Consider the following 57671-nt stretch of genomic DNA (forward strand, 5'->3'; position numbering starts at 1 on the left):
AGATTCCGGATGGAACAAATCTGATTCTTCATTCTGATCAGGGCTGGCAGTATCAGATGTATGATTATCAGAGGCGACTGAAAGAAAAAGGAATCAGGCAAAGCATGTCGCGAAAAGGCAACTGTCTTGATAATTCGGTAATGGAGAATTTCTTTGGATTGCTGAAATCCGAACTTTTATATTTACAAAAGTTTGAATCCGTTGAACATTTCAAAAAAGAATTAGTTGAATATTTGTCTTGGTACAACGAAAAAAGAATTAAGGTTAAATTAAAAGGACTGACCCCTTTACAATTCAGGAATCAGTCCTTAAAATCAGCCTAGTTAAAGTGTCCAATAATTGGGGTGCACTTCAAAGCCCGAGGATGACATTTGTCTGTCATTGTCGGGCTTGACCCGACAATCTATTATAAGTCTTGTACTGAAGATTTATAATATTCCTCTAACTGTGGCCGGCACTCGATAAATATTTTTCCAATAACCGGGTCAAAGTGTTTACCTAAATCATTTTTGATTATTTCGAAGGCCTGGTTAAAAGACTGGGCTTCTTTGTAGCATCTCTTACTTACCAGTGCATCAAAAACATCTGCCAGTGCCATTATGCGCGCTTCAAGTGGAATTGCTTCTCCGCTCAGTTTTTCAGGGTAGCCGGTTCCATCCCATTTTTCATGATGATAGTGCGCAACGTTTACTGCAATCTGACGGAACTCTTCATCGTTAATTCCGCTCAAAACTTTCTTTACGATAATTGCACCCTTAGCCGGATGCTCCTTCATCTTTTCATATTCTTCTGGAGTGAACTTTCCAGGCTTACGGAGAATTGAATCATCAACTGCAATTTTACCAAGGTCGTGCATAGGTGCAGCCTTAACCAGAAGCTGAAGAAAAGCCGGAGAAAGCTTTTCAATCTCTTTGTGTTTGAGAAGTTCTTCTGCAAAAATCTGAATACAGTCACTGGTGCGCAGAATGTGGCCGCCCGTAGAGTTGTCGCGGCTTTCTACCATTGTGGCAATTCCCCTGATGATAGAATCCTGCATATCTGTAACCTGTTCGGTTTTCTCCTTTACAAGATGAGAAAGTTCTTTGTTAAAAGAGTTCAGGCCTTTGATATAATTCTGCTGTTCGGTATCATCTCTAAGTTCAAGGAAAAATCCCATCTTCATTTTGCTGGCAGAGATTCTGTGAATTGTACAGATGCCCGCTTTATCACTATATTGAATTCGGAAATCTTCGTTACAATGTTCGTTCCAGTTCCAGTCATCATAATGAAGATTGTCTATGATGTTTGTAAAAGTTTTCGGAATATAGGAATCTAGGGAGATTTCGCTAAGCTTTGGAAAGAAGGTGAGGGCAAAATCATCACATCCCAAAAAGCGTTTTTTATTGTCAAAAGCAATGTAGCCGTAGCCAGTACGGTTTTTGTATACGTTCAAAAGATTAAGTTGAAGGTCATAAGTATTTGTCTTTGCAGAAAAATACAGAAAGAAGGATTCCATGAAGATATAGATGTAAGGCATAAGATTAATTCTTGTGCCTATCACAAGCGGTATGATATAAGCGAGAGTTCCAAAAATCAGCATACACAAAAGAATCTGAAGTGATTTTTTTGAAACATTGTTTTTTGTAAAGATAGAATGAATGACAGAAGTTATAGCGGCTATGTTTATTCCCGCAATAAAGCACATGTAGAAAATCATTGCAGGACCCATTTTAAATTTGATAAGTGTGAGTCCCATTTCAGTTACGATGTACGGGTGTGCAAAGAAAAGTTGAGTTTCTTTTGTTGTAGCCAGTAAGATGCTTAATACAGTTGCAAAAATCAGAAGTCCGAACCGGAAAACAAAATAAAACTTCTTGTGGCACATGTCTAAGATTACAATAAGACCAAACAGAAGTGTAAAAATACTTCCAATGTAAGAAAGAAGATTTCCAGAGAGTGCGCCTTCCAGAGTGTCTGCGTGAACAGACATTGCGTAACCAAAGTTTGAAACAAAAGTTGTCAGAAAAAGTGTGAGATAGTTTTTATTTAAATTGTTTGAATTGATTTCGTAGTAAAGATAGAGTGCAACCAGTGAGATGAATAAGGCTATAAGATAGATGATTCTCAAATTCATTATATCAATTATAAGACAGTTTTTCAGATAACTCTAGTTTTTTCGGAGAATATCTACACAATGACTTCCAGCTCCAACTAATTCCGGTCTTTCAGAAATGGAAATCTGGAACTTGCAGAACGCTTCAAATTCTTCTTCACTCATTTCGTTGAGTTCGCGGCGCATATAGTCTGCAGCTCCGTCTGCGGAAATAAGTTTGATGCGTTCAAGGCCGGCTGCTTCATTAAGGCGGTTGATATCTTCAACGCGAACATAGTCGTATAAATCTTCTTCGGTACAGACGGTGTGAAAGTCTGAGCTGAGTCCGCCTTTGGCTGCAACCTCGGTCCATTTGTGTTCCTTAAAGCAGTAGGAAATTACGCTATATTCGTTCATTACATAGGCAACAAGAATTATGCCGCCTTTTTTTGTAATTCGCTTTGCTTCGTTTAATGCCTTGAGTTTTTCGTCATCTCCATGAAGATGATAGAGCGGGCCAAAGAGCAGGGTGATGTCAAAGGTTTCGTCATCGAGGAAGTGAAGGTTACGTGCGTCGCCCTGCCAGGTTTTTATGTTTTCGTGTTTGGCGCGGAGAATTTCCAGATTGTGTTTTACAAGTTCTACGGCAGTTACGTCGTAGCCGCGATGACAGAGTTCTATGGAATAGCGGCCGGTGCCAGCACCGATATCGGCGATTTTTACGGGAACACCGGTGGTTGAGTAGTCCGAAGGACGTATCGAAACCACATTTTGAGAGCCGTCGTCTGCGGTGGTTTCGACAGGCTCAACCACCGTATTTCCTGGCTCAACCACCGTATTTATCGACTCTTCAATAAAATGCATAGTGGTGCGGAATTCTACCTGACCATGGCGCGTTGTGAGACGGTGTTCTTCGTGGAATTTATTGTAGTATTTGTTTAGATCTGCCAAGCTGCATCCACAGCCTTAACGGCATCCTTCTTTTCTTTATCGCTCATGAACGACTGGCGGAAGCTGTTCTTTACAAGTTCCTTAATTTCGTCCATAGTAAAATTCAAATCTTTGTGACAAATCCAGAACTCGTCGAGCAGGGTAGTCTTAAAGAATACAGGGTCGTCTGTGTTGATGTTTACAGGAATGCCCTTGTCAAAGAATACGCGAACAGGGTGATCTTTTGCTTTCTTAACAATCTTCTTTGTAAAGGTGTTAGAAGTAATACAGATTTCTACAGGAAGCTTTGACTTTTTGAGTTCTTCCATAAGCTTTTCGTCCTGAATGGCAGTAATACCGTGGCCGATACGTTCTGAGTGAAGGTAGTTGATCGCATCCCAGATGCTTTCCGGGCCAACATCTTCTCCGGCATGGGCAACTGCATGGAAGCCTTCTTTAAGAGCTTTTTCATAAACAGGAGCAAAGTCTTTAGCAGGTCCTTTTGCTTCAGCACCGCCAAGTCCAATACCAATGATATCTTCGCAAGGGAACTGTTTCAAAAGGTTATAGTTATTCATAGCATTATCACAGCCAAAGGTACGAGAAACGTCCATCAAAAGCTTAATTGTAATGCCTGTTTTTTCTTTGATTTCTGTGATTTTTTCGTGGAAGACACGAACCATGTCTTCGTATTTAAAGCCCATTTTAAGGAAGGCAGTAGGTGCAAAGAATACTTCAGTATAAGTTATTCCATTTTTAACAAGATATTTCTTAAGTTCATCAAAAACAACTCTAAAATCTTCTACAGAAGAATACATTCCCTGAATTTTCAGAAAGGACTGAATAAAGCCGTTTAAGTCGTTATATGAGAAGAGCTCTTTCTGCTCTTCTTTAGACATTTCTTTGCCGAATTTATTTTTGTAGAGCTTATTAATTCCGCTTAATGTAATAACTGCTTCAAGATGAAGATGAAGTTCTGCTTTTGGAACAGCTGATAAAAATGATTTAAATTCTGACTTATTCAATTTAATCGTCTCCTAACTTTTTTTGCACCCTAATCAATTTTAACACGGTTCTGCGGATAATGCAATTACTGGTGTGAATGTTTCAATTCTTTCTCTTCATAGAGTTTTTGGTCTGCTTTTGAGAGCAGTTCATCTAGATCGCAATTATCCGGCGAGAATTCTACATAGCCCAGACTGATTGAAAGGGTAAAAGGAAGCTCTGCTTTTTCAGAATACAGTCTGTTTAGCTGATTGATTCGTTCCTTTATGGCAGAAATATACCCTTTTGTAAGGCCTGTAGAAACAATGGCAAATTCATCACCACTGAGGCGGCCTACAATATCAGATTCACGGAAGGTTTCTACAAGAATCTTTGCTTGTGTCTGAATTGCAAGGTCTCCAATTTGATGGCCCCATGTATCATTGATTTTCTTGAGGCCATCCATATCTGCAAAGAAAACAATTCCGCCTTTTCCGTTCTTTGCAGCACGTTTAAGTTCTTTTTCTGCGTGGTCAATAAAGCCGCGTCGGTTAAGAACCTTTGTAAGTTCGTCTTCTGTAGACTGAATGTTTAATTCGTGGTTGTTTTTCAAAAGCCGTTCATTGCGGTTTGAAAGCAGTTCGTTTCTGTCCAGAGTCTGATTAAAGTCGTAAGCGTGCGCAATTGCGTTAATCAGAAGTTTAAGATAGATATGATGAATCTCAAACTTAGAGTCCGGAACCTGAACTATGAGATAACCGTACTGTTTTTCTCCCGCAAAAATTGCATGAAGAATATACACTCCAGGCATCTGAGTAAAATAGGTATTCGGCAAAAGCTTTTTATGCGGGTTAATTTCAATACCCTTATCATCATAAGGAATAACCTGCTTATTGTTATCAATGTAAGTTCGTAGATAAGCCTTTTCCGGAATCACAATATCAGCTTCTTTAGTAAATTCAACAGGCTTATCGTAAAGAACAACGGCCATTGAACTGAAGCGTAGCTGAATTGTAATTGCAGGAAGAGATTCAAAAAGTTCTTTAAGCGTATGTGTAGTATGGAAGGTATCAATCAGAGTGTAAATGGCAACTGTATCTGAAAAATGTTGTGTGTATTTTTCGAGAGTTTCAGAATTCAGATGCTGGTTTGGAATACTTTTGCCGTTGTCATCCTTGCAGACAAAAGATGTATTGCTGATTGGAACACAGCCGCACGACTGTCTGTAAATTGGAGAGGCGGTTATCTTTGTGCAGCGGGGTACTGAAGAACCTGTAAGAACTTTATGTGCCAGCTCAGAGGCCTTGTAACCCTGATCAAAAATATTCTGATTTATTGTGGAAAGGGATGGTGTTGTAAAAGACGCTCTTGTAGAATCATCAAAGCCGATAACCTTTACCTGCTTTGGAACTTTTACGCCAAGCTTTTCAAGAGCCTGCATACAGCCTTCGGCCATTAGATCATTTGCGGCAACAAGGGCATCAAATTCAATTTCATCTTTTGAATGATAACGGTCTAAGAGGGCTCTTCTTGATACATCACGGCTAAAGTAGCCTTCAATTGTCCAGTCTGGATTATATTTTAAGCCGTTTTTCTTGAGCGCTTTCTTAAAAGCTTCAAAACGCACTATGGCTTCTTTTGAACTGGTGCCGTTTGCAGAAACAAAGCCGATTTTCTTACAGCCGTGAACATTTTTCAGATGGGCAATAATCTGGTCAAAGGCTTTGTCACAGTCGCAGACGGTGTAGTGAACCTCTTTGAAGGGCAAATCAACAGCAATGGAAATAATCGGCTTTTTAGTGAAGGGTTTTAAGAACTCGGCAAGCTCTTCTTCTTTTATGTAGGTTTGAAAGGTGCTTGTGATAATCATGATGAGGTCAATCTCATCAGAATTAAGGATTTCTGCAGCTGCCCAATACTGATATTCGTAAAGGCCATAAGGGTAGTGCGGCTGATTTGTCTGAGCCAGAATCAGCTGCACATCCTTGTCTTTTGTGTAATATGCAGCAGCTCCCTGCGCTACGGTAAGTGCATATTCAACTGTCAGATTGTGTGCAAATAAAGCTACCTTTTTCATAAGATATTTATTAATTATCCAACAGATTCCTCAATTCTGCAATGATTTTTTTGAACTCATCGCAGGCATCCTGAACAGGACCTGTTTCTTCCATATTTACACCGGCAACCTTAAGAGCTTCAATAGGGTAGCGTGAACCACCGCTCTTTAAGAACTTAAAGTAGTCTTCGCGCTCTGCTTCTCCACCATTTGTAACGCGTTTTGCAAGCGCAAGAGCAGCAGAAATACCTGTTGCATACTTATAAACATAGAATGCAGAATAGAAGTGTGGAATTCTAAGGCCTTCCATGTCGCTGTTTGATTCAAAATGCATTTCAGGGCCAAAGTAAAGTTCAAGAAGCTCGCGGTAGATTTTGCGAAGAAGCTCTGCGGTGAGCGGAGTTCCGTTTTCTACGAGCTCGTGTGCCTTAAGTTCGAACTCTGCAAACATTGTCTGTCGGTAAAGAGTTGCAAGAATATCGTCTGCACGCATTGCAAGAAGATATTTCTTCATTTCAAGACCTTCGGCTCCGCGCTCTTCTGCTTTTTTCAAAAGATACTGGAATACTAGCTGTTCGTTGAAAGTAGAAGCAACTTCGGCTTCGAAAATTGTGTAGTCGTAGCACATAAAAGGATTATTGTGTACGGCATACCAGCTGTGCATACTGTGTCCGCCTTCGTGTGCCATTGTGAACACGTCGCGGATATTTTCTTCATTATAATTCAAAAGAATATATGGATTTCCGATGTAGCAGCCTGAGCTGAAGGCTCCGCTTCTCTTTCCTACATTCTCATAGCGGTCGCACCAGCCGTTGAGTAAACCGTCGCAAAGGCGTTCGGTGTACTCTTTGCCAAGCGGCGCCATGGCGTTGCGGCAGATTTCTACGGCGTCTTCGTAAGATGTTTTTGTCTCCACAGACTTAATGAGTGGAACGTAAACGTCATAGTGGCGCAGTTCCTCTACGCCGAGTATTTCGCGGCGCAATTTGTAATAGTCGTGGAGGGCCGGAAGATTTTTGTGAACGCAGTCAATAAGGTTGTAATAGACTGATGTTGGGACTTTATTTCCATAGAGAGCCTGCTCAAGGCTTGAGTTGTAGCCTCTGGCGCGCATGCTGAAAATGTCCTGGTTTACGCTGCCGGCGTAGAGCGCAGCGAGAGTGTTCTGATGCTCTTCGTATTTTGCATAGAACTTTTTGTAAGCTTCTTCGCGCACCTTGCGGTCCTGAGAATGCATGAAAAGGCTCCAGGTAGTTTCTGTGAGCTGCTTTTCTTCTCCACCATCGTTTACTGTGCCGAAAGTTTTGTTCATATCAACATTTGTAAGCACGCTGAAGGCAGTTTCTGAAGTCTGTCCCGGCTGCATTGAAAGAGAAAGGATTCTTTCTTCCTTTTCGCTCAAAATGTACTGCTTAAAATGCAGAAGTTTTTCTATATATATACGGTAATCTTTGAATTCACCAAGGCTAATCCAGCTGCGAAGTTTTTCTTCATCAATTTCCTGAATCTCTGGATCAACAAAGCTGAGCTCTGCCTGCATCTGTGTGTAAGCCATCATTGCACGGCCGTCGCGGTCTGTTGCCTGTGTATCATCTTCATCTGCTTCATGCTGCAAAGACGCATAATGATAAACTGTTTCCATTACAAGGCTTGTTTTTTCAAGTTCTTTGAGTGCAGAAAGCAGGGTAATGCTTGATTCTCCAAGGCGTCCCTTATAGGCTGCAACTTTCTTTGTTAATTCAGGAAGTGTTTTAAGGGCAGCTTCCCATTCATCATCTGATTTATATATTGAAGACAAATCCCATTTATCTTTTGCTGGAACGTCTTTTCTGGCTGGTATTGTTTTTGCGCACATAATTTAACCTCTTTTACGAGTAATATACACTAAAAACCCGCCCTTGAGTAGTACGAATTAATTTGCGGTTTACGCAGAAATGGAGTACACTTAACCCGATGATTGATGTAGAGAAAGAAGAACAGGCTGTTCCACGAGCATTGCTTGTAGGTGAGCCTGGAAACAATTTACAGGAACTCAAAGGACTCGTGCTCACACTAGGCATGGATGTAGTTCAGCGACTCACTTTAAACCGAATGGAAGTACATCCGGCTTATGGAATAGGCAAGGGTAAGGCTCAGGAAATTGCCGAACTTGCAAAACAGATTGAGGCAGACTGCATCATTTTTGACTTTAATCTTGAACCTCGTAAGCAGAGAAACTGGGAAGAACTTTCCGGCATTTCATGTTTTGACCGCCAGGAAGTAATTATCCGTATTTTTGGTCAGCGCGCTCAGACAAAAGAAGCTGTTCTTCAGGTTGAACTTGCACGCCTTTCTTATTCGCTTCCTCGTCTTGCTCATATGAACAAGGATTTTTCACGTCAGCGTGGTGGTGCATTTGGTGCAAAAGGTTCGGGAGAAACTCAGCTTGAGCTTGATCAGCGTCAGGTTCGCGAAAAAATCAGTGCAATCAAAAAAGAACTTGCAGAAATTGAGTTAAACCGCAAGACCCAGCGCAAACAGAGAGACAAAATGCCTTCCTGTGCGCTTGTTGGTTATACAAATGCCGGAAAATCTTCTTTGCTGAACGCTCTTACTGGTGCCGACGCCTACGTAGAAAATAAACTCTTTGCTACCCTCGATCCGCTTACCCGTAAGCTTCCGCTTAACGATAGTGCAGGGGTTCTGATTACAGATACAGTAGGATTTATCAGTAATCTTCCTCATCATCTTATTGATGCTTTTAAGTCAACTTTGGAAGAAGCAACCTATGCAGATCTTCTTCTTCTGGTTCTGGATTCATCTGATCCTGATGCAGAAGCTCAGTATGAGACAGTTTGTGCAGTTCTGGAAGATATTGGTGCAGACAAAAATCCGCGTCTTATTCTTTTGAACAAGGTGGATAAGGCCGAAGATGAAAATCATACCCTTCAGAAGCTTCGCCTTAAGTTCCCGGATGCAATTTTAATCAGTGCAAAAGAAGAAATTGGCTTCCTTGATCTTAAATCAAAGATTTACGAGCTGCTTTATGGAGAGCTTGCAACCTATATTCTTCCTCCTACACAGACAGTGCTTATCAATGAATTGAAAAAAGCCGGCTGTATAGAAAAAGAAGAATGGCTTGATGATGGAGTTCATATAACCGCCCGTGCCACAGGACGCCTTGCAGCCCTTCTTTCGCCTTACATCACTGAGTAAAACATCTAATATATAGAAGGAAATTAATAAAAATGCCTCAGAAGTCAGATTCAGAAAACAAAACTCTTAATACTATACTTCTTGCAATAATTGCAGGACTTCTTCTGGTTATTGTAGTTGGAACAATTGCAGGCCTTTTAAGAAAAAAACAGCAGACTCCGGAAATCCTTATTTCTCAGGGAAAAGCCGTTAGCCTTATGGCTCCGGCAAATACTGATGAACTTGCATATTATGAACTTGGAACTATCCGTGTTTCTACTGCTCTATCTGATTCAGAAGAGGGCGGTTCAATTATGGTTTTATCTCCATGGCTTGCATATCCGGCAGGAGATACAGTCTTTTTTGAAGAGATTTCTAGAAAAAGCGGTTCAATAAAAGGAACTTTTCAGGCTTATTTTTCTTCGCGAACCAAAAATCAGCTTTTGACAGAAACCGAAGAGAGAATAGTACAGATATTAATAGAAGAAATAAACGCAGATTTAGCCCTTGGTAAGATCAGCGGCATATATTTTACAGATTATCTTTTCCTTGAGTAGAAAAATCTTCCTATACATATACAGAAATTGGACTGATTTGCCGATAATCTAAAGGTAGAAATGACTTCTGGCCAGAAGATTGCTTTCAGTCTGCTAGCGGCCCTTGCGCTGTTCGCGGTTTTTGTCATGAGCCTTCATTCCACGCTTTTTAAGGAGCTGGAAACCAGGTTTTATGCTCAGGCAAAAATAGAAGAGAACACGGGGCAGCTGGATAAGATATCGGAGAGCTGTGATTCATACATTTCGGAAATTCTCTCGCTTGTTGAAAAAGGTGAAAATGCCTGGACTAAAAACGCCTCTGTGCGCACCTACTATGTCCAGAACCCGTCGGAAAGTGATGTAACTCAACGCCGGCGTCTTACTGAAAACCTTTTTGCTCAGATTCCTTCTCTTACAGGTATCCGAATCATCGATAAGAATGGGCGTAATATGCATTACAGCTCTTATGATGATACAGATCTGCTGAAACAGAACGGACTTACTAAAATTTACAAGAATTATCCTGATGTTATTAAGGATGCGGGTGAACTTTCGTTCGAACTTCTTCAGAAAAACTCAAGTGAAACAAAAACTGTTCTTCTTTGTGATGAAGAACGCGGTCGAATTATTATAAACGTGCCATTCTGCTGGGTAGACGGCATTTATTCGGGCATGGCTCTGTTCTATCTTAATCTTCATGAAGTTGAAAAGGAATTAACCAGCCGCGAAGTGCTTGCTCTTGGAGAAGGGCTTACTTTATTTGCAGATGATGATCTTAACGGCGGTTTTGTAGTTAATCTTCCTCATGGTACAAAAGCTGATTTCAAACAGCCGTTCCTCAATTACTGGAAGGCTAGAAGTGAGGTTATGAGCCGTGGTGGAGACGCTGGCCAGCAGCCGGAAAAACTTCTTGCAATTCCAGACGGCCGTTATTACCTTGGACTTTCAAGCAACCGCATTGGAAAAATGCGTGTAAGTGCTGTTTATACAAGTGATATTTTTGAGCTTTCTACAGAAATCAGAATGCTCATTTACATCTGTGTATTTATTTCAATTCTTCTCATTGTTTTCCTGTTTTTCAGCTTCTTCCGTGACCCTGTGGTTACTTTGCAGAAGCGCATTAAGAAGATTCAGCTTGGAATTATTGAAAACTACCTCGATGGAAAAGAAAAACGCGAGTGGCCGGATGTTGCTCGTCATTTCCGCCAGCGCAGAAATGATTTGAGTGAAGAAATCATTAAGAGTCTTCATGTTCATTCAAAAAAGCGTAGAAAAGAGCTCTCTGAATATCTTGATAAAAACTGGGATGAAATTTTTGCAATTTTTGAAGCTAAAACAGGCGTTTCCGGAAGTTCTGCCGGTGAAAGTGCTCCTGCTGCAAATGTAAGCGGCGCGGCTGAATTAACTGGTGCTTCTATCGCAGAAATCCGCCGCATGCTCGAAGAAGTTCTTCAGAACAGAAATATTGTTGCTCCTGTTGCTGCTGCTGCGGGAGCGGGTGCAGTGGCTGCGGCTACAACTGCTGCAGTGGCTAAGAAAGTAGCTCCTGCGCCTGTTGATGATGAAGTTGAAGAGATAGATGAGCTAGATGAGATTGACGAGGTTGATGAACTTGATGATGCAGAAGTTCTAGATGAGGTTGAAGACCTTGATGACGCAGAAGAGCTGGATGAAGTTGAGGAACTTGCAGAAGAGGCAGATGAAGTAGAGGAGCTCGCAGAGGAAGTTGATGAACTTGATGATGCAGAAGTTCTCGATGAAGTAGAAGATCTTGACGATGCAGAAGAATTGGATGATGCAGAGGAACTTGCAGAAGAGGCAGAGCCTGTAGATGAAGTTGAGGAACTTGTTGAAGAGGCAGATGAAGTAGAAGAAGCAGAACCTGCAGAGGAAGTAGAAGAGCTTGATGATGCCGAAGAAATTGATGAGGTAGAAGAACTTGCTGAAGAAGCTGAAGAGGCTGATGAAGTAGAAGAGCTTGCAGAAGAAGTAGATGAACTTACTGATGCTGAGGAACCTGCTGAAGAAGTTGTAGAAGAACTCGCCGAAGATGCTGAAGAAGTTGATGAACTTGATGAAGCAGAAGACGAAGTAGAAACTCTCGATGACGTTGAGGAAGAAGAACTCGACGTGCTTGAAGAGTATGTTGAGCCTAAGCCTGGCGCTCCAGCGGATGACATTGATGCCTTCCTCAAATCACTTGCAGTACCAGAGAAGAAGTACCAGCCTTCAAATGAAACCTTCTTTGCTTCTGAAGAATTCCCTAATGTTGAAAATCTGTTTGCAGAGGAACTTAAGCTTGGAGATTTCAGCGCTTACTTTAAGGAAGGGGCAGCTACTCTCAATGTAAAATTGTATCCTATTCCTACATTTGAGCAGCCGGAAGGTGAAGTTCCTGTAACAAATCTTACAGAAAAAGATGCCGCAGAAATCAACTGGCAGCCTCCAAAACCAGAAGTAGAGGAGCTTACAGAAGAAGTTCCTTCATATATTTCAGAACCAGATTTCTCAATGACCAGCTTCGGTGACAATCTTTCAGAGGAAGTTCCTGAACTTCAGGAAGAAAAGGTAATTGTCGAAGAAGACGGTGTTTTTAGTATTGCCGAAGATCTCAAATGTACAGACGTTGAACAGGACGCCGATTTCAAAAAACTCGTAGATTCAATTCTCTGGTAATTACAATAAAGTTACCACTTGCTCTAATTCATTCATAGAATTATAATAGTTTCGTTATTTTTTTTTGACAGAAGGTTTCTTATGACTGTAGAAATGCTTGATAAAGCTATTCGCCGTGTACCTGATTTTCCAAAACCAGGAATCCTTTTCTATGATATTACAAGTGTTCTTGTAAATCCTGATGCGCTTAAATTTTGTATTGACCAGATGATAGAAAAATACAAGGATGTGAAATTCGATGGTGTTGCAGGTGTTGAAAGCCGCGGTTTTGTTTTCGCAGCTCCATTTGCAGAAAAACTTGGAATTCCACTCGTATTGATCCGTAAAAAAGGAAAGCTCCCTGGAGAAACATACCAGTGCAGCTATGCCCTTGAATATGGAACTGCAACAATTGAAGTTCACAAAGCCGACGTTAAAAAAGGCGGACGCTATCTTGTTGTAGATGATTTAATTGCAACCGGCGGTACGCTCGCAGCCGCTAAGAATCTGATTGAGCAGGGAGGCGGGGAAGTTACTGATTTCTTTGGCGTTATCGGTCTTCCATTCCTGAATTATGAGAAAGTTCTTTCACCATGCAAAGTAACTACACTCATAAACTATCTGGGAGAATAAGCCTAAAATGATTAAACTGCCTTCAAAATATAAATCAATACTCAACACAAAAGAAACTGAACATGCAATTGTTGCTATTAAAGATTTCTTCCAGCTCGCATTGAGCACAGAACTCAACCTTACCCGCGTTACTGCACCTCTTTTCGTAGATGCAGGCAAGGGTATTAATGACGACCTCAATGGTGTTGAACGCCCTGTAAGCTTCCCGGTAAAAGACCTTGGTGATGCTAAAATGGAAATCGTTCAGTCACTTGCAAAATGGAAGAGACTTAAGATTACTTCCCTCGGACTTGAACCAGGCTTTGGTATCTACACAGATATGAATGCTCTCCGTCCGGACGAAGAACTTGATGCAATTCATTCTATATATGTAGACCAGTGGGACTGGGAAATGGCAATCGATCCAAAAGATCGTACTGTTTTCTATCTTCATGAAATCGTAAAGAAGGTTTACCGCTGTATCCAGAGAACTGAATTCTTCCTTTATGACAGATATCCTGCAATCAAACCTATTCTTCCAAAGGACATTAAAATTCTTTATGCAGATGAGCTTCAGAAAATGTATCCAAAGCTCACTCCAAAAGAGCGTGAAGATAAGGTAGCTAAAGAATACGGTGCAGTATTTATCACAGGTATTGGTGGTAAACTGCCAGACGGTTCAATTCACGACGGACGTGCTCCAGACTATGATGACTGGATTACTGAATGTGGTGACGGTCACCGCGGACTTAACGGAGATATCCTTGTATGGAACCCTGTTCTTGAAAGAGCCTTTGAGCTTTCTTCAATGGGTATTCGTGTAAGCCCTGAAAGTCTTAAACAGCAGCTGGAAGAACGCGGATGTCCTGAACGTGCTAAGTTTGAGTTCCACTCACGACTGCTCAACGGTGAACTTACACAGACTCTTGGTGGCGGTATTGGTCAGTCACGTCTTTGTATGTTCCTTCTCCGCAAGGCACACATCGGCGAAACACAGGTAAGTGTCTGGACAGACGCAATCAAAGCCGACTGTAAGAAGCACGGAATTGAATTGTTATAGAATGTGAATGAGGCGGTGGTTGAGTGATGCGAAGCATCGTATCGAAACCACCGTTTTTTATATGGCAAAAGAGTACAAGTTTAAGGCAGAAGAGTTAGAATCTCAAATCACAACCCTTACACAAAAGGGTATAACAGAACTTTCCGTAACCGACGAAAAGGTTTCTCGTGATAAGAATAAACTCCTCCGCCTTATGAAACTTGTGGCACAGCATGCGCCAGAAGTTTACGTTTCTTTTCTTGCTGAGGCCGCTGTAATTGACCGCGAGGTAATTGCCGCAGCCTCAAATCTTTTCTGCTCTTTTGACATTCCTCTGGTTTGTACTCAAAAGGGTGGCCATCTTCTTTTTGATAAAAAATTCTACGCAAATAAAGCACGCCTCTTAAATGAAGCAGGGCTTGTGTTCGGTTTTCAGCTAACTTATGCAACCGTTCCTGGCGACTCACAGAAGTTGTTTATGGAACGCCTTGATTTTGCAGTACAGCAGTATCCGAATCATATAGATTTTCCTCAGACAGAAAGTGAAGAGTATGAAGCAAAGGTAAGTGGAACTTTTTCTGCAGCCGACATCCGTTACTGCCGTGACACTGCCTTTGCCTGCCGTACCTTCTACACCTCGGGGCGCGCGGTTCCGTGGTTCCTTTCAGTACTCAAACCACTGCGCATTTATCCGTCTCGCTTTTTCTCAGATTTTGCAGAATGGCAGCGCGTAAATAACTGCAGCTACAAAAGCGGTTTTGTGCCGGAAGGTGAAAATCATAAATCAATCGAAAAAATGCAGTTGCTTTTTCTGGACGAAAAATATGAAGAAAAACACTGCCACAATCTTATAACATTAGTTCATGATATAGTGGGAATAAACGGAGCAATGTCACGACTTGCAGGAGAAAATGAGGAATCTACAATAGAAACTTCATATCATCCTGATGATCTGCTGGGACCAGAAGCCTTAGATCTTACAGCTTTTGCAGAAGACGTCTGTATGGAGCACTGTACCGTGAAAATATTTTCTAATGGCGAATATCCGGATTATGAGGTAAAATAGATAAGAAAAAAAATGTACCAATGCTAACAGAGGGGAAGGAGAGGCCTTGTGTATAATATAGCAGTTCTGGTTCACAATTTTTCTGTAGAATATACAGATCATGTTCTGCAGGGTATCTATCGCTATTTTTCAACAAAAGATAATGTCCGGGTTTTCTTTGTTCAGACTTTTACACCACACCTTGCAAACGGACTCTATGACTACCAGTACTGGGCTGGTGTTGAATATCTAAAATCTAATTGTATTGATGAAGTTATCATCGTTTCGAATACTTATTGTCTTTATAAATCACGAGATGAATTAAAGGAATTGATTCGGCCGTTCTTTGCAAGAAAGGTTGTTTCAATCGGAATGAATCTTGAAGAGCCGGGCGTTTATTATACAACAGCCAGGTGTGATTCAGTTTATGATGAAATTGTTGGCCATCTAAAAAATGAACATGGCTGTACCAAGATAGGTTTTTTCTCTGCCAATCAGGTTCAGTCTCAGGAAGCAGAAGAAAGATATGAGGCGTTTAAGAATGCGCTGAAAAAACACGGCCTTGATTTTCACGAAGAATGGGTGCTTTCCGGGGCCTTCACCAAATCTTCTGCGTTTGCTGAACTTCAGTCAAAATTCAAGAAAAAAGAAGATGTAAAATTTGAAGCAATTCTTTGTGCCAATGATCTTATGGGAATGGCTGTTCTTGATTATTTTTCTGAGCTTGGAATTAAGATTCCTTCTGAAATGAAGGTCTTTGGTTTTGATAATACCTCGCATTCAATTTTAAGTATTCCGTCTCTTGCCACCGTTGACCAGTCAATAGAAGAGCAGGGCTATGCTGCAGCAGAGTTTGGTTATCGTCTTCTTGAAGAAAAAAACAGTGATTTACCTAAGTTTGTTAATACTGAGCTTAAAGCTATATACCGCCGTTCCTGCGGTTGCGAAGATTTTCAGGAGCAGAAGAAGCGTGATGTTTTCAGAGCGGCAATGTCGCATTATGAAGAAGAACGCAGAATTGCAAATCTTTTTGATGTAATAAAAGGAACTTCCAGTCTCAGCGACTTTGCAGAATCCTTTAAATCAATCATAGGAACTTCAGGTTTTTCTAAGCTGATGGTTTTTGTGCTAAAAGAGCCGGTTAAGGTAATGCAGTATGATGATTTTAAGGCTCCTTCTGAAGCTCGTATTCTTTTGAATGTTGATACTGGTAATAATATTGCTCAATATTATGAAGAGAGCGGCTATATCAATCTGAAAGAAACTCTTTTTGTACATGAAAAGCTGAATCTTGATGCGGGCTGTTATATTTTTCAGCCGGTAATGCTTGGTTCCATGCAGTACGGATATCTTTTCTGTAAGGCTGAACGCACTGACTTTGGAATGAACAGTATTCTTCTTAAGATTATCACAAGTGTAATTGTACAGGCTTATGATTACACAATGACAATTAAGCAGAAGCTTTTGCTGGAGTCTTTGAATAAGGAACTGCAGGCCCGTAATCTGGACTTGAGCATCAGTTCAAAAACAGATGAACTTACTCAGCTTTTGAACCGCCGTGGCTTTATGGAATACGGCCAGAAGTTAATTTTCTTTTCAGAAGAAGTTTCTACAGATGGAATTGTTTTCTTTGCTGATCTTGATGGGCTGAAATATATAAACGATCATTTTGGTCATGAATGTGGAGATAAGGCTATTCAGGCCGCCGCAGATGTTTTAAGAACAACCTTCCGAAAGATGGATGTAATTGGTCGTCTCAGCGGTGATGAGTTTGGAATTATTGCTTCGGGAATGGATTTTATTTTCCTTGATAAATTACGCGAAAAAATAGATACTCTGTGTGCAGAAGCTACGGAAAGAAATAAGTTTCCTTTCAGGCTTTCTATGAGTATCGGAGCAGCAATATTTACACCGCAATATAAAGACTTAAATGAGCTTCTGACGTTTGCAGATCAGAATCTGTACGAGCAGAAGAAAATACATCATGAGCGACACAAAAATTAAACTTACTTCCTCTGCCACCGAGCGCCTGGATGAATTCCTGCGTAGAGAATTACCGCGTTCGGTGAACACTACCGCAGAACACGGACTTTTCTCCAACTCCAAAATCCGTCGTCTCATAGTTTCCGGTTCTGTAAGTGTAAATAGCAGAGTTGTGAACCGTCCCGCCTTTGAACTGCGTGGTAAATCTACTATAGAAGTGCTTTTTGATTCTGAGCGATTCTTTTACGAAAAGCAGCCGGAAGATGCTTCCTTTACAATGAGTGATGATGCAGTTTTATACGAAGATGAAAATCTGATTTTTGTGAATAAACCTGCAGACTATCCTGTTGAACAGACAATTACGGAAAACAGGGCAAATCTTCATGATGCAGTTGTAGACTATTTATGGAAGAGAAATCCTTCTTTGAGAAATCCGCCATATGTAGGCATAATGCACCGCCTGGACCGCACAACAAGTGGAGTTATTGTATTTACTAAAACCCGCACCGTTAATAAGGAAGTTTCGGAAGTTTTTCAGAATCATAACCTCACAAAACAGTACCTCGCAGTGGTGGAAGACAAAAAGAGTGTGGGCGAGTCCTTCACAGTGGAGCTCTACATGAACCGCATCACCGGAAAATCCCAGCAGGGTAAGTGGGGCGAAGTTCCGGAGTCTCGCGGCGGTCAGTACTCAAAAACAGACTTTCGCGTTCTCAAAAAAATCACCATAGAAGGCCGCCCGTGTCTTCTTATTGAATGCAGTCTCTACACCGGCCGTACCCACCAGATCCGCGTCCATCTCGCAGCCCGCGGCCTTCCCATCTTTGGCGATGAGCTTTACGGCGGCCGCCCGGCCAAACGCCTCTATCTTCACGCCTCACACCTCGCCTTTGAGCTGACTGGCCAGAAATATGACGTAAGATGTGAATCACAATTTTCATAAAATTTTTTCATAAATTTATTGACGTTTCTAACAAATAATTAGTAATTTATAATATAGAAATCATTTTTTGGTGGAAAAGAATGGCTGAAGAGAAAACAGAACAAGCTGAAAATCAGACAGAAGAAAAAGCAACTTCTCAGGAAGAAACTGCTGATTCACAGGCTGCAGACGCCGCAGAAAAACCTGCTGATGCTGCAGATGAGAAAAAGGAACAGACTCCTGAAGAGCGCATTGCTGCCCTTGAAAAAGAGAACGCTGACCTTAAAGATCAGCTCTTGCGCCGTGCTGCGGACTTTGATAACTACCGCAAGCGCATGATGAAAGAAAAGCAGGATACTTACGACTACGCAAATGCCGGACTTTTAGGCGACCTGCTCGATAGTTTGGACAATTTTGACCGTACAATTGACGCTGCAAAAGACGCAAAGGATGCAAAATCAATTGCAGACGGTATCAAGATGATAAACAAGAATCTTGTAAAGATGCTTGAAGATAAATACGGTCTTACAGGCTACGGCAAGGAAGGAGATGAATTTAATCCTGACGAGCACGAAGCAATCGGTCGTATGGAAGATGAAAAAGCCAAGAAAGAAACTCTGGCTCAGGTTTATCTCAAGGGCTACAAGCTCAAGGATAAAGTAATCAGACACGCTAAGGTAATGGTAAAGGTACCGAAGCAGTAATATAGTAAAAAACGGTCATTGAGCCTGTCGAAATGACCTTAATAAATGAGTGGTTTCGACAGGCTCAACCACCACAAGCGAGGTATATAAAATGGGAAAAATCATAGGTATTGACTTAGGAACAACAAACTCTTGTGTTGCCGTAATGGAAAACGGTGAACCAGTAGTAATTCAGAACTCAGAAGGTGGACGTACAACTCCTTCTATCGTAGGTTTCACAGCTAAGGGAGACCGCATTGTTGGTGCACCTGCTAAAAACCAGATGGTAACAAATCCTAAAAACACAGTTTACTCTGTAAAGCGTCTTATCGGACACCGCTACAGTGAACTTCAGGGTGAAGCAACAAAGCTTCCATATACAATCATCGATAACGGTTCAGACTGCCGTGTAGAAGTAGAAGAGGGTGGACAGAAGAAAAAGTATTCTCCACAGGAAATTTCTGCTTTCATTCTTCAGAAGATGAAGAAAACTGCTGAGGATTACCTCGGAACAGAAGTTACAGACGCTGTAATTACAGTACCTGCTTACTTCAACGACTCTCAGCGTCAGGCTACTAAGGATGCTGGTAAGATTGCTGGTTTGAATGTTCAGCGTATTATCAACGAACCTACAGCAGCTTCTCTTGCTTTCGGTTTCAAACAGGATCAGGACAAGGAAAAGACAATTGCTGTATACGACCTTGGTGGTGGTACATTTGATATTTCTATTCTCGAACTCGCAGACGGCGTATTCGAAGTAAAATCTACAAACGGTGATACACACCTTGGTGGTGATGACTGGGACCGTGTTATCGTAAACTGGCTCATCGACGGCTTTAAGGCTGATACAGGTATCGACCTTTCTAAAGATCCAATGGCTATGCAGCGTCTTCGTGAAGCAGCTGAAAATGCTAAGATTCAGCTTTCTTCTCAGACTTCTACAGATATCAACCTTCCATTTATTACTGCTGATGCAACTGGTCCAAAGCACCTTCAGAAGTCTTTGACTCGTGCTCAGTTTGAACAGATGACAGATGACCTTTACGAAAGAACAAAGGAACCTTGCCGCAAGGCTCTCCAGGATGCTGGTATTACAGCAGATAAGATTGACGAGGTTCTCCTTGTTGGTGGTTCTTCTCGTATGCCAAAGGTACAGGAAGTTGTTAAGGCTATTTTCGGAAAAGAGGGTAGCCGTGCTGTAAACCCAGATGAAGCAGTTGCAGTTGGTGCAGCTATTCAGGGTGGTGTACTCCAGGGTGATGTAAAGGACGTTCTTCTTCTTGATGTAACTCCACTTTCACTTGGTATTGAAACAATGGGTGGCGTATTCACAAAGCTTATCCCAAGAAATACAACAATTCCTACAAAGAAGAGTCAGATCTTCTCTACTGCAGCTGATGGACAGACTGCCGTATCAATCCACGTACTCCAGGGTGAGCGTGAAATGGCTGACCAGAACCGTACTCTTGGCCGCTTCGACCTCGTAGGTATTCCAGCCGCTCCTCGTGGTGTTCCTCAGATTGAAGTTACATTCGATATCGATGCTAACGGTATTGTTCACGTATCTGCTAAGGATCTTGGAACCGGTAAGGAACAGCACATTCAGATTACTTCTTCTTCTGGACTTTCTGATGAAGAAATCGAGAAGATGGTTAAAGATGCAGAAGCAAACGCAGCTGCAGATAAGGCTAAGCGCGAAGGCGTTGATGCACGTAACGAAGCAGACAGCTTGATCTACGCTACAGAAAAGACACTCAAGGATCTTGGAGACAAGGTTGACGGTGGCGAAAAGCAGAAGATTGAAGATGCTATGGCTGCCCTCAAGCAGGCTATGCAGGGCGACAATGTAGAAGACATCAAGGCTAAGACTGAAGCTTTGAAGCAGGCTTCTTACAAGATCGCTGAAGAGCTCTACAAGCAGCAGGCCGCAGCCGGCGGAGCTCAGCCAGGTGCTGAAGGTGCCGCTGGTGCAGATGCCGGAGCAGGTGCTTCGGATGCTGGTGCAGAAAATAAATCAGGCTTTAATAAAGGTTCAGCCGACGACGTTGAATACGAAGTTAAAGACGAAGACAAGTAGGCAATAAATAAAAATTACACGGAAGGCATGCTCGGAGTGAAAAATGACGCTCGACAACATCATCCCGTTGGCGAGTGGCATTTTTCACGGGAGAGCAGGCCTTTTTTGATGTTTAACTAAATATTATTTTTTTATTAATGGAAATACGATATGGCAAAACGCGATTATTACGAAGTATTAGGTGTTGACAAATCAGCTGATCAGGAAGCAATTAAAAAGGCTTACCGCAAGCTTGCTGTAAAATATCACCCGGACCGAAACCCGGGCGACAAATCTGCCGAGGAAAAATTCCGTGAGGCAACAGAAGCTTACGAAGTTCTTTCTGATGCAGAAAAACGTCCTATTTACGACCAGTACGGTTTTGCCGGTCTTGACGGAATGGGTCAGGGAGGCGGTGGAGCACAGTATTCACATGCCTTCCACGACTTCTCAGACCTCTTTGGTGGAGCCGGTGGCGGCTTCTCCGATATTTTTGATAGTATTTTCGGCGGTGGCTTTGGTGGCGGCGGACGCAGCAGTTCAAGAAGCAGTGGTCCTGCAGCAGGTTCAAGCCTCCGCTATGATCTTCATATTCAGTTTAAAGATGCCGTTTACGGTACAACTGCAGACATTCACTTTAAGCATAATGAGCCTTGTGAAGCTTGTAAGGGTAGTGGAGCTGCAGCCGGCGCTTCTAAGAAAACTTGTCCTACCTGTAATGGTATGGGCCAGGTTCGTCAGGGTAACGGCTTCTTTACTATTCAGCAGACTTGTCCTAAATGTAGCGGACGTGGTACTGTAATCGACAAGCCTTGTTCTAGCTGCCGTGGAACTGGTATTCAGGAAAAATCTAAGCAGATGTCTCTTAAGATTCCTGCTGGAGTTGATAACGGAAAACGTATCGTAATCCGCGGAATGGGTGATGCCGGTGAAAACGGTGGACCAGCTGGAGACCTCGTAGTTGTATTACACGTAGAACAGCATCCATTCTTCGAAAGAGACGGTGCAGATCTCTACTGTGCTGTTCCAATCAGCATTGCACAGGCTGCTCTTGGCTGTGAAATCACAATCACAGCCCTCGATGGCAAGAAATTAGCTATTAAAATCCCTGATGGAACTGCAAATGGAAAGCTTTTACGCATAAAAGGCGAAGGTGTTCCACTTTCAGGCTCATCACGTAAGGGTGATTTGTACGTAAAAATCATGGTTCAGGTTCCAACACACCTTTCTGGTAAACAGAAGGAATTATTGAAACAATACATGGAATTAGAGAATCCGCCTAAAGAACCGAATTTGTTGAATCTATCAAAATTAGACAGTTAATTTCTTATATTATAAATGGCGCGAGTGGAGCGTAGCTGCAAAAACATTCTATGGGTTATTTGGGCTTGCGCTTCAAGCGGTGCTACCCTTAGTTGTTTTTGTGGATACGCGCAACGGAAGCCATTTATAATATAAGCACAGTGTGTAAAGTTTTGATAGATTCAAATGTATCCGCATATTTCCTTATTTTCTGAACTTTTTTCCCAATTATTCCGATAATATGATAGAATAGTATCAGTCTATTTAAAATATTCAGGTAATAAACAGAGGTAATCATGTACAAAACCAGAAAAAGAGCGGTTTTAATCTCCATAAATGCTATAACAATTATTTGTTTTATCCTGGCATGTCTTATGCTTTTACCACAGAAAACTGAAGAAGGTTTTTCTTGGATAACATTACTTGTAGCTTTTATTGTATTCTTTGCTACAGTTTTCTGGGGAAACAGGTTCCGTTCTTTTCTTCTGAATAAGGTACGCCACGATACTCTTGAAACTGGTGAAACTGTTATTCTGAACGACTTTATCGACCGTCTTCGTTTCTGTTATTCCCTTGATGATTTTTATGTTGTAATTGGTGATATTCTGGAAAAGCAGGGTGACTGTTCAGTTCTTCTGATTGACCGTACAAAGAATTACATTCTTTACAACAGCCCTAACAGAACTTCTACCTCTGAAACTGTAAGAAATAAGCTTGACCAGCACTTTACTGAAGCTTGGCCAGATGGTTTTTATTTCTTTGACCGCCATATTGGTGTTACAACTAATTACCGCAAGGCACGTGGTTTCTTTATGTGCTGCGAAGGTTTCCATCTTTATGTATTCTGCCGTTATACAAGACTTTTTGACCTTGATGTTTATAAGCGTCTTTTTGAGGAATATAAGCGTTTTGTAACCCGTTCCCGAACAATTACAACACTTTCGGAAATCTCTTCTACAACAAAGGAATGGGAACAGCTTGCTGAAACACAGCAGTCCTTCCTTCCACAGAAGATTCCAAATATTCCAAAACTTAAGATTGCAACTTATTATCGTCCTCTCGTAAACGTATCGGGAGACTACTTCTCAATCCTTCCAATTGATGCTTCAAAGACTCTGCTCATGCTTGGAGACGTATCTGGTAAGGGACTTCCTGCCGCCCTCATCATGGGTTTGGTGATGAACACTGTAAAGATTATCGAAGACAAAGAAGATCTTGTTGGTGTGCTTCACGCAATCGATAAAGCAATTAAGGGAATGCACCTTCAGGATAAATATACCGTATTGTTCCTGAGTATTGTTGATACAGAAAAAATGCGTATCCGCTATATCAATGCTTCCATGTCTGATCCGATTATTCTTTCGCCTTCTCCAGACGGATATCGTATTAAGCCTCTTACTTCAAATGCTTCACTTATTGGTATTCTTGATGTAGGTGATGTAACAGTTGCCGAAAAGCGCCTCTTCCGTGGGGATACCATTCTGATGGCAACCGACGGTGTATCTGAAGTAATGGATGATAGTGGTGTAGAGCTTGGTGATACAGATATCTATAAAAAGACTCTTATGGCTGGTGCTGCTAAGGATCCTCAGCAGATGGTTGATGATATTGTAGACTTAATCTGGAAGTACAATGGTGATAAAAAACTTCATGATGACGTTACTATGATGATTGCCAAGGTAGGTTACTAATATGATTTATATAATTCTTAATATTGTTTGTGCTATATTCATAATCTTCTTTACCCATCTTATAGATAGTAAAACAAAGTCAGATAACCTGGGTGTTACTTCTTTCTCAGTTGCAATGCTTGTTACTGCAATTGAGTCTATCTTGTTTGTGCTTGTTCTTATAATGCGCTATACAAACTTTGAAGCGCTTATAGTTCCGGTAATGAGAATCTGTCTCTCGCTTGATGGAGTTGCCTTTGTAATTGTAAGTTTTGGTATTTTTGAAATTGGTCGTCCAAGAAGACTTTTAATTACTTCGATTCTTAAATATGTGCTTATTGCATTCTCAATTTTCATCGCCTTTTTTAAGTTCACTACAATTGATATTTCTTTTGAGCACGGTATTGTAATTGCTTCAGAATATCTTATTCCAGCTCCTGCAAGAGATTTCTTCCCTCTCACCTGGAGTTCTTTGTTTACTTATCTTTACCGCTATATTGTGCTTATTACAGGAATGCTTTTCCTTGTAATTCTTCAGGAAGATAAGAATGCAACTCAGCTTGAAAAATATCAGACTTCTGTAATGGCAGAAGGTATTCTTTTGATGTGGGCAATTAATCTTGCAATCAAGTTTATTTCTACATCAGCTCCAGCCTTCTCATTGCTTTATATGTTCTCGTACCTGTTTATGTACGTAGTATTCTTCATGGCACTAACAAAGATTTCTGTACCTTCAGGAAAGGCAATGTTTGTATCGCTGTTCAAGACAGTTGTTTCATACATTGTCCCTGCTGTTGTAGTTGGTGTGCTTTCAATGTTCTTCCAGCCAATTGGCACTTCATTAACTCCAGTCTTCATTGGAGAGTTTATTGTATATTCTACTGCTGCAGTTTTGTTCTCATTGTGGATCAGTTCAATTCTTTCTTCTTCTTCAAAACTTTATACAGCAGATTACGAAGCTTCTCTTGAAAAAGACCTTGCCGGTATTGATTACCGCGAGGCAGAAATGGACCAGATTACAGCAAAGATGTTTGAAATTATGCGCCGTAACGTAGAAGCTTCTTCTATGTCGGTTTACATTCTTTCTGGTCAGAATGAACTTGATGTTGCTTACTCTTCAAACAATATGAATATTAAGATTCCGTTGAACAACCCTATGTTCGATGCTCTTCTTAATATCAACAAGAGTATTGTTGTATCAAGTCAGATTGAAAAGCAGCATGACCTTGCAGTGGTTCAGAAAGAACTTGAAGATTTCTTTAAAGTAACTAAATCTGATGCATTGTTTATTCTTAATGAAGGTCATAACATCTTTGGTATTATTACTCTTGGTAAAAAGGCCAGTGGTGACCACTACAAGGAATATGACTACAACGTATTTGTAAAGCTTTACTCATACTTCTTCGTATTCGGTTACTACATGCGTAACATTTCGAACAAAGACGTTATTGGTGTCGTAAACCGAGAAATTAAGATGTCTTCTCAGATTATTACTTCCATTCAGGAAAACATTGATCATGTTAAGACTCCAAAGGTTGATATTGGATACATGATGGTTCCTGCTCATAACATTGGTGGTGAGTTCATTGATATGATTCGTCTTACTGAATCACGCCACTTGTTCGTAGTAGGTGACCTTTCTGGAAAAGGTATTGCGGCTTCCATGAACATGGTCATCTTAAAGTCCATCATCCGTTCTTATCTTTCAGAAGTTCATGACTTTAAGCAGCTGGTTGTTAAACTGAACACCTTCGTTCGAGATTCGCTTCCTAAGGGAACAATCTTTGCCGGCTTGTTTGCGCTCATTGATTTTGAAACTGATACAATGTACTACATAAACTGTGGTATTCCAGCTTTGATGATGTACACTCAGGTTTATAACAACGTAATTGAAATTCAGGGTAGTGGACACATTCTTGGATTCGTAAAAGATATTTCTCCATATCTTTCTGTAAAAACTACAAAGCTTAATCATGGTGACATCATCATGGCATGTACAGATGGTATGATTCAGTCACACTCGCTTCGTGGTGAACAGTTTGGTAAAGAACGTGTTCAGCAGGCTTTGCTTGATAACTCAACTTACCCTGCACAGCGTATGGCTCAGTTTACTTTTGAAGGACTCTTAAAGTTCATGTCAAAAGAAATGGAAGACGACGTTTCTATTCTTGTAATTAAGTACGAGGGTCTTGGAGAAGCTAAGAAGGAATCTGTTGAAGATAAACCTGCTGAGCCAGAAGCTACAGAGGCTGTTGAAGCTCCTGCAGAAGAGACTCCGGTTGAAGAGCCAGTAGATTCACAGATGGAAGCTGTTGCAGATGAAACTGTAACTCCAGAATCTGTAGCCGCAGAAATGGCTGCTGCTGCAGCGACTGAAGAAGCTGTTGTAGAAGAACCTGCTCCACAGGTAGAAGCACCTGCAGAAGAAAAGCCTGCGATTCCAGATGATGATATGACAATGCCAGAGGGCTTTGAAATGCCTGACTTAAGTGATCTTGATGCAATGATGAAGGAGGCTGGTTTATAATGGAACAGTTATCAATCGTAGAAAAAGATGGTGCTAACTATCACTTATATGAACTCGAAGGTGCGTTGAACGCCTATACAATCGGTGAATTCCAGAACATGCTTTATGACGCTGTTCATAAAAATAATATCGTACTTGATATGTCAAAGCTTGTAGAACTAGACCCTGCAGGAATCGGCTTCTTGATGGCGGCATTTAATGACAGTGAAGATGTTGGACATAAACTGTATTTTATGAGCATGTCGAATGAAGCGGAGAAAGCAATCTCCGCGACGGGATTTAAATATTTATTCAACCTGATAAACAGTGTAACAGAGGTAAATTAGCGGCTCATATAAAAAAAACGGGCTCCCGTCGGAACTCGTACCTGAAAAACGGCTTCCGCGCTCGCTTTGCTCGCTTGTGCAGAATGTTTTTCAGGCCCGATTCCGACTCCGCCCGTTTTTTTATATATACCGAAGTCTATTCTATTCCCCGATTTGCTCGGGGAATAATTATTTAACTTCCGGCTTATTTAACTACAATGTTAACCAGTTTATCTTTAACAACAATACACTTTACAATTTCGTGACCATCTGTAAATTTCTTTACTCCGTCGCGGGCGAAAGCGATTTCCTTGAGGCTGTCATCTGAAGAACCAGGTGCTGCTTCAAATGTATCGCGTTTTTTACCATTAACCATTACAACGATTGTCTTTATATCATCCTTAGCAAAGTCATCGTTGATCTTTGGCCATGCAACGTAAGCGATAGTCTCTTTATTGCCGAGTTTTTCCCAGAGCTCTTCGCCGAGGTGAGGAGCGTAAGGTGAGAGTACCTTTACGAAGTCGCTCCACATTGCCTTTGGAACTTCTGGAAGCTTTGAGAGTTCGTTGATGAAAATCATCATCTGACTGATTGCTGTGTTGAAGTTCAAAGTAGCTGTATCATCAGTTACCTTTTTGATTGTCTGAGCAAAAGTCTTGCGTGCAGAAATCAAAGCCTTGTCTTCGAGCTTGCCTGTGATATCGATATCAGACATTGGCTTTTCAGATACAGACCATACCTTTTCAAGGAAGCGGTGAATACCAACAATACCCTGAGTTGCCCATGGCTTACTCATTGTAAGAGGTCCCATGAACATTTCGTACATACGAACAGAGTCTGCACCGTATGCTTTAATTTCATCATCAGGATTTACTACGTTCTTCAAAGACTTAGACATCTTTGCAACAATCTGTTCGAGTTCTTCGCCGGTTGCCTTTTCGTAGTATTTTCCGTCTTCGCGCTGTTCAACTTCATCAACTGGAACCAGAGTCTTGTTCTTGCGCTGGAAAGCAAATGAAGTAATCATACCCTGGTTTACAAGGCGCTGGAACGGCTCTTTTGTGCTTACCACACCAATATCATAAAGAACCTTGTGCCAGAAGCGGGCATAGAGAAGGTGGAGAACGGCATGTTCAGCACCACCAATATAAAGATCTACAGGCATCCAGTACTTTTCTTTTTCTGGAGCACAGAAAGCCTTGTCGTTGTGTGGGTCAAGGTAGCGGAGGTAGTACCAGCAGCTTCCACCCCACTGAGGCATTGTGTTTGTTTCGCGTTTTGCAGGTTTTCCGCACTTTGGACACTTGCAGTTTACCCATGAATCAATAGCAGCAAGAGGAGATTCTCCAGTTCCTGTAGGCTGATATGATTTTACCTCAGGAAGTTTCAATGGGAGCTCTTCTTCCGGAACTGGAACTGTTCCACAATCCGGACAGTGTACCAGAGGAATTGGTTCACCCCAGTAGCGCTGGCGGCTGTAAACCCAGTCGCGGAGTTTATAGTTGATAGCCTTGCGGCCGATTTTCTTTTCTTCGAGGAACTCAAGCATCTTGGCAATTGCATCTGCTTTGTTCAGACCATCGAGGAAGTCAGAGTTTACGTGGATTCCATCCTGAGTCCAAGCCTGCTGCTGTACGTCAACTTCTGATTTCAAAACTTCGATGATTGGAAGATTGAACTTCTTAGCAAATTCCCAGTCGCGGTCATCGTGAGCAGGAACGGCCATAATTGCACCAGTTCCGTAAGAAATCAATACGTAGTCTGCAATCCAGATAGGAATGAGTTTTCCGTTTACAGGGTTGATTGCATAGCTTCCAGAGAATACACCAGTCTTGTCTTTTGCAAGGTCTGTACGCTCAAGGTCAGATTTCTTTGCAGCTGCTTCCTGATAAGCCTTAACTGCATCAGCCTGTTCTGGAGTTGTGATTTCAGAAATGATTTTGTGCTCAGGGCTTACTACCATGTAAGTAGCTCCGAAGAGTGTATCACAGCGTGTTGTATAAACTGTGAGCTTGTTATCAGTTGGCTTTCCGTCTTTGTCTGCTACAGTGAAGGTAACTTCAGCACCTGTTGATTTTCCAATCCAGTTGTGCTGCATAGCCTTTACACTTTCCGGCCAGTCGAGACCTTCGAGGTCTGCATCGAGGCGGTCTGCGTAATCAGTAATCTTCAAAATCCACTGGCGGATTGTCTTGTGAGTAACTTCTGCGCCACAGCGGTCGCACTTTCCGTCTTTTACTTCCTCGTTAGCAAGACCAGTCATACAAGAAGGACACCAGTTGATTGGAGTCTGAGCTTCGTAAGCAAGGCCCTTCTTATAGAGCTGGAGGAAAATCCACTGTGTCCATTTGTAATAGTCTGGCTCACAGGTAGATACACAGCGGTCCCAGTCGTAGCTGAAGCCAAGCGACTTAATCTGCTGTGTGAAGTGTTCGATATTTGCATTAGTTGTTGTCTTTGGATGTGTTCCAGTCTTGATTGCGTAGTTTTCTGCAGGAAGACCGAAAGCATCGTATCCCATAGGGTGAAGAACGTTGTAACCGTTCATACGCAGGTAGCGGCAGTAAATATCTGTTGCGGTATAACCTTCAGGATGTCCAACATGTAGTCCGGCTGCACTTGGATACGGGAACATGTCCAGTACATACATGCGCTTGTCAGCCGGGAACTTTTCATCCTCGGTTACCTTAAAAGTTTTGTGTTCGTCCCAATATTTCTGCCATTTAGGCTCGATTGATTCAAATGGATATTTTGACATTATGCTACCTCTTATTTAAAATGATTGAAATATTATAGTAAAATTTAAGAGGTCTGTGAAGAACTTGTATGGGATGTTACATCTTCTTAATCACAATGTCGTCAATGTAGATGGTATCGGCTTTTTTGTTGTCAAAATCATCAAAGTCGAAATAGATACAGCAAAGGCGAGACCAGTCATATTTTCCCTGAGACTCAAACCATTTGTTTGCTTTTTCGGACCAGGCTCCGCTCTCTGTAAATCTTGAAAATGGAATTTCAACGGTTATCCATTCTCCAATCTTATAATCTGAAGCCTTTATTTTAACAGTGATGTTCCATGGAGGCAGTTCTGCACCTTCGTCTGCATCTGAAAGGTTTAAGTTGAATTCCTGACTTTTATCTGTAAACTTCACAGATAAGCTTATAGAAAAAGACTGTGGATCTTTACCTAATATACCTGATATTTTATTAGGGAGATTAAGCTTAATGCCACTCTGTTTTCCCGGATATGAAATAGAAAAGCAGTAATCGTAAGATCTATCTTTTCTTATTTCATTTATATTTCCCCAGCAGATTTTGCTGCAGCCCTTGCCCAGTAAGCCATCATAAACAAGGTATGGTTTTTGTGAAGTTATGTTTATCCTTGTTTTTTCGGAAAGCTTTTTATCTGGCATTGTAAAGCCGTAAGCTTCAAGTGCTTCTTTATCGATATCATCCGGGAAAATCAGTCCAGCTTTATCTGATGTTAAAAATCCATCTGAACCATCAATGCCCCAGCTACAGTAAGGTATTTCATTTTTAACCAGCGCTGTTCTTGTTGCATTTATCCAGGCCAGTCTGTATTTTGAATCAATCCAGGTTTTTGCCCCCATTTCACCGGCCCATACCCGGACTTTATTTTTCTTTGCCCAGTCTGCGGCTTTCTTTATTCTGCTATTAATAAATTTTTCTGTTCCTGTCTGGTAGTATTCATTTTCAATCTGCCACTGTATCCATGAGCCTTTTGTATTTCCTTTTAATTCAGGTAATTTATTTTTATCATAAGGGAAAGGCAGTCCTTCCAGATCTATCATTTCTTTTCCAACCCAGGTAGCACCCTGATGAGTAAAGATGAAAGGCTCATAAAAATGGAAGGTATAAATAAGATGAGGGTCTTTGTAAGGCTTCATTTTTACAAGGGTGTCGATACTGGAAAAATCTGCACCTGTTACAACAATATCACGTTCTGGATCATACTGTCTTATAAGATCAATTATTCCCTGCTGGATTTTTACCCATTTGCTTGCAACGTCTCCTTTGCCTTTGGGTTCATTTATGATTTCATAAATGATGTATTGGCTTCTGTCTTTATAACGTTGAGCAACCTGAGACCACACAGCTTCCAGGTGCTCTTTATAGAATTGAGCTGAAGGCGGGTTATTGTCTTCTTCTTCAGAATTAAAGGAATGATTGTCTATTACAAGATATATCTGATATTTTTCAGCCCAGTCACAAACTTTATCAAGTCTTTCAAAAACAATATCGTATATTTTTCCGGTAGCATAAGGTTCCATCAGATTTTCAAAATGAACCGGGAGTCTTATTACCTCTACGCCCATGTTTTTAAGGCAGGCAAAATCTGCTTCTTCATGTTTATTAAGATTTGGAAGCTCTCCTTTATTCCAGCTTTCAAAATAAGTGAGCATGTTAATGCCTTTTGTAAATGGCAGCTTGTTCTGGCAGAATGCCGATGTCATTAGTAAAAGAAGTGTAATTGTAAAAAGTGATTTTTTCATAAATCCTCCGTTTTCTATAATTATTACACGGAATTTATGGAAAAAAAAGAGAGTTTAACTCACAAAATTAAAATTCAACTTTTGAAGCTTCGAGGTAAGTATAGGTTATACCGTTGTTTTCTATCATCTTATAGATTCCGGTAACGGTTATGTCCTGACCGGGCTGAGGATAATCGTCGGGGTAGTTATGATTTCCCTGCCATACGAATTCCATACCCTGCTGGCAGCAGGCAGTGGCATCGGGTACAACAACTGCGTAATATAACTCTCCAGTCTGCGGGTCGGTGTAGGTTTCGAACCAGCCGGAAACTTTGATGTTTTTTTCGATATAATCTTCGGCCATAACAAGCATGTCAAACATTGTGGAGTAAATCATTGTGGCAGACATTTGGGTGAGGTCGAGGTCGATTTTTGACAGGTCACGGGGAGCTGTTTGTGAGACAGTGCTCTGTGTTTTTGCTGAATTTGCGGCCTGAAGACCGGCATTATCAGTTTTGTTTTTAGCTTTACATGAGATCAACGCGTTAGGGATTGTCGCGAGCAGACCGCAGGCCAGAAGGGCCGAGGACTGTCGAGCTAAAGCCCGACGGCGGAAGCGAAGCTGGAGCCGGAACGCCCTAAAAATATTCTTAATCATCACTTTCTATTTTACAAAAATTCCCACCAATGTAAATATGAGGAATGCTGCTAAGTCTGCGGCAACAATTGTGCTTCCTACCGGGGTGCCGGCGAGAACTGAAATTAAAAGACCGGTTACCGAGCATACAACTGAAACTACAGCAGAGCAGATGGTTACGCTTCGGAAGCTTTTGAAAACGCGCATTGCTGACAGGGCAGGGAAGATTACCAGAGCGGAAATTAAAAGGGAGCCCACCAGATTCATTGCAAGTACAATGATTACAGCTATGATTATTGCGATTACAAGATTGTATACCTGTGCATGTGTTCCTACTGCGGTTGCAAAGTTTTCGTCAAAGGTAACGCAGAAGATTTTATTATAGAAGATTACGTAGGCAATTATTACAGCAAGTGAAAGCCCTGTACAAAGCCATACTTCTCCCTGAGTGAGAGTGAGGATAGAAGTTGAACCGAACAGGGTACTGCAGACATCACCTGTAATGTTTGATGAGGTTGAGAAGATGTTCATCAAAAGATAACCGATTGCAAGTGAGGCTACAGAAATCATAGCAACAGCGGCATCTCCCTGAATCTTTTTGTTCTGACCTGAACGGAGCAAAAGAATTGCACAAAGAATTGTTAATGGCAGAACAATGTACATATCGTTTGGAATTTTTATGAAGGTTCCAAGAACTGTTGCAATACAGATTCCTCCGAAGGCAACATGAGAAAGCCCGTCTCCAATAAATGAAAAGCGCTTGAGTACGAGGGTAACGCCAAGCAGAGAAGAGCAGAGGGAAATCAAAACTCCTACAATGAAGGCGTAGCGGACAAATGCAAAACTAAAGTATGTTGCTAAGGTGTCTATCATATTCTTTTACGTCTCCAAAAAAAGTTTCTTTTCCTATATGAAGCACATGACTTGCGTATTTGAGCGCTGCGTCTGTGTCATGGGAAATCATAATGATTGTAATTCCGTCTTTGTTAAGCTGCTCAATAAGATCGTACATTTCCTGTGTTGCGGCAGGGTCCAGTCCAGTTACCGGTTCATCGAGAAGAAGCATTTTCTGTGCAGCGCAAAGGGCACGGGCAAGAAGAGTTCTCTGCTGCTGACCGCCTGAAAGTTCACGGTAGCATTTTTTTGCAAGGTGAGTGATTCCAAGTTTTTCCATTGCGGCAACGGCAAGCTGCTTTTCTGCCTTGTTATAAAACGGGCGGCGGCCGCAGCGAGACTGACAGCCGGAAAGTACAATTTCTCGCACGCTTGCAGGGAAGTCTCTCTGTACTTCTGTCTGCTGAGGCAGGTAACTGATTTCATCTGCAAGCAGACCGTCTCCAGTTGTGATGGTTCCGGCGGTTGGTTTATGAAGGCGGAGAATGGTTTTCATGAGAGTTGATTTTCCAGAACCGTTTTCACCAACAATACAAAGATAGTCACCTTTGTTTACTTCAAAAGAGAGATTTTCTATTACTGTTTTTGTACCATACCCAAGAGTAAGGTTTTTACATATTAACTGTGCCATGTTTGCTAATTTGAGAATGATTATCAAATATGACATATTTTTAATTTTTATACAATGCTCAATAAGTTTTTAGTTACAAATTCACTTTTCTATAATATAATAGATGTGTTATGACAGTATTTGCCACATTTGTAATAGTTTTATTTTCAGTTACTTATGCAAGTGTACTAACGTTGAGATGGTTTGCGCTTGAGTTTATTTACGATGACATTGGAGCAATGTGGGGTGGTACTCTGCCCAATATTATGGTTGCTTCTCTTTTACTTTTTATAGCAGTTGCAATTGGCTATTTTATAGCAAAGCCTTTTGACCAGACTATCAAAAAGCTGAAGGAAGAAAAACGAAAGGCAACAGAAGAAGAAATTGGTATTTGTCTTAAGAGCTATAGAGGTATCATTCTTCTGATTATTGCTGCTAATGTAATAGGCTTTTTCATTGGTCAGATTATTATTGTTTATATCGGAATTGCAAACGGAAGTAATGTTTACTACTTCTCCCGTGTATTCCTTGTTATTGCACAGGCTATGGCTTTTGGAGGAATCTCCGCAATTACTGCTATTAAAATTGTAGATTACCTGCTTATCAAAAAGCGTGAAATGCTTGAGATTGGTTCGATTGTTGATTTCAGAAGCCGCTCTTCTAAGGTTTCCATTTCTATTGGTCTTGTATTCTTTATTTCCCTTTACTTCCTTGGAATAAATATGCTTACAGTTCCTTATGGAATTCTGCTGGCTTCCCATAACGGTACTTTCCAGGGCGATCTGCTTTCTGCCTTTTTTAAGAAAGGTGCAATTTGTATTGTTCTTTCTGCTATTGTTGCAGCAGTTCCGTTCCTTACAGTTTTGAGAGGTCTTTCAAAGCGTATTAAGCTTACATCTCATCTTTTGAATGAAATTGCAAACAATGGTGATTTGACCTGCCGTATTAACATCAACATGATTGATGACTTTGGTCTTCTTATTTCTTCTGTTAATACTTTGATTGCAAAGCTTTCTTCTATGATTAAAGACTTTAAGGCAGAAACAAATGCCGTAACTGAGTCTGCAGGAATCATTTCTAAATCTGCAAGATATGCAACCGGAGCAATTGGCGTAATGAACCATTCGCTTCAGCATATTGATGAGAATAGTAAAAAGCAGGACGAGCTTGTTGGCATTACTGGTGAAAACCTTATTATGCTTTCAGATAGTATTGAAACTGTAAAGCTCCATGTTACTCAGCAGACTGAAGCTGTTCAGAGTATTTCTAATTCTATTTCTAAGATGACTGACAGTATTTCAAGTGTAGCAAATACTGCAAAGCAGGCACAGGAAGTTTCTCAGGGACTTTCTGAGCGTTCTGATGTAGGTAATACTGCAGTTGAACATGCGGTTTCTACAATGAAAGAGATTCAGGCTGTATCTGATGAAGTACGAAAGCTTTTGAAAGTAATTCAGGGTATTGCTGCTCAGACAAACCTTCTTTCTATGAACGCTGCAATTGAGGCGGCTCATGCGGGAGAGTTTGGTGCGGGCTTTGCGGTTGTTGCCGATGAGGTTCGTTCTCTTGCTTCTTCCTCATCTTCTAGTGCACGCGATATTCAGCTTAAGATTAAGGAAATGATGGAAAAGACTACAGCCGGTGTTGAGGCTATTACTTCTGCCGGTGCTGCCTTCCAGGGAATCCGCGACAACGTAATTGAGAACGCTGCTCTGGTAAAAAATATTTATGATGCTATGATTGAGCAGAATCAGGGGGCTGCTGAAACTAAGCAGGCTGCTGATGAACTTGTAGAAGCTATTCATGCTATCCGTGACTTAGCCGAAGAAGAGACCGAAGAGGCTGGTAAACTACGCGAGTCTATGGATGCGGTAGTTGCTGCTTCTAAGTCTACAATGTCTGCCGTTCAGGAAAGTCTTGAAGCTACGGCAAATATGAAGCAGACGGTTGAAAAGGTAGATAAGTCTGCAGATGGTAATAAGGAATCTGTTGAAAAAATTCATAATCATGTAGAACAGTTTATTGTGTAAGCCTAAAATCGAAGAACCGTTAAAAAGCAAGCCGGTAGGGTTGCTTTAGGTTCATCGAAAGAATGGCTCAGAGGCAAGCTGTGCTTGCCGACAAAAAGATAATACAATAAATTTATAGAGAACTGCCCTACAAAATAAAAACAGCGGTGAGATACATTATAAGTTATGTTGCAAGCGGCTTGACCGCTTGTCAAAAATAATCTTATCGGTAGATCACCGCTGTTTTTATTTTGTAGGGTTTTTTGTAGATTTCTATAATTAATTAGAAAATCTTTTTGAATTCACCCAAGAGGATGTCTGTTTCGATAGATGCATCGAGATCAGTAATCTTTCCCTTGTTCTTGTAGTAGTTGATGAGTGGTTCTGTCTGCTCGCGGTAAACGTCCATACGGTGAAGGATTGATTCCTGCTTGTCGTCATCGCGCTGATAGAGTTCGCCACCACACTTGTCACAAACACCTTCTACTTTTGGTGGAAGAGTTTTGATGTTGTAGTTAGCACCACATGCCTTACAAACACGGCGTGTTGAAAGACGGCCGATTACGATATCATCTGAAATCTGGAAGTTTACTACCTTGAGGTCTGCAACAAGACCATCGAGCATTTCTGCCTGAGGAATTGTGCGTGGGAATCCGTCGAGGATGTATCCGTTTTTGCAGTCATCCTGAGCAAGGCGGTCTTTTACGAGTTCGAATGTGAGTTCATCGCTTACGAGAGAACCTGAATCAATAATAGCCTTAACCTTAACTCCAAGAGGAGTCTGTGCCTTAATGTTTGCACGGAAAATATCACCAGTTGAAATGTGTGGGATTTTGTAGTCTTCTGCTACCTTAACTGCGAGAGATCCTTTACCTGCTCCCGGTGGTCCCAAAAATACGAAATTGTTCATTAATAACCTCTTTGTATTAAAAAATCTTATTCATATATTTTATTATGAAAGTGCTTTTCGGGCAAGTAGAAAATGGATTGCTTCGCTACGCTCGCAATGACGGAGTATTATGTCATTGCGAGCACGAAGTGCGTGGCAATCCATTTTCAAGGTAAAAAATTTATTGACTATATTACAATTCATTTATAAATTTAAAGTAATGTCATGCTGACCCTGAAATAAATTCTGGATAGCGGATGGAGGATTTTGATGAAAAAGATTTCGAAAGGGTTTATTGCTTTAATTATTGTACTGGTTTGTGTGCTTGGAATATTTTCTTTTTACAAAAACACATATAACTCTATGGTTTCTCTTGATGAAGAGGTATCAGCTTCCTGGGCAGAGGTACAGAACCAGTACCAGCGCCGTCTTGATTTGATTCCAAACCTGGTTTCTACAGTAAAAGGCTATGCTAAGCATGAAAGCGATGTATTTACACAGGTTTCTGAGGCACGTTCTAAGGCCGGCGGACAGATCAATATCAGTGATGAAGTATTGAATGATCCGGACGCTTTTGCACGCTATCAGCAGATTCAGGATAATCTTGGTGCAAGCCTCCAGAGACTTTTGATGGTAACAGAGCAGTATCCGGAATTAAAGGCAGATCAGAACTTCCTAGCATTGCAGGATCAGCTTGAAGGTACAGAAAACCGCATTACAGTTGCACGTAACCGCTTTAATGATACTGCAAAGAAATATAACAAGACTATCCGCCAGTTCCCTGCAAGTATTATTGCAAATATGAGCGGATTCGAAAAACGTCCATATTTCAGTGCAAGCGCTGAAGCACAGAGTGCTCCAAAAGTAGAGTTTTAGTGGCTTATGAAATACAAAACACTGATTAAAAAGCTTAAGCTTAAAGATGAAGATTTCATCGCAATCAAAAAAGCAGTTGCAGATGCAGAAGCAAAAACAACCGGAGAAATTGCAGTTGCCGTTGCTCCGGAAAGTGCCCGCTACTGTTTCTGGGAACTGCTTGCCGCTGATGGAGTAGGAATGCTCGTGCTTTTGTGCATGATTCCTTTCTCCCAGAAGATTCTTGAGCTTTACAGAAAGCTTTACTGGCAGAACGAACCAAGCTGGATTCTTCCGGTATTCTTTATCGTAAGCTGTCTTGCTGCAGTTCTGATTGCTTTTTATATTGCAAATATTCCGGTAATTGACCGACTTGTAATTCCACGCTCTGTACGAAAGACCTGTGTTACAAACCGTGCCTTCCGTTATTTTACAGAGTCTGGAGTTTATGATACAGCAGAGCATTCTGGTATTTTGATTTTTGTTTCTTATATGGAACGCCAGGTTCGTATTGTTGCAGATTCAGGAATCTCAAAGCATATTTCTCAGGATTTGTGGAATCTGATTGCAGATGAGCTGGCGGAAAATCTTAGAAAAGGGGAGGCTGCAAAAGCCTTTACAACTGCAATTGAAAAATGCGGTGAACTCCTTGCAGAAAACTTTCCGCCTCATGAAGAAAATCCGAACGAACTTCCTGACGGACTTGTAATACTGGAGGACGCAGAATGGTAAAAAGATTTTTTATGGGCCTTGCCCTTACATCACTTTTGATTTCTGCACCACTTTTTGCAGTTTCTGTACCTGCTCTTAAAGGCCGTGTAAACGATTATGCAAAGATTATTCGTGACAGTGATGAGCGTGAAATTGAAGAATATCTTGCCACACTCGAACGGAATACAGGAATTCAGATTGCAGTTTTGACAATGCCTTCTCTTGAAGGTGAGGATATTGCTTCCTTTGGAATTAAAGTTGCAGACAAATGGCAGCTAGGTGATAAGGAAAAAGACAATGGTGCCCTTTTGCTTGTTGCCTATGAAGAACATGACCTTCGTATTGAAGTAGGGGATGGACTTGAAGGTTCTCTTACAGATGCAAAATGCGGATTGATTCTTCGCAATGTAATTGTACCTGAGTTTAAGAACGGAAACTATTCTGCCGGCATCAAAAAAGGTGTTATGAATATGGGTGGAATTGTAAGTGGTGATGAAAGCGCCGTAAGCCGTTCAGTACGCGAAGGCGAAAGTTCAGGCTCTTCATCAGATTTAATACCTGCATTTATCTGTGTAATCTGGTTATTCCTTTTCATGAGCGCAATTTCTGCCGGTACAAGAAGAGGAAGAAGACGCGGACGCTACTATCATAATGGAAATACAATTGCGTGGATTGCGGCAGATGCGGCACTTCGCAGTATGATGAGAAGCTCTGGCGGTAGCCACGGAGGATCACATTCTTCGGGCGGCTTTGGCGGAGGCTTCTCTGGAGGCGGCGGTCACTTTAGCGGTGGAGGGGCCTCGGCACACTGGTAGTGCTTCAATTATATTAAATATTAGTCTTCATGATTTCCATGAGTTCATTTGCAACTTTGGAAGTACTTTCTGCCAGCTGTGCAAGATTTTGAGCTTCTTTACTTAAGTTTTCAGTAAAGGCAGAAATCTCACTGCTGGCATCATTTACAGCCTGTGAAGCTTCACACAAATCCTGCATATTATTAATTACGCTGGAAGCAAACTTATCCTGGCTGGCAACTTCAGTTTTCATTTGAGCAGCACTTGTTGCAAGGCTTGAAGAATCCTTAGCAATTTCGTTTCCTGCATTCTGCTGAGCTTTCATTCCTTCCCAGGCTGCATTTACACGTTCCGCACTCTTTACAGAACCTTCTTCAATTTGTTCAAGTGCCTGATTTACTTTTGCAGTGAGTCCTGCACTGTCATCAATAGAACCAGTAATAGAAGTAATGATATCTGCAATTTTATTAGACCACTGTGAAGTCTGAGCTGCAAGGTCTTTAATTTCATGAGCAATAACAGCAAAACCTTTTCCTGCTTCTCCAGAATGCGCAGCTTCAATACTTGCATTCATAGAAAGTAAGTCAATTTTATTGGCAAATGTAGCCAGTGTACTTGCAACACCTAAAATTTCGTTTGAAGAATTCTGAATATTCTTCATTTCTGTCATAAGTTTTTTCATGTCTTCACTACCAGCCTGGGTAAGCTTTGAAAGAGAAGAAGTGAACTGAGCGGCTGTAGAAATACCTTCTCCTACAGTAGTGATTCCGTTAATAACTTCCTGAGTACCCTTAGTAGTATTTTGAATCATGAGGGTTTCATTTTCAAATTCAGCAGAAATATTTTTTAAGAATTCTGTAAGGTTATCAACAGCCTGAACTGTTTCCTGCTGAATTCGGTTTTGCTGATCAATTGCGTTATTAATTTCATCAACTTTGCCCTGAGTTTTAGAAGAAGAATTAATCATGGATTCTACTGATTCATTAAGTCGTTTAGCAACAAAAGTAGAATCTTCTGCCATAATCTTTGCTTTTTTAATAACAAAAGAAAGTTTGTCCTTTTGAACCTGTGTTTCTTCTGCAAGACGTTGAACTTCTTTTTTTACATTTGATTCTCGTATAGCAAGAGTTATAAATACAGCAAGGTCTACAAAGAAGAAAGCAAAGCCCTGAGTCCACATAAAAGGAACTATACCCATTACCTGACAGACTACATCATGAATTGCACAGATTGAACCGGTTATAAAGCCTACAAAAACAGGAATGGAATCATACTCTTTATGTTTTATACCCTGAATTGTAACTACAAATCCATAAACGATAACACCAACTGTAGGAAGCATTGAAATTAAGAATAAATTATCAACCGCTTCATCATTACCGGTTGAAATCAAGAAGGCAGCAAAAAAGATTAATGTTACAGCTATGGCTAATCCATATGTAAATTTATTTTTTTTACGATTGTAAAATCTGTGAAGGAAGAGCATCAGAAACATCATACTTGCAGGCAAACAGGCTCTAGTAAACGCACGCTGAATGTTGTAGCTTGCAATTGTATTTTCCGTACCCATATCCAGGAAGTACAGAATTATAAAGAATAAACAGCCGGAAAAATACAGGAATGTTGTGTTCTTTTTGTCCATGAAAAATTGAAGCAATGAGTAGAAAAGAATAAAGCCACACAAAACTCCAATACATAAGAAGATTCGCTGGTTAAAAATATTTTTGATATTATTTATAAAGAAACCTTGCGCGTCATTATCAAGGGTAGGGCCAATATCTCTGGCATTTGAACCAGGAGCATAAACTCTTAAGGCAATTACAACTTTACCATCTTTAATACAATTTGAAGGAATTAAAACATCTGTGTTTTGTTCAATTTTTACATTAAGATTTGGAGGGAAGTTACCACGAGAGCCAACATAAACTCCGTTTGCATAAACTTCAATGGCACTGTTTGTTTTCTGAAAACCAATCCAAAGATTTGAATTATTCAGAGAGTTTGGTTTAGTGATGGTTTTTCTGAGCCAGAAATAATGCTCATTTTTTTCTACAGAAATCAGTGTATTAGCATTAATATCTTTCCAAGAACTATCATTGTAATCTGGAGATGCGTAGGCTTTATCATCGCCATATTTGATTTTCCAGTTTTCGTATGCAGGTTCACTTATTCTGCCACTAAATGAGCAGGATGTAAAAAGTAAAATGATTGAAAAAAGTGTAATATAAGTTTTTTTAAGATGTTTCATTAGAGCTCTCTCTATTTAGAATATATAGAAACATTATAACATAGAAAGTGCGAAATTGGAAAATTTTATGAATGAAGGTTGTGTTATTTTCTCTTGCTTACAGCGATGCGGTCACCGATTTCGTAAAAAGTTGTTTCGAATTCTTCGTTTGTGCGGAGGAATTCTGCATACTTCTGAATCTTTTTTACGAGCTTTTTTGTGCTGTAGTTGTGAGTGAGCGAGAGGTCATCAACCATGCCGTGGAACGAAAGGTTGTCGCTAATCATAACTCCATCGGGAGTGAGGTTTGCCTTGTACTTTTCGAAAAACTTGATGTACTGGGCTTTTGCGGCGTCAATGAAGATGAGGTCGAACTTGCCTTCGAGCGGGCAGGTAAGGGCATCGTCGTGAATGGCGGTAATGCGGGTGTCGAGGCCGCAGGATTTGAAGTTTTCTACGGCTTTGATATGGCGGTCTATGTCGAGTTCTATAGTAGTAACGTGAATATCATCCGCAAGTTTTGCAAAGCGGATTGATGAGTAGCCGATGGCAGTACCGATTTCGAGGATGTTTTTGCAGTTGTGTTCTTTTATATATTCACAGATAAAATCACAACCTTCGTCCTGCATGATTGGAACTGCCTCGCGGCTGGCGTATGCTTTTATAGAAAGTAAATCGTCCATAGTAATCCTAGTTCTTCTGCATCTGAATACGCTTACTGCGTACATCTGCAAGAAGTGATTGTAAACCATTTGCGTCCTGGGTTTCAATCAGTTTTTTAAGATTATCAAGCTGGGCTTCAAAGTTTTCAATGTGGGCAACGAGCTTTTCGCGGTTTGCGAGGAAGAGCTCTGTCCAAAGCGGTGCATTAATCATTGCAATGCGGGTGAGGTCTTCAAATGAGCCGCCACCGAAGCTTGTGATTTCCGGGTCGCCGGCACTTTCTACCATGGCACTCGCAACAACGTGACATAGCTGAGAGGTAAAGCCAATCTTGTTGTCGTGAGTGTCTGCATCAACTTCGGTAATGCGGGTAAAGCCCATTTTTGTGATGATGGTGCGGAGCTTTTCAACTGCAGCTTCATCTTCATAACCATCTTTTGGCTTAATGAGGATGTAGTTGTGATTCAAAAAGTATTCGCCTTTAGAGGCTGCAAAGCCTTCTTTTTCACCACCGGCCATAGGATGGCCTAAAATCATATGTGCATTTGCAGGACGGATTTCTTCCATGTTGACAGCAAGTTCGTGCTTAACACCGCTGATATCAGTTATGATTGCGCCGTTCTTATAATCATTTTTGTGCTGCTTGAAAAACTCCAGAGTTGCCTGCGGATAAAGGCAGACAAAAAGCATGTCGGCTTCGGAAAGCATTTTGTTAGTTTCCGAAGGAGTGAACGCTTTATCAATAATACCAGAGGTGAGGGCTGCGTACAGCGACTCATTGTTTTTATCAAGCGCGTAGATTTTATCGTTTGTGTCAGCAGAAGAGCGGATTGCTTTTGCAATAGATCCGCCCATAATTCCAAGTCCTACAATTGCAAAAATCATACGTTACGTCCGTTAATAGCTGCAATCTGTGGAAGAACTTTCATAAGCTGTGCAAACTCTGTTGGGTGGAGAGACTGCTCACCGTCACAAAGTGCCTTTTCCGGATTGTTGTGAACTTCGATGATAAGTCCATCTGTGTTACATGCAACTGCTGCTTTTGCGAGTTCTGGAACCATCCAGCGCTGACCACAGGCGTGGCTTGGGTCGATGATGATTGGAAGGTGGCTTACCTTGTGGAGGTAAGGAACAATGCTTACATCCAGACAGTTACGTGTGTAGTTATCGAAAGTGCGAACTCCGCGTTCACACAAAATTACCTGTTCATTTCCGCTTGCCATAATGTATTCAGCAGACATCAAAAGTTCTTTTACAGTTGCTGCCATACCGCGTTTGAGGAGGATAGGCTTTCCTGTTTTTCCCATCTCTTTAAGAAGGTCAAAGTTCTGCATATTGCGTGCTCCAATCTGAATTACATCTACGTCATCAAAGAATTTGAGCTGGCGGATATCCATAAGCTCTGTTACGATTGGAAGTCCTGTTTCTTTTTTAGCAGCTACGAGGAACTGAAGTCCTTTTTCACCAAGTCCCTGGAAGCTGTAAGGAGAAGTACGAGGTTTGAAAGCACCACCACGGAGAAGTTTTGCACCGGCAGCCTTTACATCCTTTGCAATTGAGATAACCTGTTCTTCAGTTTCAACTGAACAAGGTCCTGCGATTACCGGAATCTCACCGTTACCAAAGCTTGTGTTTCCAACTTTGATTACAGAGTTTTCTGGATGGAAAGTGCGGCTTGCCATTTTGTAAGGGGCAGAAACGCGCTGTACTGTATCAACAAAAGGATTTGCGCTGACCATTTCTGTGTCGAGCGAACTTGTGTCGCCGAGGAGTCCGAGAATTGTAAGGTTTTCACCTCTTGATACATGAACTCCAAAGCCCTTCTGCTTCCATGAGTCAATGAACTCATTCATCTGCTGTTCAGATGTGCCGTGTTTAAGTGTAATAATCATTTGTGTCCTCTCTTGGTAATTAGCCGTGAAGCCAAAAAAAAAGGAACTCTTTTTCAGAGTTCCTTGAAATTACCGATTTATATACATCAGCATCTACTTTGCCAGAACTCTGCAAGCTTTGTGAGAATACCAGTAATAATAGTATGCGTAAGTGATGTTTTTCATTTGTTGTTACTGTACTGTTACGTAGAAACTTTGTCAAGTGCTCCTAACTTATTTATGATCGTGTCGTACCTGGTCGAGGCCGCGCTTGAACTGTGGGATTCTGGCACAGGTTACGGTGTTCATGTCGCTGCGGTCGCCGCGCTGGAGGAAGTGGTAGGCTACTCCGGCAATCATGGCTCCGTTGTCGCCGCAGAGTTTGAGTGGCGGGAAGATGCAGTTGATGTCGGTGCGCTCAGCGAGCATTGCACGGAGGCGGGAATTAGCTGCGACTCCGCCGCCGCAGACAACTGTTTTGAGACCGGTATCGTCGGCGGCTTTCAGGAGTTTTCCAACTAGAGTTTTGATTGCTGTTTCCTGAAAGGCGGCGCACATGTTTTCTGTGCTGTGTTCGTAGCCTGGCTGCCAGAACATATCACACTGGTGAATTACGGCAGTTTTCAAACCGCTGAAAGAAACGTCGTAGCGGTGGTCTTTTTCATCAAGTTTTGGAACCGGGAAGCGGGCAGCTTTTGGATCTCCCTGTTTTGCAAGATTATCAATGATAACTCCTCCAGGGTAGCCCAGTCCGTAGAACTTAGCAACTTTATCAAAGGCTTCTCCAACAGAGTCATCTACAGTAGTTCCTAAAATCTCAAGATCATCAAAACCGTTTACCTTACAGATAATTGAGTGGCCGCCGCTGACAAGAAGTCCAAGGAACGGATATTCAACTTCGGTCTGAAGCTGAGCGGCGTACAAGTGGCCGAGCATATGGTTAATTGCGATAAAAGGCTTTTGTGTAGCCCAGGCAAGAGTTTTTCCAAAAGTAAATCCAACGAGAAGGGATCCCATAAGACCAGGACGGTTAGTAGCGGCTATGGCATCAACTTCGTCTAAGGTCATGTTTGCTTCTTTGAGTGCCTGGCGAACTACAGGAAGAATCCATTCTGCATGTTTACGGCTTGCGATTTCCGGTACAACACCCTTATAAATCTGATGGAATGGAATCTGAGTTGCAACAACATTGCTGAGAATAGTCTTTCCGTCTTCTACAATTGCGCAGGCTGTTTCGTCACAGCTGCTTTCAATACCTAATACTTTCATCGAGGTCTCCATGAAGGTGGTTTCGATACGCCCTACGGGCTACTCAACCACCGTTAGTGCTTCTTAGCCTTTGATTTACTTACTGTACTGAAGGTGTATCCCTTTTCTTTGAGTTCGGGATACACGTCCTGCAAAAAGGCCGGCAGAAAATCTGCACTCCAGATATGGCCTATCATTATAACGCTTCCATTTTTATTTGCAAGGTCAAGGCCTTTTTTAAGCTCCTTAAGGGCATTAGCATTTGTCTTTTCGTTATCAAGGAAGATGTTGCGCTCGTAGTAAGAATAGCCGAGTTCGCCCGCAACATACGGCACCTTCGTTTCAACATTGGTGCGGCTGTCGAGGAAGTAAATACCTTCCTGTGAACAGAACTGCATCACCGTAGCCATCTTCTCTGCATCGGCAGTAATGGCCGAACCTTCATGATTATTCATTCCGGCAATCGGGCCGATTTCTGTGATGTTCTGGAACAAAATACTTTTTATTTCGCCCTCGCTCATCTCCGGCTTAATGGCACCTGGCCCCGGATTTACCGAAGCGTTTACTGCCTGCATTGGCTGATGGAGCATAACCTCAAAACCCGCCTTACGAACCTGACTCGCCGATTCTTTAGAGTAGGCCAGCTGAGGCAAAACCGCAACGGTTATAGGGAAGGGCAGTTTTAAGAACGGTGCAAGATGTGAAAGATTCTGTCCGCCATCGTCAAATACAAAAATGAGCTGTGCATTGTTTTTTGCGGCAGGGAAGTTGTATTTTGATTTTGATGAAGCAGGTGCTGGGGCGGGAACGGTCTGCTCGCTTTGAGGTTTCTGACTGCTCTTGGCATCCTGTTCCGCAGGTTTTTCTTTTACCTGAGGAGTTTCTATTTTTACAGATTTATCTGTTTTTGGAGTTTCTGTTTTTTTTGCCGAATCAGAAGTTTTAGGAGCTTCCGTCTTTTTTGCAGGCTCTGTCTTTTTGGGGGCTTCAGATTTCTGTTTTGTTTCTGCTTTCGGTTCAGTCTTAGGCTCTTCCTTCTGTTTTTTAGAATCAATAATTTCTTCTTTATATCTTTCAATTACAGCATCAGGAAGTTTTTTGTTAGATTCGCTGAGAGTTGTAAAAAGCAGCAGCCCCATACAGATGGTAATAATTGTGCAGCAGAAAATAATCGCCTTATAAGCCGGAATGTAAACCTTAGGCTTTTTCGAAGAGCGGCGTTTTGTACGTGAAGTTCGTTTTGTTCCGGTTTTTCGTGTTGTTTTGGTGGAAGTTTTTCGTACTGTCTTTTTCTGAGGCATAAAATGATTTTATCATTTTGGAACGATTTTGTCAGTTAGGGGTATTCCTTGATATATTTTAATAAATACTGTATTTTCTTAAATATCATTAATAACAAAAGAAACACGTCATGCTGAAACAAGTTCGGGATGACGGAGATTTAGAGGTAAAAAAATGATTATCACTTGTCTTGATCTTGAAGGCGTACTTGTACCGGAAATCTGGATTGCTTTTGCTGATACTGTTGGTATTCCAGAGCTTAGAAGAACTACCCGCGATGAACCGGATTATGACAAGCTGATGAAATATAGAATCGGAATCCTTAAGGAACATGGACTTGGACTTAAGGAGATTCAGGATACAATTAAAAAAATAGACCCGCTTCCTGGTGCTAAGAAGTTCCTTGACGAACTTCGTTCCTGCTGCCAGACAATCATTTTGAGCGACACCTTCAGTCAGTTTGCAGCCCCTCTCATGGAAAAACTCGGTCAGCCTACAATTTTCTGTAATGAACTGATTGTTTCTGATTCTGGTGAAATTACAGGCTACAAGATGCGTTGCGACAAGAGCAAGCTCACAACTGTAAAGGCTCTTCAGTCAATTGGTTTTGAAACTATCGCTTCGGGCGACAGCTTCAACGACCTTGGTATGATTGAAGCTTCGAAGGCCGGCTTCCTTTTCCGTTCTACAGAAAAAATCATCAAGGACTATCCACAGTATCCTGCATTTACAGAGTACTCAGAACTGCTTGACGCAATTCGTAAATATCTGTAATTTATTGCAAACTAAAAACGGTGGTTTCGATACGACACTTAGTGTCTACTCAACCATCGTTATATCTGTTTACCAGGGGTGGCGGAATATAATGGGACGTCGTTTCATTTCCGCCTGAGATTATACCCTTAGAACCTGATCCGGATAATACCGGCGGAGGTAAGGTATGAAAAAAGTTCATACTCTCATCGTTTTATCAATTCTTATGGTTTGCTCTCTCTTTGCGGGAAGTAAAAAATCCAAAAAATCAACAAAAGCTGATGCAGCTCGTCTTAATGAAGTAATCGTTTATACTTACGATTCTTTCTGTGGTGAATGGGGAAGTGGTCCTGAAATTGCAAAGCTCTTTGAAGCAAAGACAGGAATCAAGGTAACCTTTATCGACTGTGGTGATGGTGTTCAGATTCTTTCAAAGGCTCTTCTTGAAAAGAAAGATCCTTATGCAGATGTTCTTCTTGGACTCGACAACAACCTTACAGAAAAGGCTGCAAAGAGCGGAGTGTTTGAGGCATTTAAGCCGGCTAATGCAAATGTGCTCGCAGATGGACTCGAAGAAGAACTCGGCGGGAAATGGCTCATGACTCCTTATGATTACAGTCCTTTTGCAATTATCTGGAATTCAAAATCTGGAGTTCCAGCTCCTGCATGTCTTGAAGATCTTACAAAAGATATTTACAAAAAGAAAATTATTCTGATGGATGCACGTACAAGTACACCTGGCCTTGGTTTTGAAACCTGGGTTAATAAGGTTTACGGTAAAAAGGCAGCTGATTATATGAAGCGCCTTACACCTTCTATTTTGACAATGGCTCCAGGTTGGAGTGTTGGATACGGAATGTTTACAGATGGAGAAGCTCCTCTTGTAATCTCTTATACAACAAGTCCTGCTTATCATATTGAGTATGGAGAGGGAGATCAGTATAAGGCTTTGAGCTTTACAGATGGTCACGTTATGCAGGTTGAAGGTGCAGGTCTTGTAAAGGGCGCTAAGAATGCTGAAGGCGCTAAGAAGTTTATTGAGTTCCTCATCAGCGAAGAAGCTCAGAACGTAATTCCTGGAACACAGTGGATGTTCCCATCGAATAAAAATGTAAAACTCCCTGCAAGCTACGACACAATTGAGATGCCGAAGATTTTGAAGTAATACGTCATTGCGAGGAGCGTCAGCGACGTGGCAATCTATTTAATAGATTGCTTCGCTGCGCTCGCAATGACGTATTGTTGATTTCTGTATGTTCCAAATTTACCTTTACACCCTTGAAATTGCTTTGCTCTCTACACTTATCGCGGCGGCGGCCGGCATTCCGGCAGCATACTTTACTGCGCGCCGACGTTTTCCCGGCCGCCGCCTTCTTCTTTCGTTTTCTGCGGTTTCGCTGTGCGTTCCTTCCCTTATTGTTGCACTCGGCTATGTTAGCTTCTGGGGAATGAACGGCACCGTAAACCGTTTATTTGGAACAGAGTTTTCCTTTCTATATAGTACGGCAGGCATTGTGATTGCCCAGGGCTTTTACAATGTGCCTTTCATTACCGGAATTGTAAGCGAAGCCTGGGAGCGCCTTCCTCGTGAACAGGAAAATGCGGCGCGGCTGCTTGGCGCAGACGAGGCACGCATTCTCCGTACCGTAACACTCCGCCAGCTATCGGGAGCAATCGGCGCTGCGTGTATTCCGGTTTTTCTTTTCTGTTATTTCAGTTTTATGATTGTCCTACTTTTTTCTCCTGTGGGACGATCTACTCTTGAAGTAGAAATTTATCACTCAATAAGAACTACGCTGGATATTGGCGCGGGGGCAAAACTCGCATTGCTGGAAACTATTACCGCCTTTGGAATTGTTCTGGCATACAGCTACGTGGCACGGAGAAGTCAGACGACCTCGAGCGGCGTGGATTATGTGCCGGTTGTGAGAAGACGTATTCGCGGTTCGGCCGTAGTGTTTGTTCCGCTTGTTTTTATGATTCTGATTTTTTTGATTTTTCCGCTGGGCTCGGTTTTTGTGAACGGAGCGGGGGAACTCGGAAAAGTTTTGGGGAGCCGGGGCTTCTGGAAGGCTTGTGCGAACTCGGTGAAGTGCGGGGTGGCGACCGGCGCGGCGTGTACTTTGCTGGGCTTTGCGTATTCGGTGGCGGTGAAGCTCGCGAGACGGCAGGCCAACGTGTTACTGCAAACCATCCCGGTGCTTCCGATGGCGATTTCGTCGGTCGTGATTTCGTGGGGCGCCACGATGATATTTCATCAGGGAACTCCGGCCTTACTTGTGGCGCTGCAGACGGCGCTGTACTGGCCAATCGCTTACCGGCAGATTCAGAACGGAATTAATAGAATAACTTATGAGACAGATGCTGCAGCCCGCATGCTTTCCCGTAATCCGTTGGACAGCATTTTCCGCATCTATCTGCCAGCCTGCCGCCCGGTTCTCATATCAGCTTTTGCCTACTGTTTTGCAATAAGCCTTGGAGATGCCACAATGCCTCTGGTACTGAGCATAAGAAATTTTGATACTCTTGCACTTTATACCTACAAGCTTGCCGGAGCCTACCGCTTTAGCCAGGCCTGTGCCTGTGGTGGTATAGTAGCCGCCTTAAGCATGCTGATTTTCACACTGGGAAAGAAATAAGGAAACAAGAAAATGAGCTATTTAATAGTAAGAAATATACATAAAACCTGGGAAACAGTTACCGTAGATTTTTCTCTTGAATGCGAAAAAGGCACAATGACCTGTCTTCTTGGTCCAAGCGGCTGCGGAAAATCAACAGTGCTTAATATAATCAGCGGGCTTGAAAAGAACGACCCGGACTACGAAGCTCAACTGGAAATCACACTCGACGGCCAGCGCATAGAAAAACTTGCCCCACGCCTTCGCGGAGTGGGAATGGTATTTCAGAGTGGTGCTCTTTTTAATCATATGAATATCGTAAACAATGTTGCTTATGGCCTTATTTCTCAGGGGATGAAAAAGAAGGAGGCTCTTAAAAAGGCTTCTGATTTTTTACCGGAGTTTGGGCTTTCTGGTTTTGAACGTCGTATGCCTCAAACCCTCAGCGGGGGAGAGCGCCAGAGAGTTGCTCTTGCCCGCACTTTAATCACTCAGCCAAAACTTGTATTACTTGATGAACCTCTCTCGGCACTGGATGCAGATTTGCGTAAAAGACTTGCAGCACAGATTCGTGACTGGCAGAAAAAAATGGGCTTCACCGCCATCATGGTTACTCACGATGTAAGTGAGGCCGAAGCTGTTGCTGATAATATTGTAAGATTTTCGAAATAAAACTGTCTGGCAAACGAATATGTTATTGATTCTTTTTCATATACCAGTATGAATAAAGTTTTTCAAAACCAAGTTTTTTATAAAGGTTTACTGCAATATCATTAGTTTGAACCACTTGCAGATAAGAATGATGAGCACCTTCTTTTTGTGATTTTTCAAGAAGTGCAGAACATACTTTTTTACCAAGTCCATGGCCGCGAAGTTCTGGTGAAACAACAACATTTTGAAGCAGCATATATCCATTTTCGATTGCAGCAGATGCGCATGCGGCGGGTTTTCCTTCATATATAAGAGTACAATAAATTGTATCAATCAGAACTTTGGAAATCATTCTGCGGAAGACATCCTGGTCGTGTAAATCATTTATTTCATGAACTTTAAAAAAGATTGGCAGCCATTCATCCGGCACAGATGAAAAAGTGTATTCAATAGATGAGTCTTTTTCAAATGTAATAGGACTTGTTGTCAGATCACAAACCATCAGATCTGTTGGTGTTACAGCTTCGTATCCACGCTTTGCAAGGAAATCATTTAACTCAGAATCTATTTCTGTGATTTTAAACAGGCAGGGAAGTCCCTGTTTTTTGTAAGCTTGTTCGCAGAAAGGAACTTTTTCTTCAAAAGTTTTAAAAGAAGGGTAGAGTACACTGACCGAGTTTGCGCGGCCGGTATACCCTTCAGAAAATTTAAGAATCCATCCATCGTAAAGGAGAGTATTTAAGGCGACATGTCCGTTCAGACACATTTCTTCAAATTTTTGTATCTGCTCATTCATGTATGTATCAGCCATAGAAGTTCTCCTTTAGAATAGACTTGCAATTAGTAAATCATTGTACCAATTCCACGGTCAGAGAACATCTCAATCAAAAGTGAGTGAGGAACACGACCATCGATAATATGTGTGCGTGGAACGCCGCCTTTGAGAGCGGTTTCGCAGCAGTCGATTTTTGGGATCATGCCGCCGGCGATTACGCCTGTGGCTTTGAGCGAACCGATTGCAGTGCGCTCAATTCTCTTGATGAGGGTGCTTGGATCGTCAATGTTGCGGAGAATGCCAGGAACATTTGTGAGCTGTACAAACTTTTCTGCGTGAAGGGCAACTGCAATTTTTGCAGCGGCTGTATCAGCATTGATGTTGTAGCGTGCGTAGTCATCCTGCTCGCCAAGGGCAACTGTAGAAACAACCGGAATAAAGCCTTCGTTCAAAAGGGAAGTGAGAATCTCAGGGTGAACCTCAGTTACTTCACCAACAAAGCCTAAGTCTTTTTCAGTCTTTACAGCGCGAAGAAGGCCTGAGTCTACTCCGGAGAGGCCGACTGCTTTGCCGCCTTTCTGAAGCAGGATTCCTACGATGTCTTTGTTCAATTTTCCGGTAAGAACCATCTGAACAATTTCCATAGTCTCTTCGTCTGTGTAGCGGAGACCGTCTATGAACTTGCTTTCCTTACCAACGCGTTCGAGCATGTGGTTGATTTCAGGTCCGCCGCCGTGAACGAGTACTACCTTAATTCCGATTGTGTTGAGGAGGACGATGTCTTCCATTACGGCCTGTTTGAGTTCTTCGTTGAGCATGGCGTTTCCGCCGTATTTTACTACGACTACTTTCCCGCACCACTGCTTGAAATAGGGAAGTGCCTGAACAAGGACTTCTGACCACTGTTCTGTTGATATGTCATTTGTTTCGTTAGTCATTATTTTCTCCTAGGTGCGGTAGTCGCCGTTGATTTTTACGTAATCGTATGTGAGGTCGCAGCCCCATGCTGTACCTTCGGCGTTTCCGTCGTGGCACTGAACGAGGATTTCTACGGCTTCGCGGTCCATAATCTTCTTTGCGAGATCTTCGTCAAAGTCTGCTGGAACTCCGTCCTTGTAAACCTGAACCGACTCTTCGCCGTGAACTTCAAAATCATCATAATTATCAAAATAGCGTTTTGCGTTAGGCTTGCTTGTGAACCAGATGCTTGTTGTATCCGGATTGAATGGGATTCCGCTGTAACCCATTGCGCAGAGGAAGCGGCCGAAGTTTGCGTCGCTTCCGAACATTGCGGCTTTTACGAGGCTTGAGCAGATGATTTCCTTTGCAAGTCCGCGAGCGGCTTCTACGCTGGCTGCGCCTTTTACGTTGCATTCAACGAGGCGGGTAGCGCCTTCACCGTCGGCAGCAATTTTGCGGGCCATTACGAGGTTCATTTTATTGAGGGCAGCGAGGAATGCATCGTAATCTGCGCCGGCAGCAGTAATTTCTGCGTTGCCTGCTTTTCCGTTTGCGAGAATACAGAGCGAGTCGTTTGTAGAAGTGTCGCCGTCTACAGATACGCAGTTGTAAGTTCCAAGAATTGATTCGTGGAGAGCCTTGCTGAGCATTTCTGAGCTGATTGCGCAGTCTGTTGTGATTACGGAAAGCATTGTTCCCATGTTGATGTGGATCATGCCCGAGCCCTTACACATTGTTCCCATGCGGCAGAGCTTTCCGCCAACGGTGAACTCTACGGCGCATTCTTTGAACTGTGTGTCAGTTGTCATGATTGCGATGCGGGCTTCTTTATTTCCTTCGCGAGAAAGCCCCTTCGCGAGGGCTTCTGCGTTGTTTTCTACTTTTGTTACGTCCAGCTGAGCGCCGATAACACCGGTTGAGTAAACGATTACATCTTCCGGTTTAATGTTGAGCTGGCTGGCTGCGGCCTTTGCCATGCGGAGTGCGTTTTCTGCTCCCTGAGCGCCGGTACAACAGTTAGCGTTTCCCGAAATTGCAATGAGAGCCTGAGCGCGGCCGTCTGCAAGGTGCTTCTGAGTAAGCTTTACGCTTTCTGCCTTTACGCGGTTCTGTGTGAAAACGCCGGCAGCGTTACATGGCACGTCTGAATATACGAGTGCGGTGTCATTCTTAGTTCTGCTTGCCTTAATGTGGCAGAGCATTCCGTTTGCGGTGAACCCCTGAGGAGCACAAACACCGCCATCAATGAATTTAATATTGTTCTGCATAAATATACATCCCTTTTGTATATTTATACTAATTTTGTGCGGAAGATTCAAGATATTTATAGAAGAATAAATTGTAATATGGGCTGCTGGCATTGTGATGTATATTGTTTATTCAAACTCTTTTCTCTATAATGCGAGTATGGCTTACAAAGTATTTATTGATGGAAAAGAAGGCACAACTGGCCTTAAGATTTTTGAGCGTTTTGAAAAGCGTACTGATATTGAAATCATTACAATTGATGATGATAAGAGAAAAGACCCGGTAGAAAAGGCAAAGATGATTAATTCATCTGATTTTACCTTCTTGTGTCTGCCGGACGCTGCGGCTATTGAGTCTGCAGAGCTTTGTACAAATCCTAAAACACGAATTATTGATGCTTCTACCGCTCACCGTACCAATCCTGACTGGGCATACGGTTTCCCTGAGCTTGGAGCAGACTTCCGTAAGAAAATAGAAACTTCTAACCGCGTAGCCGTTCCTGGCTGTTATGCTTCGGGCTCTATTGCCATCTGTTATCCGCTTGTTAAGTCTGGCATTATGCCGTCTGATTATCCTGTAGTGATTCACGCTGTAAGCGGATATTCTGGAGCGGGTAAAAAAGCCATTGCTCAGTATGAGGCAGAAGGCCGCGACCCTGGTTTGGATTCTCCACGCCTTTACGCTTTGACTCAGCAGCATAAGCACCTTCCAGAAATCAAAAAAATCTCTGGTCTGGACTTTGAGCCAATTTTCAACCCGTATGTATGTGATTATTTCCAGGGCATGACAGTTACTGTCGGCCTTCACGCAAGACTTCTTTCTAAGAAGGTTACAGCAAAAGATGTTCAGGAAATGTTTGCCGCTCATTATGAGGGAAGCCGTTTTGTTCAGGTTGCTCCACTGATGGGTGAGGGCATTCTTCCAGAGCAGTTTATTCCGGCAAATACTCTGGCTGGTACAAACAATATGCAGGTATTTGTTTATGGAAACGACGACCGTATCATGATTACAACCCGCTTTGATAACCTCGGAAAAGGTGCCAGCGGTGCTGCCGTTCAGTGTATGAACATCATGATGGGTATCAGCGAAGATACTGGACTATAACGAAAAATACGGTGGTTGAGCCTGCGGTCCCTGAGCCTGGTCGAAGGGTCGAAACTACCACGGAGGAAAACTATGGGAAAAAAATATTGCAGTTTGACATTCGATGACGGACCTAACGTAGCCGCTGGTGACGATACAATGAACAGAATGCTCGACATTCTGGAAAAACACGGCGTTGTTGCTTCATTCTTTCTGATTGGAGACAAAATTACACCGGAAAATACAAAGGTAATTGAGCGCGCAGTAAAAATGGGCTGCGATATTGAAAATCATACCTGGACTCATCCTGATATGACAAAGCTCACCCGTGAACAGATGATTGAAGAGTACAATAAGTGCGACGAAGCAATCATCAAAATCACTGGAAAAAAGCCAGTGCTTTTCCGCCCACCATATATCTGCGTAAACAGCCTTATGCACGAGGTAATTCACGTTCCTTTTATCTGCGGCCATGGCTGCGAAGACTGGGTTCCTGAGCGCACTGCAGACGAACGCTACAAACTGATGATGGAAAATACTCAGGATGGTGTAATGTACCTTCTTCATGTAAACGAAGGTAACAATGCAACTCTTGAGCTTGTTGACCGCGCAATTCCAGTTCTTAAGGAAATGGGCTTTGAGTTTGTTACAGCGCCAGAACTTTACAAGATTAAGAACGTTCCTATGGAAGATAATGGAGAAAACTGGTCGGTAGTTGCATAGTTTTAAAGTTTGACCGCAGTGTATTTGTAGATTATAATGATTTGTTAAGGAACTCTTACATTTGACACAAATTTATCAATATGCAGTTGCGGCTCTCTTTATAGATGCGGTAATTATCTTTTTCTATTTTCAGAAAAGGAGCCTTCCAACTTTCCAGAATATTGTTTTTCTTGTTATTCTCTCTGTAGTTACCCTTAACACAATTGCTGAATTAGGTGCCGGATATATGGAATCTCATATAACGGAGTTTTCCATACATACGGCCTATATAATAGAATGCCTTTATTTTACATTTAACATCACCTTTGGCGTTTTATTTACGGTATATAATCTTTCAGTATTTGATATTTACGGCAGACTGAAAAAGAAGGCCATTCGGGTTGTTCAGTGCTTCATTCTTGTTCCATATTTTGTATTTCTGATTAGTGTATGGCTTTCTCCTCTTCTTCAGAATTATCATGTACTGGTTTTTACTCTTGATCCTGTAAACGGATATCATAGAGGAAATAATTTCTGGTTTTACGGCCTTTGCTCAACTAAAGCTTTTTATGTAGTCTTTTCACTTTTTATCATAGCGCTGCATCACCGCTATATTTTGAAAACAAAGATGCAGATAATGTACTTCTTCATTGTGACTATCTCCATTACATCATTGGTTCAGCTTTTCCACTATGGTCTTTTGATTGAGTCGTTTGGAATGTCACTTGTTACTCTGGTTTACTTCTTCTTTATTCAAAAGCCGGAGGAGATGGTAGATGCTTCTACCGATACGCTGAATCAGTCTGCCTTGCAGCGCATGATCCGTTATACGCTTGCAGTTGGTAAAAAATTTACCTGTATTACAATTTATATTGATGACACAATGTTTATTGCAAATACGTTTGGTATTCCTCAGATGAATGCCTTCCTTACCGATGCAGGTAACTTCCTTAAACAGAACTTTTCATATGCAAATGTTTTCAGCCGCCAGCAGGGCTGCTTTTGTATTGTTATAAAAGATGCCGATGAACAGAAAATCAATAATACAATTGCATTGCTCAATAACCGTTTCCAGAGAACCTGGATGCGCGACAATGTTGAATTAAAGTTGTATATCCGCCTGTGTATTATTGAATGCCCTAAGGATGCAGAGAGTCCGGAAGAGGTTATGGATATTATCAACATGATTTCTTCTGATGAGCGATACCGTCAGAGTGTGGTTTTTGCCAGTGAAATTGATTTGAAGTACCGCCGTCGTACTATTTATATTGAGCACTGCCTGCGTAATGGTCTTACAGAAAACCGCTTTGATGTTTTCTATCAGCCTATCTGGTCTACTGCAGAAAAGAAGCTCATAGGTGCAGAGGCGCTGATTCGTCTTAAGGATGAAAGCGGGCATTTTATTTCTCCGGAAGATTTTATTCCGATTGCAGAAAAAACAGGTGCAATTCTTCGTATTGGTGAATATGTATTTGAGTCTGTCTGCCTTGCTTTGAGTCAGATTAATATAGAAGAATACGGCATCAAAAAGATTGATATTAACCTTTCTGTTGCTCAGTGTATGCAGGAAATTCTTGCCGAGCAGATTCTGAAGATTCAGAGTATTTATCAGATTCCAACTTCAATCATCAATCTTGAAATTACAGAAACTGCAGCCGCTCATACTCCGGAAATCCTCTTGAAAAATATGCAGGAACTTGCAGATGCCGGCTTTGAGCTTTCTCTTGATGATTATGGTTCTGGATATTCAAATATGAGTTATATGCTTAATCTTCCATTTAAGATGATTAAGATTGATAAGTATATTGTCTGGGCAGCCTTTACAGATAAGAGGGCAGAAAAGGCTCTGGCTGCAACAATCAAAATGATTAAGGAAATTGGAATGACAGTTCTTGCGGAGGGCGTTGAAACTCCTGAACAGGCAGAATGGCTAACTGCTTCTGGCTGCGATTACCTTCAGGGGTTTTATTATTCGAGACCTATTCCAAAAAAAGAATTTTTGGATATAATGAGTGGAAAAAAGGAGCCTGAAAATGAAAATTAGAGAATCGGCTGAAATGTACCTTGAGACAATTCTTGTTCTTTCTAAGAAGGGTGATGTTCGTTCTATTGATATTGCGCGTGCCATGAATTTTTCACGACCATCTGTAAGCGTTACCGTTCATAATCTTGAAAAAGAGCATTATATAAAAATCAGTGAAGGTGGAAATATTACTCTTGAACCTGCAGGTCTTGAGATTGCTGAGCGCATTTATGAGCGCCACACCGTTCTTACAGAGCTTCTGGTTTCTATCGGAGTTTCTGAAGAAACTGCCGCTGATGATGCATGTAAGATTGAACATGATATCAGTGTAGAAACCTTTGACTGCATTAAAAAAGCAATCAGAAAGAGGGATAAAAAATAATATATGAAATCTTTCAAATCTCGTTTAGCTGCTCTGTGCATTTTATTCTGTATGAGTAGTGCAGGGCTTTCTGCGGCTGTATTTGATTATGTACAGCCTTTTTCTTTGAATCCTGTAAATGAAAGTATTGAATTGAGTATTGGCGGTTTGCTTTCCGGTTCTGCCCTTGTTTGTGATAAGTTTCTTCATCTTAAAACTAACGAATATAATCTGGAAGACTGGAACAAGTCCGATATTGCTACTCTGGAACAGGTGTTTATGAATCCGTACAGTAAGCCGCTGCACATTGTTGGAACTGGTACGATGATTCTTGGAATGGCAACTCCGGCTATTTTTGCAATTATGCCAAGCAACGAATGGCTTACTGTGGGCACTATGTACCTTGAAACTATGCTTATTGCCAACGGTATTAAAGAGTGGACTAAGCTTTTAGTTTACCGTGCCCGCCCGTACATGTATTTTGACGGCTACCCTGAAGATAAGCTTGAAGACGGCGACTGGAACTGTTCTTTCCCTTCGGGCCACACAACTATGGCTTTTGCGGGAGCTGCTTTTACAACTATGGTATTCTGCCAGTGCTTCCCGGATTCTAACTGGAAATATGCGGTAGCCGGCGCTTCTTTTGGAATTGCTGCAGTTACCGGTGCTCTTAGAATGGCAAGTGGAAATCACTTTTTGACTGATGTTCTTGTGGGCGCGGTGCTTGGTACTGCCTGCGGTTTTGCTGTTCCATATATGCATACT

At 41.8% G+C, this 57671-nt stretch carries 48 protein-coding genes and 1 riboswitch (1 of these 49 running past the window's edge); of the genes, 28 read left to right on the forward strand and 20 right to left on the reverse strand.

Annotation, left to right across the window (positions count from 1 at the left end; all coding sequences use genetic code 11):
* On the forward strand, window positions 1-323 hold a 323-nt coding region (locus BM161_RS12480; protein WP_177206245.1), incomplete at its 5' end, for an IS3 family transposase.
* An 83-nt stretch (window positions 324-406) separates the two neighbouring features.
* Here the strand turns inward: BM161_RS12480 and BM161_RS12485 are convergent.
* The 5 genes from BM161_RS12485 to pepF form a co-directional block, all read right to left on the reverse strand.
* Window positions 407-2113 (reverse strand): HD domain-containing phosphohydrolase, encoded by a 1707-nt coding sequence (locus BM161_RS12485; RefSeq protein ID WP_074933214.1) that lies wholly within the window; start codon window positions 2111-2113, stop codon window positions 407-409.
* 33 nt (window positions 2114-2146) lie between these two features.
* The gene (locus BM161_RS12490; protein WP_074933216.1) at window positions 2147-3022 is read right to left on the reverse strand and encodes a class I SAM-dependent methyltransferase; all 876 of its coding nucleotides are present in this window, start codon (window positions 3020-3022) and stop codon (window positions 2147-2149) included.
* Complete coding sequence (gene add, locus BM161_RS12495) at window positions 3010-4026, reverse strand: adenosine deaminase (RefSeq protein WP_074933218.1); 1017 nt, start codon at window positions 4024-4026, stop codon at window positions 3010-3012. Before add ends, BM161_RS12490 begins: the two co-directional genes overlap by 13 nt.
* Before the next feature lie 65 nt (window positions 4027-4091).
* The gene (locus tag BM161_RS12500) at window positions 4092-6062 is read right to left on the reverse strand and encodes a diguanylate cyclase domain-containing protein (protein ID WP_074933219.1); all 1971 of its coding nucleotides are present in this window, start codon (window positions 6060-6062) and stop codon (window positions 4092-4094) included.
* Window positions 6063-6072: 10 nt separating this feature from the next.
* Window positions 6073-7896 carry an oligoendopeptidase F gene (gene pepF / locus BM161_RS12505; protein WP_074933221.1) on the reverse strand — a complete coding sequence of 608 codons (1824 nt, stop codon included), beginning with the start codon at window positions 7894-7896 and terminating at the stop codon, window positions 6073-6075.
* Window positions 7897-7994: 98 nt separating this feature from the next.
* On the opposite strand from pepF, the gene hflX reads away from it, so the two are divergent.
* The 14 genes from hflX to BM161_RS12575 all read left to right on the forward strand — a co-directional run bounded on the left by hflX (window position 7995) and on the right by BM161_RS12575 (window position 26571).
* Window positions 7995-9236: a GTPase HflX gene (gene hflX, locus BM161_RS12510; protein WP_074933223.1), complete on the forward strand. Its 1242-nt coding sequence runs from the start codon at window positions 7995-7997 to the stop codon at window positions 9234-9236.
* A 32-nt stretch (window positions 9237-9268) separates the two neighbouring features.
* Window positions 9269-9772: a flagellar basal body-associated FliL family protein gene (locus BM161_RS12515; protein WP_074933224.1), complete on the forward strand. Its 504-nt coding sequence runs from the start codon at window positions 9269-9271 to the stop codon at window positions 9770-9772.
* Between the two features lie 60 nt (window positions 9773-9832).
* Entirely contained in the window at window positions 9833-12427 is a 2595-nt protein-coding gene (locus tag BM161_RS12520; protein ID WP_074933226.1) for a hypothetical protein, read from the forward strand.
* 81 nt (window positions 12428-12508) lie between these two features.
* Window positions 12509-13039, forward strand: coding sequence for an adenine phosphoribosyltransferase (locus tag BM161_RS12525; RefSeq protein ID WP_074933227.1), 531 nt, complete (start codon window positions 12509-12511; stop codon window positions 13037-13039).
* A 7-nt stretch (window positions 13040-13046) separates the two neighbouring features.
* Window positions 13047-14078: an aspartate--ammonia ligase gene (gene asnA / locus BM161_RS12530; protein WP_074933230.1), complete on the forward strand. Its 1032-nt coding sequence runs from the start codon at window positions 13047-13049 to the stop codon at window positions 14076-14078.
* Window positions 14079-14097: 19 nt separating this feature from the next.
* Complete coding sequence (locus tag BM161_RS12535; RefSeq protein WP_074933231.1) at window positions 14098-15123, forward strand: hypothetical protein; 1026 nt, start codon at window positions 14098-14100, stop codon at window positions 15121-15123.
* Between the two features lie 48 nt (window positions 15124-15171).
* Window positions 15172-17106 carry a diguanylate cyclase domain-containing protein gene (locus BM161_RS12540; protein ID WP_074933233.1) on the forward strand — a complete coding sequence of 645 codons (1935 nt, stop codon included), beginning with the start codon at window positions 15172-15174 and terminating at the stop codon, window positions 17104-17106.
* Window positions 17087-18028 (forward strand): RluA family pseudouridine synthase, encoded by a 942-nt coding sequence (locus BM161_RS12545; RefSeq protein ID WP_074933234.1) that lies wholly within the window; start codon window positions 17087-17089, stop codon window positions 18026-18028. The genes BM161_RS12540 and BM161_RS12545 overlap by 20 nt, the downstream gene beginning before the upstream one ends.
* Window positions 18029-18108: 80 nt before the next feature.
* Complete coding sequence (locus tag BM161_RS12550) at window positions 18109-18711, forward strand: nucleotide exchange factor GrpE (protein WP_074933236.1); 603 nt, start codon at window positions 18109-18111, stop codon at window positions 18709-18711.
* A gap of 91 nt (window positions 18712-18802) precedes the next feature.
* A complete protein-coding gene (gene dnaK / locus BM161_RS12555) occupies window positions 18803-20767 on the forward strand; it encodes a molecular chaperone DnaK (RefSeq protein WP_074933238.1) in 1965 nt (654 codons plus the stop codon).
* A gap of 150 nt (window positions 20768-20917) precedes the next feature.
* The gene (dnaJ, locus tag BM161_RS12560) at window positions 20918-22069 is read left to right on the forward strand and encodes a molecular chaperone DnaJ (protein ID WP_074933240.1); all 1152 of its coding nucleotides are present in this window, start codon (window positions 20918-20920) and stop codon (window positions 22067-22069) included.
* A 353-nt stretch (window positions 22070-22422) separates the two neighbouring features.
* Window positions 22423-23739, forward strand: coding sequence for a PP2C family protein-serine/threonine phosphatase (locus BM161_RS12565; RefSeq protein ID WP_244882843.1), 1317 nt, complete (start codon window positions 22423-22425; stop codon window positions 23737-23739).
* Between the two features lies 1 nt (window position 23740).
* Complete coding sequence (locus tag BM161_RS12570) at window positions 23741-26245, forward strand: SpoIIE family protein phosphatase (protein WP_074933244.1); 2505 nt, start codon at window positions 23741-23743, stop codon at window positions 26243-26245.
* Window positions 26245-26571 (forward strand): STAS domain-containing protein, encoded by a 327-nt coding sequence (locus BM161_RS12575; protein WP_074643013.1) that lies wholly within the window; start codon window positions 26245-26247, stop codon window positions 26569-26571. The genes BM161_RS12570 and BM161_RS12575 overlap by 1 nt, the downstream gene beginning before the upstream one ends.
* A gap of 184 nt (window positions 26572-26755) precedes the next feature.
* Here BM161_RS12575 and leuS read toward each other — a convergent pair whose 3' ends face one another.
* The 5 genes from leuS to BM161_RS12600 form a co-directional block, all read right to left on the reverse strand.
* Complete coding sequence (gene leuS / locus BM161_RS12580) at window positions 26756-29308, reverse strand: leucine--tRNA ligase (protein WP_074933245.1); 2553 nt, start codon at window positions 29306-29308, stop codon at window positions 26756-26758.
* Window positions 29309-29384: 76 nt separating this feature from the next.
* Entirely contained in the window at window positions 29385-31064 is a 1680-nt protein-coding gene (locus tag BM161_RS12585; protein WP_074933247.1) for a glycoside hydrolase family 5 protein, read from the reverse strand.
* Window positions 31065-31131: 67 nt separating this feature from the next.
* On the reverse strand, window positions 31132-31584 hold the full coding sequence (locus BM161_RS12590; protein ID WP_143090571.1) for a hypothetical protein: 453 nt from the start codon (window positions 31582-31584) through the stop codon (window positions 31132-31134).
* Window positions 31585-31707: 123 nt separating this feature from the next.
* The gene (locus BM161_RS12595; protein WP_074933252.1) at window positions 31708-32553 is read right to left on the reverse strand and encodes a metal ABC transporter permease; all 846 of its coding nucleotides are present in this window, start codon (window positions 32551-32553) and stop codon (window positions 31708-31710) included.
* Window positions 32525-33205 (reverse strand): metal ABC transporter ATP-binding protein, encoded by a 681-nt coding sequence (locus BM161_RS12600; protein ID WP_074933253.1) that lies wholly within the window; start codon window positions 33203-33205, stop codon window positions 32525-32527. The genes BM161_RS12595 and BM161_RS12600 overlap by 29 nt, the downstream gene beginning before the upstream one ends.
* 110 nt (window positions 33206-33315) lie before the next feature.
* Between BM161_RS12600 and BM161_RS12605 the strand changes: the two genes are divergently transcribed.
* On the forward strand, window positions 33316-35214 hold the full coding sequence (locus BM161_RS12605; protein WP_074933255.1) for a methyl-accepting chemotaxis protein: 1899 nt from the start codon (window positions 33316-33318) through the stop codon (window positions 35212-35214).
* Between the two features lie 262 nt (window positions 35215-35476).
* On the opposite strand, the gene BM161_RS12610 is transcribed toward BM161_RS12605, so the two are convergent.
* Window positions 35477-36103 (reverse strand): adenylate kinase, encoded by a 627-nt coding sequence (locus tag BM161_RS12610; RefSeq protein WP_022931174.1) that lies wholly within the window; start codon window positions 36101-36103, stop codon window positions 35477-35479.
* A gap of 246 nt (window positions 36104-36349) precedes the next feature.
* Between BM161_RS12610 and BM161_RS12615 the strand changes: the two genes are divergently transcribed.
* From BM161_RS12615 to BM161_RS12625, 3 genes are read left to right on the forward strand one after another with little or no spacing between them, the layout of a single operon-like run.
* Window positions 36350-36958: a LemA family protein gene (locus tag BM161_RS12615; protein WP_074933257.1), complete on the forward strand. Its 609-nt coding sequence runs from the start codon at window positions 36350-36352 to the stop codon at window positions 36956-36958.
* Window positions 36959-36964: 6 nt separating this feature from the next.
* Window positions 36965-37669, forward strand: coding sequence for a TPM domain-containing protein (locus BM161_RS12620; protein WP_074933259.1), 705 nt, complete (start codon window positions 36965-36967; stop codon window positions 37667-37669).
* Entirely contained in the window at window positions 37663-38463 is an 801-nt protein-coding gene (locus BM161_RS12625; protein WP_074933261.1) for a TPM domain-containing protein, read from the forward strand. Before BM161_RS12620 ends, BM161_RS12625 begins: the two co-directional genes overlap by 7 nt.
* A gap of 13 nt (window positions 38464-38476) precedes the next feature.
* Here BM161_RS12625 and BM161_RS12630 read toward each other — a convergent pair whose 3' ends face one another.
* The 6 genes from BM161_RS12630 to BM161_RS12655 form a co-directional block, all read right to left on the reverse strand.
* Window positions 38477-40690: a methyl-accepting chemotaxis protein gene (locus tag BM161_RS12630; RefSeq protein ID WP_074933263.1), complete on the reverse strand. Its 2214-nt coding sequence runs from the start codon at window positions 40688-40690 to the stop codon at window positions 38477-38479.
* 83 nt (window positions 40691-40773) lie between these two features.
* Complete coding sequence (locus BM161_RS12635; protein WP_074933264.1) at window positions 40774-41352, reverse strand: O-methyltransferase; 579 nt, start codon at window positions 41350-41352, stop codon at window positions 40774-40776.
* Window positions 41353-41359: 7 nt separating this feature from the next.
* Complete coding sequence (locus BM161_RS12640; RefSeq protein ID WP_074933266.1) at window positions 41360-42217, reverse strand: prephenate dehydrogenase; 858 nt, start codon at window positions 42215-42217, stop codon at window positions 41360-41362.
* A complete protein-coding gene (aroF, locus tag BM161_RS12645) occupies window positions 42214-43224 on the reverse strand; it encodes a 3-deoxy-7-phosphoheptulonate synthase (protein ID WP_074933267.1) in 1011 nt (336 codons plus the stop codon). Before aroF ends, BM161_RS12640 begins: the two co-directional genes overlap by 4 nt.
* A gap of 213 nt (window positions 43225-43437) precedes the next feature.
* Window positions 43438-44472 (reverse strand): tRNA (adenosine(37)-N6)-threonylcarbamoyltransferase complex transferase subunit TsaD, encoded by a 1035-nt coding sequence (tsaD, locus tag BM161_RS12650; protein WP_074933269.1) that lies wholly within the window; start codon window positions 44470-44472, stop codon window positions 43438-43440.
* Between the two features lie 53 nt (window positions 44473-44525).
* Entirely contained in the window at window positions 44526-45752 is a 1227-nt protein-coding gene (locus BM161_RS12655) for a divergent polysaccharide deacetylase family protein (RefSeq protein ID WP_074933271.1), read from the reverse strand.
* A 154-nt stretch (window positions 45753-45906) separates the two neighbouring features.
* Here BM161_RS12655 and thrH point away from each other — a divergent pair, with 154 nt between their 5' ends.
* The 4 genes from thrH (at window position 45907) to BM161_RS12675 (ending at window position 49775) form a co-directional block, all read left to right on the forward strand.
* On the forward strand, window positions 45907-46506 hold the full coding sequence (thrH, locus tag BM161_RS12660) for a bifunctional phosphoserine phosphatase/homoserine phosphotransferase ThrH (protein ID WP_074933272.1): 600 nt from the start codon (window positions 45907-45909) through the stop codon (window positions 46504-46506).
* 64 nt (window positions 46507-46570) lie between these two features.
* Window positions 46571-46686, forward strand: a riboswitch (TPP riboswitch).
* Complete coding sequence (locus BM161_RS12665) at window positions 46673-47650, forward strand: thiamine ABC transporter substrate-binding protein (protein WP_074933274.1); 978 nt, start codon at window positions 46673-46675, stop codon at window positions 47648-47650. It overlaps the preceding riboswitch by 14 nt.
* A gap of 88 nt (window positions 47651-47738) precedes the next feature.
* The gene (locus BM161_RS12670; RefSeq protein WP_074933276.1) at window positions 47739-49124 is read left to right on the forward strand and encodes an ABC transporter permease; all 1386 of its coding nucleotides are present in this window, start codon (window positions 47739-47741) and stop codon (window positions 49122-49124) included.
* A 12-nt stretch (window positions 49125-49136) separates the two neighbouring features.
* Entirely contained in the window at window positions 49137-49775 is a 639-nt protein-coding gene (locus BM161_RS12675) for an ABC transporter ATP-binding protein (protein WP_074933278.1), read from the forward strand.
* Between the two features lie 22 nt (window positions 49776-49797).
* Here BM161_RS12675 and BM161_RS12680 read toward each other — a convergent pair whose 3' ends face one another.
* The 3 genes from BM161_RS12680 to argJ are packed head-to-tail and all read right to left on the reverse strand — an operon-like array spanning window position 49798 to window position 52757.
* A complete protein-coding gene (locus tag BM161_RS12680; protein WP_074933280.1) occupies window positions 49798-50565 on the reverse strand; it encodes a GNAT family N-acetyltransferase in 768 nt (255 codons plus the stop codon).
* 29 nt (window positions 50566-50594) lie between these two features.
* Window positions 50595-51467 carry an acetylglutamate kinase gene (gene argB / locus BM161_RS12685; protein WP_074933281.1) on the reverse strand — a complete coding sequence of 291 codons (873 nt, stop codon included), beginning with the start codon at window positions 51465-51467 and terminating at the stop codon, window positions 50595-50597.
* Window positions 51468-51476: 9 nt separating this feature from the next.
* A complete protein-coding gene (gene argJ, locus BM161_RS12690) occupies window positions 51477-52757 on the reverse strand; it encodes a bifunctional glutamate N-acetyltransferase/amino-acid acetyltransferase ArgJ (protein WP_177206246.1) in 1281 nt (426 codons plus the stop codon).
* A 139-nt stretch (window positions 52758-52896) separates the two neighbouring features.
* Between argJ and argC the strand changes: the two genes are divergently transcribed.
* From argC to BM161_RS12715, 5 genes are all read left to right on the forward strand, one after another.
* Window positions 52897-53841: an N-acetyl-gamma-glutamyl-phosphate reductase gene (gene argC, locus BM161_RS12695; protein ID WP_074933377.1), complete on the forward strand. Its 945-nt coding sequence runs from the start codon at window positions 52897-52899 to the stop codon at window positions 53839-53841.
* Window positions 53842-53913: 72 nt separating this feature from the next.
* The gene (locus BM161_RS12700) at window positions 53914-54543 is read left to right on the forward strand and encodes a polysaccharide deacetylase family protein (protein ID WP_074933283.1); all 630 of its coding nucleotides are present in this window, start codon (window positions 53914-53916) and stop codon (window positions 54541-54543) included.
* 61 nt (window positions 54544-54604) lie between these two features.
* Window positions 54605-56566, forward strand: coding sequence for an EAL domain-containing protein (locus BM161_RS12705; protein WP_074933284.1), 1962 nt, complete (start codon window positions 54605-54607; stop codon window positions 56564-56566).
* A complete protein-coding gene (locus BM161_RS12710; protein ID WP_074933286.1) occupies window positions 56556-56927 on the forward strand; it encodes a metal-dependent transcriptional regulator in 372 nt (123 codons plus the stop codon). The genes BM161_RS12705 and BM161_RS12710 overlap by 11 nt, the downstream gene beginning before the upstream one ends.
* A gap of 3 nt (window positions 56928-56930) precedes the next feature.
* Window positions 56931-57671: the 5' portion of a phosphatase PAP2 family protein gene (locus BM161_RS12715; protein ID WP_074933288.1), read on the forward strand. It continues 90 nt past the right edge of the window; 741 of the gene's 831 nt are visible here — the first part of the coding sequence; the start codon lies at window positions 56931-56933; its stop codon lies off the right edge, out of view.

Origin of the sequence: Treponema bryantii, assembly GCF_900113965.1 — a bacterium.
In the GTDB taxonomy this organism is placed as follows: Bacteria; Spirochaetota; Spirochaetia; order Treponematales; family Treponemataceae; genus Treponema_D; species Treponema_D bryantii_A.

What these genes read in the sequence shown, in the direction of transcription:
- BM161_RS12680 (WP_074933280.1), bottom strand. Translation starts at nt 50,565, where the DNA reads ATGGCTGATACATACATGAATGAGCAGATACAAAAATTTGAAGAAATG.
- BM161_RS12500 (WP_074933219.1), bottom strand. Translation starts at nt 6,062, where the DNA reads ATGAAAAAGGTAGCTTTATTTGCACACAATCTGACAGTTGAATATGCA.
- hflX (WP_074933223.1), top strand. Translation starts at nt 7,995, where the DNA reads ATGATTGATGTAGAGAAAGAAGAACAGGCTGTTCCACGAGCATTGCTT.
- BM161_RS12710 (WP_074933286.1), top strand. Translation starts at nt 56,556, where the DNA reads ATGAAAATTAGAGAATCGGCTGAAATGTACCTTGAGACAATTCTTGTT.
- asnA (WP_074933230.1), top strand. Translation starts at nt 13,047, where the DNA reads ATGATTAAACTGCCTTCAAAATATAAATCAATACTCAACACAAAAGAA.
- BM161_RS12630 (WP_074933263.1), bottom strand. Translation starts at nt 40,690, where the DNA reads ATGAAACATCTTAAAAAAACTTATATTACACTTTTTTCAATCATTTTA.
- argJ (WP_177206246.1), bottom strand. Translation starts at nt 52,757, where the DNA reads ATGCAGAACAATATTAAATTCATTGATGGCGGTGTTTGTGCTCCTCAG.
- pepF (WP_074933221.1), bottom strand. Translation starts at nt 7,896, where the DNA reads ATGTGCGCAAAAACAATACCAGCCAGAAAAGACGTTCCAGCAAAAGAT.
- BM161_RS12635 (WP_074933264.1), bottom strand. Translation starts at nt 41,352, where the DNA reads ATGGACGATTTACTTTCTATAAAAGCATACGCCAGCCGCGAGGCAGTT.
- BM161_RS12600 (WP_074933253.1), bottom strand. Translation starts at nt 33,205, where the DNA reads ATGGCACAGTTAATATGTAAAAACCTTACTCTTGGGTATGGTACAAAA.
- BM161_RS12610 (WP_022931174.1), bottom strand. Translation starts at nt 36,103, where the DNA reads ATGAACAATTTCGTATTTTTGGGACCACCGGGAGCAGGTAAAGGATCT.
- BM161_RS12595 (WP_074933252.1), bottom strand. Translation starts at nt 32,553, where the DNA reads ATGATAGACACCTTAGCAACATACTTTAGTTTTGCATTTGTCCGCTAC.
- argC (WP_074933377.1), top strand. Translation starts at nt 52,897, where the DNA reads ATGGCTTACAAAGTATTTATTGATGGAAAAGAAGGCACAACTGGCCTT.
- BM161_RS12700 (WP_074933283.1), top strand. Translation starts at nt 53,914, where the DNA reads ATGGGAAAAAAATATTGCAGTTTGACATTCGATGACGGACCTAACGTA.
- BM161_RS12620 (WP_074933259.1), top strand. Translation starts at nt 36,965, where the DNA reads ATGAAATACAAAACACTGATTAAAAAGCTTAAGCTTAAAGATGAAGAT.
- BM161_RS12520 (WP_074933226.1), top strand. Translation starts at nt 9,833, where the DNA reads ATGACTTCTGGCCAGAAGATTGCTTTCAGTCTGCTAGCGGCCCTTGCG.
- BM161_RS12545 (WP_074933234.1), top strand. Translation starts at nt 17,087, where the DNA reads ATGAGCGACACAAAAATTAAACTTACTTCCTCTGCCACCGAGCGCCTG.
- aroF (WP_074933267.1), bottom strand. Translation starts at nt 43,224, where the DNA reads ATGATTATTACACTTAAACACGGCACATCTGAACAGCAGATGAATGAG.
- BM161_RS12670 (WP_074933276.1), top strand. Translation starts at nt 47,739, where the DNA reads ATGTTCCAAATTTACCTTTACACCCTTGAAATTGCTTTGCTCTCTACA.
- BM161_RS12640 (WP_074933266.1), bottom strand. Translation starts at nt 42,217, where the DNA reads ATGATTTTTGCAATTGTAGGACTTGGAATTATGGGCGGATCTATTGCA.
- tsaD (WP_074933269.1), bottom strand. Translation starts at nt 44,472, where the DNA reads ATGAAAGTATTAGGTATTGAAAGCAGCTGTGACGAAACAGCCTGCGCA.
- dnaK (WP_074933238.1), top strand. Translation starts at nt 18,803, where the DNA reads ATGGGAAAAATCATAGGTATTGACTTAGGAACAACAAACTCTTGTGTT.
- BM161_RS12675 (WP_074933278.1), top strand. Translation starts at nt 49,137, where the DNA reads ATGAGCTATTTAATAGTAAGAAATATACATAAAACCTGGGAAACAGTT.
- BM161_RS12605 (WP_074933255.1), top strand. Translation starts at nt 33,316, where the DNA reads ATGACAGTATTTGCCACATTTGTAATAGTTTTATTTTCAGTTACTTAT.
- thrH (WP_074933272.1), top strand. Translation starts at nt 45,907, where the DNA reads ATGATTATCACTTGTCTTGATCTTGAAGGCGTACTTGTACCGGAAATC.
- BM161_RS12625 (WP_074933261.1), top strand. Translation starts at nt 37,663, where the DNA reads ATGGTAAAAAGATTTTTTATGGGCCTTGCCCTTACATCACTTTTGATT.
- BM161_RS12565 (WP_244882843.1), top strand. Translation starts at nt 22,423, where the DNA reads ATGCTTTTACCACAGAAAACTGAAGAAGGTTTTTCTTGGATAACATTA.
- BM161_RS12485 (WP_074933214.1), bottom strand. Translation starts at nt 2,113, where the DNA reads ATGAATTTGAGAATCATCTATCTTATAGCCTTATTCATCTCACTGGTT.
- BM161_RS12570 (WP_074933244.1), top strand. Translation starts at nt 23,741, where the DNA reads ATGATTTATATAATTCTTAATATTGTTTGTGCTATATTCATAATCTTC.
- BM161_RS12575 (WP_074643013.1), top strand. Translation starts at nt 26,245, where the DNA reads ATGGAACAGTTATCAATCGTAGAAAAAGATGGTGCTAACTATCACTTA.
- BM161_RS12655 (WP_074933271.1), bottom strand. Translation starts at nt 45,752, where the DNA reads ATGCCTCAGAAAAAGACAGTACGAAAAACTTCCACCAAAACAACACGA.
- BM161_RS12525 (WP_074933227.1), top strand. Translation starts at nt 12,509, where the DNA reads ATGACTGTAGAAATGCTTGATAAAGCTATTCGCCGTGTACCTGATTTT.
- leuS (WP_074933245.1), bottom strand. Translation starts at nt 29,308, where the DNA reads ATGTCAAAATATCCATTTGAATCAATCGAGCCTAAATGGCAGAAATAT.
- argB (WP_074933281.1), bottom strand. Translation starts at nt 51,467, where the DNA reads ATGACTAACGAAACAAATGACATATCAACAGAACAGTGGTCAGAAGTC.
- BM161_RS12515 (WP_074933224.1), top strand. Translation starts at nt 9,269, where the DNA reads ATGCCTCAGAAGTCAGATTCAGAAAACAAAACTCTTAATACTATACTT.
- BM161_RS12665 (WP_074933274.1), top strand. Translation starts at nt 46,673, where the DNA reads ATGAAAAAAGTTCATACTCTCATCGTTTTATCAATTCTTATGGTTTGC.
- BM161_RS12585 (WP_074933247.1), bottom strand. Translation starts at nt 31,064, where the DNA reads ATGAAAAAATCACTTTTTACAATTACACTTCTTTTACTAATGACATCG.
- BM161_RS12550 (WP_074933236.1), top strand. Translation starts at nt 18,109, where the DNA reads ATGGCTGAAGAGAAAACAGAACAAGCTGAAAATCAGACAGAAGAAAAA.
- dnaJ (WP_074933240.1), top strand. Translation starts at nt 20,918, where the DNA reads ATGGCAAAACGCGATTATTACGAAGTATTAGGTGTTGACAAATCAGCT.